49 protein-coding genes, 1 pseudogene and 1 other annotated feature (1 of these 51 running past the window's edge) are annotated in these 57,671 nt (G+C 63.2%); of the genes and pseudogenes, 27 read left to right on the top strand and 23 right to left on the bottom strand.

Features of this window, described 5'->3' with window-relative positions; all coding sequences use genetic code 11:
• From IVA80_RS08770 to coxB, 6 genes are all read right to left on the bottom strand, one after another.
• A protein-coding gene (locus tag IVA80_RS08770) for a cytochrome c oxidase subunit 3 (protein WP_247428062.1) crosses the window boundary here: on the bottom strand, positions 1-166 show its 5' portion. The gene continues 731 nt to the left of window position 1, outside the view; the window shows 166 of its 897 coding nt (coding positions 1-166); its start codon is at positions 164-166; its stop codon lies off the left edge, out of view.
• Positions 167-245: 79 nt separating this feature from the next.
• Complete coding sequence (locus IVA80_RS08765; protein ID WP_247428058.1) at positions 246-896, bottom strand: cytochrome c oxidase assembly protein; 651 nt, start codon at positions 894-896, stop codon at positions 246-248.
• Between the two features lie 5 nt (positions 897-901).
• A complete protein-coding gene (locus tag IVA80_RS08760; protein WP_200457479.1) occupies positions 902-1,078 on the bottom strand; it encodes a CoxF protein in 177 nt (58 codons plus the stop codon).
• The gene (locus IVA80_RS08755; RefSeq protein WP_247428055.1) at positions 1,075-2,019 is read right to left on the bottom strand and encodes a heme o synthase; all 945 of its coding nucleotides are present in this window, start codon (positions 2,017-2,019) and stop codon (positions 1,075-1,077) included. The genes IVA80_RS08760 and IVA80_RS08755 overlap by 4 nt, the downstream gene beginning before the upstream one ends.
• Before the next feature lie 61 nt (positions 2,020-2,080).
• Positions 2,081-3,697 carry a cytochrome c oxidase subunit I gene (gene ctaD / locus IVA80_RS08750; RefSeq protein ID WP_247428052.1) on the bottom strand — a complete coding sequence of 539 codons (1,617 nt, stop codon included), beginning with the start codon at positions 3,695-3,697 and terminating at the stop codon, positions 2,081-2,083.
• A gap of 88 nt (positions 3,698-3,785) precedes the next feature.
• A complete protein-coding gene (gene coxB / locus IVA80_RS08745) occupies positions 3,786-4,625 on the bottom strand; it encodes a cytochrome c oxidase subunit II (protein ID WP_247428050.1) in 840 nt (279 codons plus the stop codon).
• 459 nt (positions 4,626-5,084) lie between these two features.
• Between coxB and IVA80_RS08740 the strand changes: the two genes are divergently transcribed.
• A complete protein-coding gene (locus tag IVA80_RS08740) occupies positions 5,085-5,630 on the top strand; it encodes an invasion associated locus B family protein (RefSeq protein WP_247428047.1) in 546 nt (181 codons plus the stop codon).
• A 74-nt stretch (positions 5,631-5,704) separates the two neighbouring features.
• On the opposite strand, the gene IVA80_RS08735 is transcribed toward IVA80_RS08740, so the two are convergent.
• Together IVA80_RS08735 and IVA80_RS08730 are read right to left on the bottom strand one after the other, a co-directional pair.
• Positions 5,705-8,740 carry a DUF4062 domain-containing protein gene (locus IVA80_RS08735; protein ID WP_247428044.1) on the bottom strand — a complete coding sequence of 1,012 codons (3,036 nt, stop codon included), beginning with the start codon at positions 8,738-8,740 and terminating at the stop codon, positions 5,705-5,707.
• Positions 8,741-9,069: 329 nt separating this feature from the next.
• Positions 9,070-9,294, bottom strand: coding sequence for a DUF433 domain-containing protein (locus IVA80_RS08730; protein ID WP_247428041.1), 225 nt, complete (start codon positions 9,292-9,294; stop codon positions 9,070-9,072).
• 173 nt (positions 9,295-9,467) lie between these two features.
• Here IVA80_RS08730 and tldD point away from each other — a divergent pair, with 173 nt between their 5' ends.
• From tldD to IVA80_RS08715, 3 genes are read left to right on the top strand one after another with little or no spacing between them, the layout of a single operon-like run.
• Positions 9,468-10,895 (top strand): metalloprotease TldD, encoded by a 1,428-nt coding sequence (gene tldD / locus IVA80_RS08725; RefSeq protein ID WP_247428038.1) that lies wholly within the window; start codon positions 9,468-9,470, stop codon positions 10,893-10,895.
• The gene (lepB, locus tag IVA80_RS08720; protein WP_247428035.1) at positions 10,892-11,668 is read left to right on the top strand and encodes a signal peptidase I; all 777 of its coding nucleotides are present in this window, start codon (positions 10,892-10,894) and stop codon (positions 11,666-11,668) included. Before tldD ends, lepB begins: the two co-directional genes overlap by 4 nt.
• Positions 11,669-11,677: 9 nt before the next feature.
• A complete protein-coding gene (locus tag IVA80_RS08715; protein ID WP_247428032.1) occupies positions 11,678-12,019 on the top strand; it encodes an MmcQ/YjbR family DNA-binding protein in 342 nt (113 codons plus the stop codon).
• A gap of 103 nt (positions 12,020-12,122) precedes the next feature.
• Here the strand turns inward: IVA80_RS08715 and IVA80_RS08710 are convergent, their stop codons facing one another.
• Entirely contained in the window at positions 12,123-12,986 is an 864-nt protein-coding gene (locus IVA80_RS08710) for a LysR family transcriptional regulator (RefSeq protein ID WP_247428304.1), read from the bottom strand.
• Positions 12,987-13,084: 98 nt separating this feature from the next.
• Between IVA80_RS08710 and IVA80_RS08705 the strand changes: the two genes are divergently transcribed.
• On the top strand, positions 13,085-13,993 hold the full coding sequence (locus IVA80_RS08705) for a DMT family transporter (RefSeq protein ID WP_247428029.1): 909 nt from the start codon (positions 13,085-13,087) through the stop codon (positions 13,991-13,993).
• A gap of 27 nt (positions 13,994-14,020) precedes the next feature.
• A complete protein-coding gene (locus IVA80_RS08700; protein ID WP_247428026.1) occupies positions 14,021-14,794 on the top strand; it encodes an MBL fold metallo-hydrolase in 774 nt (257 codons plus the stop codon).
• A 116-nt stretch (positions 14,795-14,910) separates the two neighbouring features.
• Here the strand turns inward: IVA80_RS08700 and IVA80_RS08695 are convergent, their stop codons facing one another.
• From IVA80_RS08695 to IVA80_RS08680, 4 genes are all read right to left on the bottom strand, one after another.
• Entirely contained in the window at positions 14,911-15,678 is a 768-nt protein-coding gene (locus IVA80_RS08695; RefSeq protein ID WP_247428023.1) for a TIGR02186 family protein, read from the bottom strand.
• On the bottom strand, positions 15,678-16,595 hold the full coding sequence (locus IVA80_RS08690) for a sulfite exporter TauE/SafE family protein (protein ID WP_247428020.1): 918 nt from the start codon (positions 16,593-16,595) through the stop codon (positions 15,678-15,680). The genes IVA80_RS08695 and IVA80_RS08690 overlap by 1 nt, the downstream gene beginning before the upstream one ends.
• A 372-nt stretch (positions 16,596-16,967) precedes the next feature.
• Positions 16,968-20,393 (bottom strand): tetratricopeptide repeat protein, encoded by a 3,426-nt coding sequence (locus IVA80_RS08685; RefSeq protein WP_247428018.1) that lies wholly within the window; start codon positions 20,391-20,393, stop codon positions 16,968-16,970.
• Between the two features lie 346 nt (positions 20,394-20,739).
• Positions 20,740-21,330 carry a PadR family transcriptional regulator gene (locus IVA80_RS08680; RefSeq protein ID WP_247428015.1) on the bottom strand — a complete coding sequence of 197 codons (591 nt, stop codon included), beginning with the start codon at positions 21,328-21,330 and terminating at the stop codon, positions 20,740-20,742.
• A 177-nt stretch (positions 21,331-21,507) separates the two neighbouring features.
• On the opposite strand from IVA80_RS08680, the gene IVA80_RS08675 reads away from it, so the two are divergent.
• From IVA80_RS08675 to IVA80_RS08660, 4 genes are all read left to right on the top strand, one after another.
• Positions 21,508-21,891, top strand: a complete 384-nt coding sequence (locus tag IVA80_RS08675) for a nuclear transport factor 2 family protein (RefSeq protein ID WP_247428012.1) — start codon at positions 21,508-21,510, stop codon at positions 21,889-21,891.
• Between the two features lie 104 nt (positions 21,892-21,995).
• Positions 21,996-23,786, top strand: coding sequence for an acyl-CoA dehydrogenase C-terminal domain-containing protein (locus IVA80_RS08670; protein ID WP_247428009.1), 1,791 nt, complete (start codon positions 21,996-21,998; stop codon positions 23,784-23,786).
• 70 nt (positions 23,787-23,856) lie between these two features.
• Entirely contained in the window at positions 23,857-25,065 is a 1,209-nt protein-coding gene (locus IVA80_RS08665) for an acetyl-CoA C-acetyltransferase (protein ID WP_247428007.1), read from the top strand.
• A gap of 146 nt (positions 25,066-25,211) precedes the next feature.
• Positions 25,212-27,425: an FAD-dependent oxidoreductase gene (locus IVA80_RS08660; RefSeq protein WP_247428005.1), complete on the top strand. Its 2,214-nt coding sequence runs from the start codon at positions 25,212-25,214 to the stop codon at positions 27,423-27,425.
• 74 nt (positions 27,426-27,499) lie between these two features.
• Here IVA80_RS08660 and gstA read toward each other — a convergent pair whose 3' ends face one another.
• Positions 27,500-28,114: a glutathione transferase GstA gene (gene gstA / locus IVA80_RS08655; RefSeq protein WP_247428003.1), complete on the bottom strand. Its 615-nt coding sequence runs from the start codon at positions 28,112-28,114 to the stop codon at positions 27,500-27,502.
• Between the two features lie 126 nt (positions 28,115-28,240).
• On the opposite strand from gstA, the gene IVA80_RS08650 reads away from it, so the two are divergent.
• From IVA80_RS08650 to IVA80_RS08640, 3 genes are all read left to right on the top strand, one after another.
• Positions 28,241-28,735: a MarR family winged helix-turn-helix transcriptional regulator gene (locus IVA80_RS08650; protein WP_247428000.1), complete on the top strand. Its 495-nt coding sequence runs from the start codon at positions 28,241-28,243 to the stop codon at positions 28,733-28,735.
• Positions 28,736-28,836: 101 nt separating this feature from the next.
• Positions 28,837-30,207 (top strand): glutamate--cysteine ligase, encoded by a 1,371-nt coding sequence (locus IVA80_RS08645; protein WP_247427998.1) that lies wholly within the window; start codon positions 28,837-28,839, stop codon positions 30,205-30,207.
• A 106-nt stretch (positions 30,208-30,313) separates the two neighbouring features.
• Complete coding sequence (locus tag IVA80_RS08640; protein ID WP_247427996.1) at positions 30,314-30,880, top strand: PAN domain-containing protein; 567 nt, start codon at positions 30,314-30,316, stop codon at positions 30,878-30,880.
• A gap of 43 nt (positions 30,881-30,923) precedes the next feature.
• Here the strand turns inward: IVA80_RS08640 and IVA80_RS08635 are convergent, their stop codons facing one another.
• The gene (locus IVA80_RS08635) at positions 30,924-31,157 is read right to left on the bottom strand and encodes a hypothetical protein (RefSeq protein ID WP_247427994.1); all 234 of its coding nucleotides are present in this window, start codon (positions 31,155-31,157) and stop codon (positions 30,924-30,926) included.
• Between the two features lie 222 nt (positions 31,158-31,379).
• On the opposite strand from IVA80_RS08635, the gene IVA80_RS08630 reads away from it, so the two are divergent.
• Together IVA80_RS08630 and IVA80_RS08625 are read left to right on the top strand one after the other, a co-directional pair.
• A complete protein-coding gene (locus IVA80_RS08630) occupies positions 31,380-33,896 on the top strand; it encodes a glycogen/starch/alpha-glucan phosphorylase (RefSeq protein WP_247427992.1) in 2,517 nt (838 codons plus the stop codon).
• Positions 33,897-34,129: 233 nt separating this feature from the next.
• Positions 34,130-34,945: a thioesterase family protein gene (locus IVA80_RS08625; protein WP_247427990.1), complete on the top strand. Its 816-nt coding sequence runs from the start codon at positions 34,130-34,132 to the stop codon at positions 34,943-34,945.
• Positions 34,946-35,334: 389 nt separating this feature from the next.
• On the opposite strand, the gene IVA80_RS08620 is transcribed toward IVA80_RS08625, so the two are convergent.
• Positions 35,335-36,951 carry a phosphoenolpyruvate carboxykinase gene (locus tag IVA80_RS08620; protein ID WP_247427988.1) on the bottom strand — a complete coding sequence of 539 codons (1,617 nt, stop codon included), beginning with the start codon at positions 36,949-36,951 and terminating at the stop codon, positions 35,335-35,337.
• A 103-nt stretch (positions 36,952-37,054) separates the two neighbouring features.
• On the opposite strand from IVA80_RS08620, the gene IVA80_RS08615 reads away from it, so the two are divergent.
• Positions 37,055-37,258, top strand: a complete 204-nt coding sequence (locus tag IVA80_RS08615; protein ID WP_247428313.1) for a hypothetical protein — start codon at positions 37,055-37,057, stop codon at positions 37,256-37,258.
• Here the strand turns inward: IVA80_RS08615 and IVA80_RS08610 are convergent.
• Positions 37,233-38,172 (bottom strand): annotated as a pseudogene (locus IVA80_RS08610) (CHAT domain-containing protein); the annotation flags it as partial. The gene IVA80_RS08615 and the pseudogene IVA80_RS08610 sit on opposite strands and share 26 nt — an antisense overlap.
• A gap of 126 nt (positions 38,173-38,298) precedes the next feature.
• Positions 38,299-39,048, bottom strand: a complete 750-nt coding sequence (locus IVA80_RS08605; RefSeq protein WP_247427985.1) for a DUF2470 domain-containing protein — start codon at positions 39,046-39,048, stop codon at positions 38,299-38,301.
• 241 nt (positions 39,049-39,289) lie between these two features.
• Here IVA80_RS08605 and IVA80_RS08600 point away from each other — a divergent pair, with 241 nt between their 5' ends.
• From IVA80_RS08600 to IVA80_RS08580, 5 genes are all read left to right on the top strand, one after another.
• A complete protein-coding gene (locus IVA80_RS08600) occupies positions 39,290-39,991 on the top strand; it encodes a response regulator transcription factor (protein WP_008542552.1) in 702 nt (233 codons plus the stop codon).
• Between the two features lie 117 nt (positions 39,992-40,108).
• Positions 40,109-41,905, top strand: a complete 1,797-nt coding sequence (locus tag IVA80_RS08595) for a sensor histidine kinase (protein WP_247427982.1) — start codon at positions 40,109-40,111, stop codon at positions 41,903-41,905.
• Positions 41,902-42,426: an HPr kinase/phosphatase C-terminal domain-containing protein gene (locus tag IVA80_RS08590; protein WP_247427980.1), complete on the top strand. Its 525-nt coding sequence runs from the start codon at positions 41,902-41,904 to the stop codon at positions 42,424-42,426. Before IVA80_RS08595 ends, IVA80_RS08590 begins: the two co-directional genes overlap by 4 nt.
• Before the next feature lie 134 nt (positions 42,427-42,560).
• Positions 42,561-42,962, top strand: a complete 402-nt coding sequence (locus IVA80_RS08585; RefSeq protein WP_024339151.1) for a PTS sugar transporter subunit IIA — start codon at positions 42,561-42,563, stop codon at positions 42,960-42,962.
• On the top strand, positions 42,959-43,285 hold the full coding sequence (locus IVA80_RS08580) for an HPr family phosphocarrier protein (protein WP_247427977.1): 327 nt from the start codon (positions 42,959-42,961) through the stop codon (positions 43,283-43,285). Before IVA80_RS08585 ends, IVA80_RS08580 begins: the two co-directional genes overlap by 4 nt.
• A gap of 17 nt (positions 43,286-43,302) precedes the next feature.
• On the opposite strand, the gene IVA80_RS08575 is transcribed toward IVA80_RS08580, so the two are convergent.
• On the bottom strand, positions 43,303-44,928 hold the full coding sequence (locus IVA80_RS08575; protein WP_247427974.1) for a glycosyltransferase family 39 protein: 1,626 nt from the start codon (positions 44,926-44,928) through the stop codon (positions 43,303-43,305).
• Between the two features lie 114 nt (positions 44,929-45,042).
• On the opposite strand from IVA80_RS08575, the gene lepA reads away from it, so the two are divergent.
• The 3 genes from lepA to IVA80_RS08560 all read left to right on the top strand — a co-directional run bounded on the left by lepA (position 45,043) and on the right by IVA80_RS08560 (position 49,009).
• On the top strand, positions 45,043-46,854 hold the full coding sequence (lepA, locus tag IVA80_RS08570) for a translation elongation factor 4 (RefSeq protein ID WP_247427971.1): 1,812 nt from the start codon (positions 45,043-45,045) through the stop codon (positions 46,852-46,854).
• Positions 46,855-47,043: 189 nt separating this feature from the next.
• On the top strand, positions 47,044-47,337 hold the full coding sequence (locus IVA80_RS08565) for a hypothetical protein (protein ID WP_247427968.1): 294 nt from the start codon (positions 47,044-47,046) through the stop codon (positions 47,335-47,337).
• A gap of 55 nt (positions 47,338-47,392) precedes the next feature.
• Positions 47,393-47,446 (top strand) — a sequence feature (sul1 is cis-regulatory element that is thought to sense ions involved in sulfur or methionine metabolism; They are found in Alphaproteobacteria).
• A gap of 81 nt (positions 47,447-47,527) precedes the next feature.
• On the top strand, positions 47,528-49,009 hold the full coding sequence (locus IVA80_RS08560) for a SulP family inorganic anion transporter (protein WP_247427965.1): 1,482 nt from the start codon (positions 47,528-47,530) through the stop codon (positions 49,007-49,009).
• A gap of 231 nt (positions 49,010-49,240) precedes the next feature.
• Here IVA80_RS08560 and IVA80_RS08555 read toward each other — a convergent pair whose 3' ends face one another.
• The 3 genes from IVA80_RS08555 to IVA80_RS08545 are packed head-to-tail and all read right to left on the bottom strand — an operon-like array spanning position 49,241 to position 52,218.
• On the bottom strand, positions 49,241-50,257 hold the full coding sequence (locus IVA80_RS08555; protein WP_247427962.1) for a methyltransferase: 1,017 nt from the start codon (positions 50,255-50,257) through the stop codon (positions 49,241-49,243).
• 24 nt (positions 50,258-50,281) lie between these two features.
• A complete protein-coding gene (locus tag IVA80_RS08550; protein WP_247427959.1) occupies positions 50,282-51,256 on the bottom strand; it encodes a tripartite tricarboxylate transporter substrate-binding protein in 975 nt (324 codons plus the stop codon).
• Between the two features lie 41 nt (positions 51,257-51,297).
• Positions 51,298-52,218, bottom strand: a complete 921-nt coding sequence (locus IVA80_RS08545; RefSeq protein ID WP_346347980.1) for a hypothetical protein — start codon at positions 52,216-52,218, stop codon at positions 51,298-51,300.
• A gap of 166 nt (positions 52,219-52,384) precedes the next feature.
• On the opposite strand from IVA80_RS08545, the gene IVA80_RS08540 reads away from it, so the two are divergent.
• Together IVA80_RS08540 and IVA80_RS08535 are read left to right on the top strand one after the other, a co-directional pair.
• On the top strand, positions 52,385-53,974 hold the full coding sequence (locus IVA80_RS08540) for a winged helix-turn-helix domain-containing protein (protein WP_247427957.1): 1,590 nt from the start codon (positions 52,385-52,387) through the stop codon (positions 53,972-53,974).
• A 110-nt stretch (positions 53,975-54,084) separates the two neighbouring features.
• Complete coding sequence (locus IVA80_RS08535) at positions 54,085-55,200, top strand: winged helix-turn-helix domain-containing protein (RefSeq protein WP_247427954.1); 1,116 nt, start codon at positions 54,085-54,087, stop codon at positions 55,198-55,200.
• Between the two features lie 165 nt (positions 55,201-55,365).
• On the opposite strand, the gene IVA80_RS08530 is transcribed toward IVA80_RS08535, so the two are convergent.
• Positions 55,366-56,883 (bottom strand): FAD-dependent oxidoreductase, encoded by a 1,518-nt coding sequence (locus tag IVA80_RS08530; protein ID WP_247428299.1) that lies wholly within the window; start codon positions 56,881-56,883, stop codon positions 55,366-55,368.
• Positions 56,884-56,927: 44 nt separating this feature from the next.
• On the opposite strand from IVA80_RS08530, the gene IVA80_RS08525 reads away from it, so the two are divergent.
• Positions 56,928-57,410, top strand: a complete 483-nt coding sequence (locus IVA80_RS08525) for a MarR family transcriptional regulator (RefSeq protein WP_247428296.1) — start codon at positions 56,928-56,930, stop codon at positions 57,408-57,410.
• The last annotated feature ends 261 nt before the right edge of the window (positions 57,411-57,671 follow it).

The raw sequence follows: 57,671 nt of genomic DNA, 5'->3' as shown, positions 1-57,671 counted from the left end.
CACCGACGGTGCCGACGCCGAATACGATCGGCGCGGCCGAGAACATGTGGTGCATCCAGGTGATCGCGCCGACCGCCATGATGAACGCCGAGACGGAGCCCACGGCTGGCCACGGAGACGGATCGACCAGGTGATAATCGTGATGCTTGGTGTGCGCCGTTGCCATTTGCGGTCTCTCTCCTCAATCCCGTGCCTGTCCGGCACCTATCCCCTTGTGTCCAACCCCTGAGCGTGAGCCCCGGGGATCAGAGATTTCCCTTGCGTTTGTCGTCTTCGCTGGCTGCGAGCGGCTTCACCACCGGATCGCGCACCGGATAGAACGTGTAGGACAGCGTGATCGTGTTCAGCCCGTCATTCTCGTGATCATCGGCGATCGACGGATCGACGTAGAACACGACCGGCATCTCGCGCTTCTCGCCGGGCGCCATGGTCTGTTCGGTGAAGCAGAAGCAGTTGATCTTCTGGAAATAGGAGCCGACCGTCAGCGGCGCGACATTGTACGCGGCCTGGCCTGCGGTGGTGCGCGCGGCCTGGTTGGTCACGGTGTAAAAGACGGTCGTGACCTGGCCGATATTGACCTCGATCTCGCTCTGCTCCGGCTCGAACTTCCAGGGCAGGCCGGGCGCGACGTTGGAGTCGAAGCGCACCGCGATTTTCCGCGCGATCGGTCCGGTGGCGGGTGCGGAGATCGCGACCTGGGTCGTGCCGTTGAAGCCGGTAGCGCGGCAGAACCAGTTATAGAACGGCACCGCCGCGTAGGACGCGCCGACCATCAGCGCCACCACGCCGCCGCAGATCGAGGCGACCAGCGCGTCGCGGCCAAGACCATTGAAAAGACCGCGGCCCTTGCTGGCCCTCCGGCTCTGATCCTGCGATATGGTCGGCTTCTGATCCATCTTCCCTACATCGGCCGGACTAGAACTGCCGGTCCCTTGACCATAGTGACGGCGAAGAACAGCACGACGAGCACGCCGAGCGCGAGCGCGATCGCGATCGAGCGCTGACGACGGCTCTTCTTCTGCGCCTCGGTGAGGACGATTCCATCTGGCTCAGGTTTATCGGCCATTCCCGCGATCATGCGCCCCCTGCTATCGGAGCAAGCGCCCGGAACACGACCTCGGCCAGCAGGGTCGCAAACAGCGCGAACAGATAAAGGATGGAGAAGGCAAACAGCTTGCGGGTCGCGCGCAGCGATTGGCTGCGCTCGCGGCGCAGGTAGACGTTGATGGCGAGCACCAGCATGCCGGCGCCGAGGATCAGCGAGACGATGCCGTAGACAGCGTCGAAATAGCCGAGCGCCCACGGGACGGCGGCCACCGCGATCAGCACGATGGTGTAGAGCAGGATCTGAAGCCGGGTCGCGTCCGGACCGGCGACGTTGGGCAGCATCGGGATGCCGGCACGCGCGTAGTCGTCGGAGCGGAACAGCGCCAGCGCCCAGAAGTGCGGCGGGGTCCAGAAGAAGATGATGGCGAACAGCAGCAACGGCTCGACGTCGACCGTGCCCGTCACCGCGGCCCAGGCCACCACCGGCGGCAACGCGCCGGCGGCGCCGCCGATCACGATGTTCTGTGCGGTCCAGCGCTTCAGCAGAAGCGTGTAGATCACGACGTAGAAGAAGATGGTGAAGGCGAGCAGCGCGCCCGCGATCCAGTTGACGAGGATGCCGAGCGTCATCACCGAGAAGAAGGCGAGCGTCATGCCGAACGTCATCGCCTCGGGACGGGTGATGCGGCCGCGCGGAATCGGCCGGTTCGCCGTGCGCGACATCTTGGCGTCGATATCGCCTTCGAGCGCCATATTGAGCGCCCCGGAAGCGCCGGCGCCGACGGCGATGCAGAGCAACGAGGTGATTGCCAGCACCGGGTGGAAATGCCCGGGCGCCATCGCCATTCCGACCAGCGCGGTGAAGATCACCAGCGACATCACTCGTGGCTTGAGCAGCGCGATGTAGTCGCCAACCTCCGCTTCGGAGATGCGGGGATTGATGTCGATGGCGTTCTGGTCGAGGACGGCCACTAATTTTGACTCGCTTCGTTGTAGAGCCGCGGCGCCCGTCACGGACGCCGCGAGCATTGGCTTACTGCACGCGGGGCAGCACTTCGAACTGATGGAAGGGCGGCGGCGAGGGCAGAGTCCATTCCAGCGTGGTCGCGCCCGCACCCCACGGATTGGCGCCAGCCGGCACCTTGCGGGCGAAGGCCTCGATCACGCAGTAGAGGAAGATCAGCACGCCGAAGCCGGAGATGTACGAGCCGAGCGAAGAGACGAGATTCCAGCCCGCGAAGGCGTCGGGATAGTCGACATAGCGGCGCGGCATGCCCGACAGGCCGAGGAAATGCTGCGGGAAGAACACCAGGTTCACACCGATGAAGGTGACCCAGAAGTGCGCCTTGGCCAGCGTCTCGTTGTACATGTAGCCCGTCATCTTCGGGAACCAGTAGTACCAGCCGGCGAAGATCCCGAACACCGCACCGAGCGACAGCACGTAGTGGAAGTGCGCGACGACGTAGTAGGTCTCCTGGAGCACGCGATCGACGCCGGCGTTCGCCAGCACGACGCCGGTGACGCCGCCGACGGTGAACAGGAAGATGAATCCCACCGCCCAGATCATCGGCGCGCGGAACTCGATCGAGCCGCCCCACATGGTGGCGATCCACGAGAAGATCTTCACGCCGGTCGGAACCGCGATGACCATCGTGGCGGCGACGAAGTAGGCCTGCGTCGCCGAGGACATGCCGACCGTGTACATGTGGTGCGCCCACACCACGAAGCCGATGCCGCCGATCGCGACCATGGCGTAGGCCATGCCGAGATAGCCGAACACGGGCTTGCGCGAGAAGGTCGAGATGATCTGGCTGACCATGCCGAAGGCGGGCAGAATCAGGATGTAAACTTCGGGGTGACCGAAGAACCAGAACAAATGCTGGAACAGTACGGGATCGCCGCCGCCGTCGGGCGCAAAGAACGTGGTGCCGAAATTGCGGTCGGTGAGCAGCATGGTGATTGCACCGGCGAGCACCGGCAGCGACAACAGCAGCAGGAACACCGTCACCAGGATCGACCACACGAACAGCGGCATCTTGTGCAGGGTCATGCCCGGCGCGCGCATGTTGAAGATCGTGGTGATGAAGTTGATGGCGCCGAGGATCGACGAGGCGCCCGCCAGATGCAGTGACAGGATCGCGAAGTCGACGGCCGGGCCCGGATGGCCGGAGCTCGACAGCGGCACGTACATGGTCCAGCCGGCGCCGACGCCGTTGGCGCCCGGCTCGCCCTCGACGAATGTCGACATCAGCAGCAGAGCGAAGGAGGCAGGCAGCAGCCAGAACGAGACGTTGTTCATGCGCGGGAACGCCATGTCGGGGGCGCCGATCATCAGCGGCACGAACCAGTTGCCGAAGCCGCCGATCATCGCCGGCATGACCATGAAGAAGATCATGATCAGGCCGTGAGAGGTCACGAATACATTGTAGGTGTGCGTCTCGTGGAAGATCTGCACGCCCGGATACATCAGCTCGGCACGGATCGCGATCGACATCGCGGCGCCGATCACGCCGGCGATGACCGCGAAGATCAGGTACATCGTGCCGATGTCCTTGTGGTTGGTCGAATAGACGTAGCGCCGCCATCCGGTCGGATGGGCGTGCTCGTGGTCATGCGCGTGATCGCCGTGTGCCGCTGCGCTCGTTGCCATTTTCAAATCCTGCCTTGCGTCCCGATCGGACCTCTGGAGGTCCCGCCCTTTATGTCGCTTTCGGTCCCCTTAAGCCGTCACCCGACGCTTACTGCGTCGGGCCGGCCGCGGAGGCGAAAGTGCTGGTGCCGCCGCTTGCATATTTCTTCTTCGCCGTCTCGACCCAGGAGGCGAACTCCTTGTCCTCCACGACGCGAATCGCGATCGGCATGAAGGCGTGGTCCTTGCCGCACAATTCCGAGCACTGGCCGTAGAACATGCCGGTCTTGGTGGCCTTGAACCAGGTCTCGTTCAGCCGCCCCGGAATGGCGTCGATCTTGACGCCGAAGGCCGGCAGCGCAAAGGCATGAATCACGTCGGCCCCGGTCACCTGAACCCGGACCACCTTGTTGACCGGCACCACCATCTCGTTGTCGACGCCGAGCAGCCGGGGCTGCTTGTCCTGGGCCATCAGCGAGTCGAACTCGAACTTGCCGTTATCCGGATAGGCATAGGACCAGTACCACTGCTTGCCGGTTGCCTTGATGGTCAGGTCCGCCTTCGGCACGTCGAGCTCGAGGAACAGCAAGCGGAACGACGGCACCGAGATACCGACCAGGATCAGTACCGGAACGAGGGTCCAGGCCACCTCGATCAGCGTGTTGTGCGTGGTCCGCGACGGCACCGGATTGGTCCTCGCGTTGAACTTGATGACCACGATCACCAGCAACGCCAGAACGAACAGCGTGATCAGCGTGATCAGCACGAACAGGAAATTGTGGAACCAGACGATGTTATCCATCACCGGGGAGCCGGATTCCTGAAGCTTCCACTCCCACGGCGCCGGCTGCCCGAGCTCGGCGAATGCCGCACCGCCCGTCGCCAGCGTCAGACCCGCCACGGCCAATCCCAGCAAGTGCCGGCCCACCGGGCCCATCGACATCTTCATGCCGTTCGCGCTCCCCTAACGAAATCACCCCAAGTGCATTCCCCTATTTTCGGGAAACGCATTATTCAATCCGCCCGTCTGACAAACCGCCGCGCAAGAATACCTCCAAGAATACCTCTAAGAGGAATTGGGGCCGGATCGCTAGAACGCCGAAATCAAGCCTCTCAAACCATAATTCTTGATCTATCGCAATGCAGTCTTGAGCCCCGTCTGTCAGCCATCACCCGCAAGATATTTCCTAGTAACATCAGACAAAAATGCCGTTTCCCGGGATGCTGCGGCTTGACAGCGGAATTGCCCGCGGTAGGCACTGGCAGACAGCCGCACCGGAACCTGATTCGTGCGGGCGACGGCGGCCGTGGCGGCGTGGAATTTGCTTGCGAATCGCCTTCAAGACGCCGTCATTCCCGTATCAGTCCGCCAGGTGCGAGCGACCAGGCGAGCAGAGGGACCGACCCGATGGGGTTTTCGAGATGCATGGCAAGGCCGGCGACAAGGCAGGCTAGCGGCCTCACGAGGCTGGCTGCCCTGCTGGTTGCTGTCGTCGTTCTGGCGTTCCCGGGCCTCGCCCATGCGCAGGGCGCGGTGCGCTCCGTCCATGGCGACTGGCAGATTCGCTGCGACACCCCGCCGGGCGCCCAGTCCGAGCAATGCGCCCTGATCCAGAGCGTGGTGGCCGAAGACCGCTCCAATGCCGGCCTGACCGTGATCGTACTCAAGACCGCCGACCAGAAAAGCCGGCTGATGCGGGTGGTCGCCCCCCTCGGCGTTCTCCTGCCCTCCGGCCTCGGCCTCAAGCTCGACAACCAGGACGTCGGCCGTGCCGGCTTCGTCCGCTGCCTGCCGAATGGCTGCGTCGCCGAGGTCGTCATGGACGACAAGCTGCTCGGCCAGCTCCGCACCGCCAAGACCGCGACCTTCATCATCTTCGAGACGCCGGAAGAAGGCATCGGCTTCCCGCTCAGCCTGAACGGGCTCGGCGAGGGCTACGACAAGCTGCCGTAGGGGCGGCCTGAACGCGACGCCTGCTTATTCGTGATTGCAGATGAATCCCACTTTTCGGAAAGATTGTCGCGTGCTCAATTAGTGGGGTTGCCCATTTGCAGCTTACCTACGTATGACCGAACGGCCGCCTCCCAGAGAAAGACGTGCTCATCCTCGTGGCCGATCGCAATGAACGGCGGGAGGTCCGCACTGCAGTCCGCGAGAATCCTTACTGCGCCGTCCAAACAATCAAGTGGAACGTAAGGCTCCTGTTGCACTGCCCAGAGATAAGCGCGCCTCGCATGCTTCACTGCTTCTCTCGGTTCGCCTAGCTCTTGCCAAAGTTCCGCGACTACCACCGAGTCTGCATCCTCTGATACCGTACTTAGCCTCTCAACCTCTGCTTTCTCGCAGCTTTCTCCAGCACGAAGTCGAGCTAAAGCGAGGCGAGCCTCGCAATGGTGATTCTCTAGCCCTCTTTCGCGGCACCACGTCAAAGCCTCGGAAAAGCAATCGATCGCCCGATCGGGATCTTTTCGCGCCAAGTACCATTCGCCGCGGATTTCGCGGAGATTCTGCTTCAGCCATATACTATTGCCGCGCGCCACTACTTCTTCAGCTCTGGTCAGTATTTGTTCCGTCAGTTCGCCTCGATTAAGTAAATCAAGGGCTCTTTCAGTCTCAGCCTCCCCTGGCCTGTAAACACCCCGTCGCCAATCTCTACCCATATGTTCGAGGACAGCCCACAACTCGTCGGCTAACTGGCGGTTACCCGTCCGGACTGCGAGCGAATATGCTCTAAACTTGGACATGAACAACAGTTCTGGATCGCGCGATGCCTCCACCAATTCCGCTGCAAGCGTACGAAGTCTTTCGGCTGCGAGAAACTCGTTGCGACTGAGACAGTTCGCGAATCCGCACAACGAAATGTAGAGAGAATCGGGAGAAGGTTCGTTGAGGCTCAAAAGAATTGCTCTCTCGTGCAATTCCCGTGCACGCGCAGGGGAAAGCAGCACGGCCGCACAGTTCGTTATATACCAACGTTGCGTCGTTTCCGTTAAGGCTGGAGAGTTGTCCCATCCCTCGGGAAAAAAGCCCCGGATTAAGGACAAAAATTCAGGGTCGGCACCGACATTGTAATGTAGTGCGTTCGCCAAGTCTTCAGCGAGCGCATAGAATGCATCTGAGTAGCGCTTCATCCGGAGGAACGCACTCACTACTTGGATGCCATCCGACACATCTTCTAGCTTCTGCGCATCATTCCAAGGGACATGTTGCCGGCTGGTGAAGTGATCCAGCACCTTCTGACCAAGAACGCTTGTTTCCTCCTGATTGATCCGTTCAACGGCGACACCGCGAACGACAGGATGCAGATCATAACGCTTGCCACTCAAGTCGTATTGCAAAAGACCCCGCTGCTCGAGATCGCGAATAGCCATCCCCAAATCGTTCGCATTCGAAATGTTCGGGTCTGTTCCATCAGGGTCGTTCACACGGTTAGGAACAATGGCCAAGGCTTCCAAGGACTTGAAATCAACAGCGCTTCGCAGCAGCGAGAGCAAATGCAACAGTCTGCGTCCCTTCTGATCCAAGGCGCCAATGGCTGTCTCCAAAATGTGATTCTTTCGCTGAACTAAATCGAGCTGCCCTAGATTCAGCGACATCCCGTACTTAGGGTCTTCACTCCATCGATCAAAGTTTCCCCGATCCGGCGGATAGTCATTGATTAGGCCGGCTAGGGCTCCTACGACGAGGGGATGGCAATCGCAATTCCTCTGCAAATAAGCGCGGATAGCGATCGAATCGCCAAACACTCCGCTCGACCTGACCATTGTTTCAGCATCTACGGGTCGCAACCCCGGCAAGAGTTGCCGACGAACGCCTGGTACTACTGCGCGCGAGGAGTTGATAAGGGCTCGCGGCATAAGCCGCGAAGACACCAGAATCTTTGAAGGAACTGCATCGGCCAATCGGCGCAGAAGTCTATCATCCTCAGGGCGAATTGAACTCCAATTGTCCCGCCCTGCGATCTGATCACTTACGACGCCTGCATCGCTATCGAGCATCTGAGCCGCGTCATGACGGTGGTAAGCCACGAGGACCCGCTCTAGTCCGTCAAGAACGAGCAACCATGGGTTTCTCTCAAGCTGCGCTATCAATCGATCGAACAACTGCTGAGTACGTAACTTTCGGAAGGCGCTTGGGTCTGTGTCGGTCATGTATGCCAGCGCTGCGCAGCAAAAGTCTGTCATGACCGCGCCCTTCTCGTAGAACGAATACCAAAATCGTCCGGCCCAATCCTCCCTTGCTCTGGTCGAGTGCTTTGTAAGCCATTCCCATGTGAGCATGCTTTTCCCAGAACCGCCGACGGCTTCGAGAAGGAGCATGGAGTTTGGATCAGCGGCATCGCACCAATCGGACAACATCAGCAGCTCCGATTCCCGGCCCACAAAAGAGTGCGAGCCGAGATAGCGGGGCACGGCAGCAAGTGCTGGCGGCCGAGGCAACCCAGTGTCTAGGCCGCGCTCTCGGAAGCTGCGCTGATCCGTCGAACCATCGAGCCCGGCGCCTTCCCCAAGTACCTCCAGGTCACGCCTCTCATTTCGCTCAAGTAGGCGGATTAAATTACCGATTGCCGTTGCCGCCGCAGTCGAAAATTGCTCCAGGCTGGAGAATACCTCGTAGACGCGTTGAACTTCCGCGTCATTGCGCATCTTCTTAGCGCGCTCGCGAAACTCATCGAGCTTGATCCGCTTCTCCGGATCCGACTCAATGTCCGCGGCTCTGACGAGGTGATCGGGGCCCATGATGAACAGCACCATTGGCCGGCCTAGCCGCATAGCCTCGTTAAATTCTAGTTCTGTGATGGATAACCGATCGGGATTCCGAACCGGATCAAACGGTGCCTGCCCGTATTTCAGGCCAATCACACCAATGTAAGCGGCCGCATTGCGAACCATATCCAAAGAGGTATCGATCACATCGCCTTCCGCCTGAGCACCCGAATGCTCCATTACGCTTGGCATGTAATGAAGCTTGCTAATTACCTCGATCGCTCTGGCCCGATGCTCCTTCAAATCAGTAAAGGTGCTGGACAACATGATCGCTTTAAAATCTTTGGGCTTCTCCAAGGCATTTCCCCGAGCTCAAAGGGTTTAGAAAATGCGGGTGAGACTGAACCGCCCCCTCACCCATAACGCTATGACTGGAAACACTATTTGAAGGCCGAGCTACTCGCAATGAGAGCGCCAGTGACGGTCACCACCTACTCAGAGCAGCGGAAGGGATACATGACTGTGATTCGGACCCCGTTGCGAAAGGTAGCCCCAATGGCAGCCTGGCAGTCATTGTGATAGTCGGCCATTTCGATGGTCCATGAGACCAGACGTGATTGGGCCCCGAGAGATATCTGCTACCGTAGAGCACAGCTCTAAGCTGAGATTCTGATCGAACAGCAGCTTCATATCGGGGCGGTCACCAACCGTCTCTCACGATCGGCGGCGTAGGCCAGGCAGGCCCGGATGTCGTCCTCGGTCAATTCAGGGAAGTCATCGAGGATTTGGGTGTGGGTCTGTCCGGCAGCCAGCCAGCCGAGCACATCCGCCACGGCGATCCTCATGTGGCGAATGCAGGGGCGCCCTCCACGCTTGCCCGGTTCAATTGAAATGATATCTCGGTAATTCATGGAGATAGCATAGCATCGATCCGCATTTGATGCAGCATTGGCTTTAGGACCAACGTCAGGTCCTTACGCGATCACTCCGATCCCTATCGTTTCGGTAATGTGACGGCCCGCCCCTCGCGGAACCGCCGGGAAACCATTATCTTGCCCCACATCTCCCGATAATGGACGGACGCATGACCAATCGAGCCACCACCTCCCTGCTCGACCGCGCCAATCTCGACCGCGACCAGGTTCGCAACGAGCTCGCACGCGGGCTTGCGGGTGCCGACGACGGCGAATTGTTCCTGGAATACAGCCAGACCGAAGCGCTGATGTTCGACAATGGGCGGCTGAAGCAGGCGACCTATGACACCTCGCAGGGCTTTGGCCTGCGCGCCGTCAAGGACGATGCGGTCGGCTATGCGCATTCCTCCGACGTGTCGCTGCCGGCGCTGATTCGCGCCGCGGACGCAGTCGCCGCAGTCCGCGGCGGCTACTCCGGCAGTTTTTCGGCCCCGCCAGCGCATACCAATGTGCGGCTCTATGCCGACGACAACCCGCTCGATGCGCCGGGCTTCGAAACCAAGGTCAAGCTGCTCGCCGAGATCGACGCTTATCTGCGGGACAAGGATCCGCGGGTGCGGCAGGTCAGCGTCAGCCTGGGCGCGACCTGGCAGGTCGTCGAGATCCTGCGGCCTGACGGCGAGAGCTATCGCGACATCCGCCCGCTCGTGCGCGTCAACGTCTCCGTCGTCGCCGGGCAGGGCGACCGGCAGGAGAGCGGCAGCAAGGGCTATGGCGGCCGCGCCGGCTATGCCGAATTCATCGAGAGCAAGAACTGGCGTGACGCCGCCGACGGTGCGCTACGCGAGGCCTTGGTCAATCTGGAATCGATCCCGGCGCCCGCCGGCGAGATGGACGTCGTGTTAGGCGCCGGTTGGCCCGGCGTGATGCTGCATGAAGCGGTCGGCCATGGCCTCGAAGGCGACTTCAACCGCAAGAAGACCTCGGCGTTCGCCGGCCTGATGGGCCAGCAGGTCGCGGCCAAGGGCGTCACAGTGGTTGACGACGGCACCATTGCCTCGCGCCGCGGCTCGCTGTCGATCGACGACGAGGGCACGCCGACCAACCGCACCGTGCTGATCGAGGACGGCATCCTCGTCGGCTATATGCAGGACCGCCAGAACGCGCGCCTGATGAACATGAAGCCGACCGGCAACGGCCGCCGCCAGGGCTATGCCCATGTGCCGATGCCGCGCATGACCAACACCTACATGCTCGCGGGCGACCGCGACCCGGCCGAAATCCTCGCCTCCGTGAAGAACGGCGTGTTCGCCGCGAATTTCGGCGGCGGGCAGGTCGACATCACCTCGGGCAAATACGTATTCCAGTGCACCGAGGCCTACAAGATCGAGAACGGCAAGTTAGGGGCCCCCCTGAAAGGCGCCATGCTGATCGGCAACGGGCCAACCGATCTGCATCGCATCCGCATGATCGGCAACGATCTCGCGCTCGACACGGGCATCGGCACCTGCGGCAAGAACGGCCAGGGCGTGCCGGTCGGCGTCGGCCAGCCGTCGCTTCTGATGGAACGCATTACGGTGGGTGGAACGGGCGCATGAGCGTTGAGAAAGTAACAGTGCCCGCCAAGCGGAAGAGCAGTGGCTGGGGCGGACAATTGGTGCAGCTCGCCGGCATCGTCGCCGCCGTGTTCATCGCCAAGGGCGCGCTCGCCGAACCGTTCTATGTGCCGTCGGGTTCGATGGAGCCGACGCTCCTGATCGGCGACGCACTGCTCGCCTCGAAATTCCCCTATGGCTACGGCACCGCGTCACTGCCGATCCAGATCAACCTGCCCGAGACCGGTCGCGTCTTCGCGGAGACGCCGAAGCAGGGCGACGTCGTGGTGTTCCGCTGGCCCGGCGACCGCTCGCAGGCCTGGGTCAAGCGCGTCGTGGGGCTTCCCGGCGATCGCATCCAGATGCGGCAGGGCCAGCTCTTCGTCAATGATCGTCCCGCCGAGCTGAAGCCGGACGGCATTGGCGCGGCCGAGGACGACAATGGCGGCAGCGAGCCCGCCCACCGCTATGTCGAGACGCTGCCGAACGGCGTGTCGCATCTGATCTTCAAAATGCGCGACAGCGGCCCGCTCGACAACACGCAGGAAGTGACGGTGCCGGCCGGCCACCTCTTCGTGCTTGGCGACAACCGCGACAACTCCGCCGACAGCCGCGTGCCGCTGCGCTCAGGCGGCGTTGGCCTGTTGCCGATCGACAATCTGGTCGGACGTGCGGACGCCGTGCTCGGCTCCTGGGATCTCGGCATGCGCGGCCAGCCGGTGTGGACCTGGCTGTCCGGTTTCAGGCTCGCGCGGTTCTTCACCGCCGTGCACTGAGCTGATCTCATGACCTTCGACGACGTCAGAAAATTCGCGCTGACGTGGCCGGAGGTCGAGGACGGCACCTCCTACGGCACGCCCGCACTGAAAGTGCGCAAGAAGATGCTGGCGCGTCTGAAGGAGGACGGCGACAGTCTGGTGATGCCCGACGTTCCAGTCGACGAGCGCGCAATGCTCCTCGAGAGCCAGCCAAAGATCTTCTATTTCACCGATCATTATGCCGACTATCCGATCGTGCTGATCCGCCTGTCCAAGGCGAAACGCGCGATCGTCGAGCCGCTTCTGCGGCGGCGCTGGCGCGGCCTCGCTTCGAAGGCGGCGCGCGCTGCGTTCGATGCCGGCGCGTGAGTGATGGCCGCGATGGATCGCGACCGCTTCCTCGCGCTGGCGGGGTTCGCGGTGATTGCGACGGAGTGAGCTGGCGTAAGGTGCACCCTACGCATCCGCACGATCACGCCGCCTTCGCCTGCACGTTGTCGCAGAACTCCGCGAGACGATCCGCAAGCCGCAGCGTTGCAGGGCTGGCGCCGGGCGAGGCCATCAGCGCCACTTCGGTCCGGTTGATCGGCTCAAAACCGTCCTTCGTGGTCAGCACGCGGTGATCGGACTGGATCGCCATCTCGGACAGGATGCTCAGACCCATGCCGGCGGCGACCGCCGCCTGGATGCCGGCGAGGCTCGATGACGAATAGGCCATGTGCCAGGGCCTGCCGGCGCTTTCCAGCGCGTGGATGGCGCCGGCGCGGTAGAGGCAGCCAAGCGGAAATCCGATCAGCGGCACCGACGGCGCATTGACGTCGATCGGATGGCTCTTGCTGGTGACCCAGTGCACCCGCTCCGGCCAGACCGCGATGGCGCCCTTCGCGCCGGCCTCGCGCTTGAACAATGCGAGGTCGAGTTCGCCGCGTTCGAGGTCGCGGGACAGGTTCTTGCTTTGGTCGGCGCGCACATCGAGCCGCAGGCCCGGATGCGAGCGTGAGAATGTCCCGAGCAACTTCGCAAGCCGGTACGCTGCGAAATCCTCGGGGATGCCGAGCCGGATCGCGCCTTCGCCGTCGGGCTGGCGCAGCACGTCGCGCGCCTCCTCGGCGAGCGAGAGCAGCCGCCGCGCATAGGACAGCAGCCGCTCGCCGGCCTCGGTCGGGCGCACGTCCTTGCCGTCCCGATGCAGCAATATCTGCCCGACGTCCTCCTCCAGCCGCTTGATCTGCTGGCTCACGGTCGATTGCGTGCGGTGGACGCGCTCGCCGGCGCGGGTGAAGCCGCCGGCCTCGACCACCGAGACGAAGCTGCGCAACAGCTCCAGATCGAGCATGGTCGCCTCCATTCGAAAATCCACTGGCTATAAGCTAATCATTTCATTTCCAAATGACAAGCCAGGCCCCTAGATCGAGCGTTCAGGAGAATGCCTACATGTCGCTCGCCCCCTCGCTTGCCGTTCCCCGCAGCCGCTTCAACGCGCTGCCGCTTGCCATCGGCCTGTTCTGCCTGCTCTGGAGCTACGCCTTCGTCGCCGGCAAGATCGGCGTCACCCATTGCCCGCCGCTGATCCTGCTTGCCGCGCGCTTCTCGCTCGCCGGCCTTCTGATCATCAGTGCCACGATGATCCGCGGCGGCTGGTCGTTATCCTGGCGCGATGCCGTGATCTTCGCCGTGCTCGGCATTGCCAACAACGCGCTTTATCTGGGACTCGGCTACACCGGCCTGCAATCGGTCTCCGCCGGCCTCGGCGGCCTGATCGTATCGGCCAATCCCGTGTTCACCGCCGCGCTCGCTGCGCTTTTGCTTGGCGAAGGCATGACCTGGCGCAAGGCAAGCGGCCTTTCGCTCGGCATCATCGGCGTGATCCTGATTGTCTGGCATCGCCTGTCGGTCGGCACTGACTCCCTGCACGGCATCATCTTCACCCTGGCCTCGCTCGCCTCCATCGTCGCCGGGACGATTCTGTTCAAGCTGCTCGCGCCGAAGGGAAGCCTGTGGATCGGCAATGGCGTGCAGAACCTCGCCGCCGGCATCGTGCTGACGCCGGTCGCGTTCACCTTCGCCGACGTCCACGCGATTGATGTCACGCCGAGCCTGATCGGCGCCTTCGCGTTCCTCGTGCTGGGCGGTTCGATCCTCGCCTACTGGCTCTGGTTTCATCTCCTGAAAGTGTATGGCGCCACCGCCGCCAGCGCCTATCATTTCCTGATGCCGCCGCTGGGCATGCTGTTCGCCTACATCGTGCTCGGCGAGCACGTCGAGCCGCGCGACCTGCTCGGCATCATCCCGGTCGCGCTCGGCATCTATCTTGTGACGCTGCCCGCCAAATCTGTCTCGTAACAAGCCGGTCGCGTAGAGGAGTTCATCATGCCCATTTCCATCACCCTGATCGGCGGCCCCACCGCGCTGATCGAGATCGACGGCTTCCGCCTGCTCACCGACCCGACCTTCGATGCGCCAGGCGCCTACCAGCTGCCGCACGTGAAGCTGGAGAAGACGATCGGACCTGCGCTGAAAGCCGACGCGATCGGTCCGGTCGATGCGGTGCTGCTCAGCCACGACCAGCATTCGGACAATCTCGACAATTCCGGACGCGAATTTCTCAAGCATGCGAAGCGCGTGCTGACGACCGAGGCTGGCGCTGGGCGCCTCGGCGGGCATGTCGAGGGCCTCGCGCCCTGGAGCACCGCACATCTGAAGGATGGCGACGGCAATTCGCTGACGATCACCGCGACGCCCGCGCGTCACGGCCCGGCCGGCATCGAGCCGTTGTTGGGCGACGTCATCGGCTTCGTCGTGTCATCGAGCCGGACGGACACCAGCCCGGTCTATATCAGCGGCGACACCACCTGGTTCGATGGCGTCGCCGAGGTCGCCCGCCGGTTCAAATGCGGCGTGGTGCTGCCGTTCGCGGGAGCCGCGCAAACGCGCGGCCCGTTCCATCTCACCATGGACACCAACGACACCATCGAGACCGCGCGCGCTTTTCCCGATGCGATGATCGTGCCCGTGCATACCGAAGGCTGGGCGCATTTCCGCCAGAACGGCGAGGATCTGCGCAAGACGTTCGACGTGCTGGGCTTCGGGCCGCGGCTGCGCCTGCTGGAGCCGGGCGTGCCGACGGTGGTGGAGGCGCCGTGACGGCAGCCGTCATTCCGGGGCGACGCGAAGCGTCGAGCCCGGAATCCATTGCGCCACCAACTCCGCTGATTGATGGATTCCGGGTTCGCACCAAGTGGCGCACCCCGGAATGACACTCAATCCTTCCGAAAAACAATCGACGCCATCCATCCCGTCATCAGCGCCATCGCCGCGGTGACGAGACCGTAGATGAATCCGTTCTGCCGCGCAGTTGTCGCGACGAACTGCTCGAAGCCGACCTTGACGATCTCGAATGCGGTCTCGGTCTTGCCGATGAACGCGCCGTCGGCGAACAGCTTGATTTCCACCTGATAGGTGCCGATCGGCACCTCCGCCGGCAGTGGAATGCCGGTGCGGAACAGCGTCGGCGTCAGGAACGTCACCGCGGTCGGATCCTCGCGATAGAGGCCGCGCTCGGTGCGCAGGCGGACGAACGCCGAGCGGAACGCGTCGTTCGGCACCACGTCGGCATAATCGCCGCTGACGCGTTGGGTCAACAGCACATTGTTGAGCCCGACCTGCTGCCGACGTGCGATCTCGGGCGAGGTGATCGCCTCGAACGAGCGGTTGGCGAACAGCGCGAGATAGCTCGGCACCTGGAGGAACTGTCGATAGTCGGTGTTGATCCAGATCCCAAAGGTGCGCTCCTTGCGCCGCGTCATCATGTCGGCGCGCGGGCCCATCACGGTGACGACGAGATCGTAGGTCTTGCGGTCGGCGGGCGTGGAGGCGTCCTTCTCGACCGAGCCGAACAGCACCAGCTCCTCGCCGGAATAGTTCGGCGTCACCGTGACGCGATGGTTGGAGACCGACACGATCAGTCGTTCGGCACGCGCCACCGAGCCGAGCAGCAGGACGAGAAGGACTGCGAGAGCTGCGCGCATCAGCCGCTCACCCCCAATTCGCGGATGGTGAAGATATCCTCGGGGCGGATCACGAGCTCGATGGCGAAGCGGACGCCGACGGAGAGGATCAGAAGGCCGAGCAACAGCCGCAGCTGCTCGCCCCGGATCTTCTGGCCGGCGCGGGCGCCGAACTGCGCGCCGGTGACGCCGCCGACCATCAGGATCAGTGCCAGCACCGCGTCGACGAGATGATTGGTCACCGCATGCAGCAGGGTCGCGAACAGCATGGTGACCAGCGTCAGGACCATCGAGGTCCCGATCACCGTCGAGGTCGGCACCCGCAAGAGATAGATCATGATCGGCACCAGGATGAAGCCGCCGCCGATGCCCATGATGGCGCCGATGAAGCCGATCACGACGCCGACGATCGCGACCGGAATCACGGAGAGATAGATCTTCGAGCGCTTGAACCGCATTTTCAGCGGCAGGCCGTGGATCCAGTTATGCGTGCGGCGTGGCGGCACCGCGCCGCGACGGGTCCGCATCAGGGCGCGCAGGCCCTCGGAGAACATCAGGCTGCCGACCGTGGTGAGCAGCATCACGTAGGACAACGCGATCATCAGATCGAGCTGGCCGAGCGCGCGAAGCTGCGTGAAGGTCCATACCCCGAGCGCCGTGCCGGTCACACCGCCGCAGAGCAGGACGCTGGCCAGCGCCGGATCGATCGCACGCCGCCGCCAATAGGACAGCGCGCCGGAAAAGGAGGAGGCCGCGATGTGGCTCGCAACGGAGGCGACCGCGACCGCCGGCGTGATCCCGATGAAGATCAGAAGCGGCGTCATCAGGAAGCCGCCGCCGATCCCGAACATGCCGGAGACGAAGCCAACCGCCGCGCCCATCGCCAGCACCAGGAAGATGTTGACCGGCAGATCGGCGATCGGGAGGTAGAGCTGCATTGAACCACGCTCGGCGAGACGGATCGATTGCGCGGAATGCTCGCCGGACGGTCGAAACCATTGCCGCGCCCCTCAATAGCGGAATTCGCCGCCGGGCGGATCAGGAATTTTGGGCGTGGTGAATGAAGCGCGGCGAGGACGGTGTGAGATAACGTGGATGCTTGCCGCGTCGGCGGTGCGCTCCCTCCCCCGCTTGCGGGGGAGGGCTGGGGAGAGGGGGCCTCCGCAGTGAGACTCCCCAAGAGGATAGAGCCCTCACCCGGCGCTCGCGGGACGATGCTTCGCATCGCCCGGGAGCGCCGACCTCTCCCGCAAGCGGGAGAGGTGCACCGAGCCAGTGGCCTATTTGGTTTGATCTAAAGCTATTCGGCTCTAGCGCATCGCCGAGGCCGCGCGCTTGCTCGCGACCGGCTTCGGCGCGGGTTTTGCGTTGGCCTGCGGCGCGCTGTCCCAGCCGCCGTTCGGGGCCGGAACGTTGACCGCATCGTCAGGCTGCGGCTCGGCGCTGAAAGTCTGGATCGCGAGCTTGGCGGCAGCGAGTGACTGCGGATCGAGCCGCTTGGCGACGTCGTCGCGCTTGCCGGACGCATCGGCGTCGCCCTGGGCGGCAGCGAGGGTGAACCATTTGTAGGATTCGGCGAGGTTCTGCTCCACGCCGATGCCGCGGGCATAGAGAATGCCGAGATTGAACTGGCTGTCGGCGACGCCGCGATCGGCGGCCTTGCGGAACCACTGCGCCGCGCTCTTGTAATTGGCGCCGCGTCCACCGCCGTCGGCGTCGAGCACCGCGAGGTTGTGCATCGCCTTGGCGTTGCCACGCTCAGCGGCCTGCGTGTAGTAGCGGCGGGCGATTTCGGCATCCTTCTTCACGCCGAGGCCCTTCTCATAGAGCGTGCCGAGGCGGAAGGTCGCGGGCACCACGCCGGCCTGCGCCGCGCGGTCGTACCATTTGGCGGCTTCCTCGTAATTCGCTGACGTGCCCTTGCCCTCGGCAAAGCGCAGACCGATCTCGTAGGCTGCGGCCGCATCGCCCCGCATCGCGGCGGTGCGCAGCACCGGACCGCCGATGCCGTCAGGAAGCTTTTCGTTCGGCGGCACCTGGATCATGCCGAGCTTCGCGCGGCTCGCGCCCGTCAGCGCGCCGGTCACGTCGTTGCTCGCCGCAGGCGGAGGTGGCGTTGCGGGGGCCGACGGGATTTCGACCGAAGCCGAGCCGCCCGACCCCGTTATCGGAGCCGGCGCGGGATTATTCAGCGACTGCTTTCCGATCGGCGTCGGCGAGGTCATCGACGGCGTGACCTGTTCGGGCGTGGCAGGCTTGGTCTCGGCCGGCGGCGAAGCCTGCGGCGCGGGCACACTCGACGAATTCTCCATCGCCTGCGGCGCCGGCGGCGGGCTGCCGCCATCGAGCAGATTCATCGCCATCTTGAAGGTGCCGAGCACGATCACGACCACGCTCGCGCCGACCAGCAGCGAACGGATCTTCGCGGTGATGGTCGACCCGCCTTCCTGGCCCTTGTCCTTGGCGCGGCCTGCGCTTGCCGTCTTGGCACCGCGGGCCGGCTTTTCCGGCTGTGCGGCGGCGGCCTGCGCGGCGCGGCGCGCGGCCGCGATGAAGCTCGACGACGACACCGGCTCCTTCGGCGCGGCGGAAATTTCGCTGATCGCGCTTTCGGACGCGGCGATGCGCTCCGATGGCGTGGCGACGCGGCCGCCCGGCCGTGTGCCTGGCTCGAGCGGATGGTCCGGCGGCAATTCCGGAGCGAGCGCGGCACGCGCGGGCGCCGTGTGCGGCTCGAGGATCTCGCTGATCGCACGTGGCGGAAGGGGCGGCGCCATTGGCACCGACGGCGGCGCGGCCGGTGCGGCGGCGGCGTGGAATTCGCGCGGCGCGGCGACAAAGCCGGGCTGCGCCTGTTGCGCGGCGGCCGGGTTCGGCAGCTCGGGCTTCGGGTCGTATTTCGGTTGCGGTTGATGCGGCCGCGGCTCGCGTGCCATCGGCGGCTCGACCGGCGCTGCCATCGGCATCGGCTGCGGCGCAGGCGCTGGCGGCACCGTGCGCACCGCGCGCAGATCACCCTCGATCATCGAGAGGCGATCGACGACATGGCCGAGCGCGCTGTGCACGGCCTCGAGCGAATCCTGGGTGCTGCGATTGGTCTCGACCTGGCTGAAGCGGATGTCGGAGAGCTCGCGCTTGACGAGATCGACCATTCCGGAATCAGCCGACGGTGCCGAATTGCGGCTCTCGGCGAGTGCGGAATAGGTCGCCTGCTGCCGTTCCAGATGCCGCAGGATGTCGTGCAGTCCGTCCTCGACGCGGCTCAGATTGCCGCTGCGCGGATCGGAAGCGGTTTCGATCCGCTCCAGCAGATACGAGACCCGCTGTTCGAGATGCGCAAACGTCGATGCGGAATCGTTGCCGACCTGCATGCGGTCGAAACGGTCCGACAACGCGCGGATCGCGCCTTCCAAATGCTCGGTGCTCTCGGATGGCTGAGGCCGCTCGCGCGTTTCCAGCGCGGCGGTGAGCGCCGCGATGCGCTGCTCAAGCACCGCAAAGCTGTCGCCGTGACCCGAAGCGCGGGTAACCTGGTCGACTTTGGACGACAGCAGCTGCACGTCCTCCGAAAGCCGTGCCAGCGCTTCGTTGGAGGCGACGTTGGAGACGATGCCGCGCAGCGCCGAGATCGCGTCTTCGAGCTGCCGCACAGTCGAGGGATCGTCATTGGCGCGCAGGATCAAATCGAGCTTGCCGCCGAGATTGCGGATCGCCTCGTCATAACCGGTGAGCTGCTCGGCCGGCGTCAGCGTGCGCAGCACCTGCTTGATGTCGGACAGCGCGTGCTCGATGCCTGCCAGAACCTGACCGTCGGTGCCTGACGAGCGGGTCTCGTCGATGCGACGATGCAGCGAGCGGATTTCGTTCTCGATCGATTCGATCGCGCGGCGCGGCATCGCCTCGGTGATGGCGTGGCGGATCTCGGCAAGCTCGCTGCGGAAAGCGTTGATCGCCTGCTCGGTATTGTCAGGGCGCTGGAGCGACTCGATCTGGCTCGTGATCTTGAGCAAATGGCGCTCGAGCGACGAGAAATCCGGCTGCGGTGGCGGCGGTGCGTAGGCAGGCGCGGGCGGCGCCATCGGGGGCGCGAAAGGAGCCGCCGTCGGTGCGATCGGCGGCGTGGCGCGCGGCGGCATCTGCCGCGGCGTAAAGCCGTCGAGCTCGCTCTGCCGTGCCGTGATCTCGGCGACGGCAACATCGAACGACGCCGGGCTTAAGGGAGGTGAGTTGCGATAGACCTGCGCAGCCGCGCGCTCGACCGCATCGGCCTGACGCTGGCGCGTTTCGACGGGTGCCGGTGCCGGCCGCGGCGCCTGAGGCTGCTGTGGACGGGAGATTTGCGACAGCCGCGCATCGAGCCGTGAGATCGCATCGTTGAGCTGGCGCGCGACGCCCTGCTCGCGCGAGACGTCCTTTTCGCGCGAAGAGTCCTTTTCGCGCGAAGAGTCCTGGCGCGGTGCGGGCTTCGAAATCCGCTCGATCTGCTGGGTGATCGCGTCGAGCCGCTGGTGGATGTCGGCGACTTCGCGGCTCTCCTGGCTCGGCATCTGGCTCGGAACGTTCGGAGCTTGCGGGCGCTGATCGTAGGGTCCGCGAAAGTTTGGCGGGGCAGTCTCGCCGAGCGTGGAGTTCAGCCAATCGTTGAGTGACATACCGGCGCGACGCGCGGCAGCTTCGGCCCGCTCCCGGACGGATGGATCGATGCCGTCAACACTCCACGATACGCGCGAATTCATGACTCTGTCCGGTTCCGACTCCGGCGCCCCACCCGGCGCCTCCAGCCTCCCCACGCGTGCCGGTTGCAAAGACAATCGAATTTGGCGCGGGTCGTCTGCCTCGAAAACCGACTTTTGTCTGTTACGGTAAATAACGGGTTAAGGAATGCGTTGACGGTGTCTTAAAGTTGGGCGGGGGAACCGGAGGATGGTCGTTGTGGCGCCCGTCGGTCGCCACATAACGATGTCATGCCCCGCGAAGGCGGGGCATCCAGTACGCGGTGTACTGGATCGCCCGCCTGCGCGAGCGATGACAGCGGAGTAAGATGCAACGGCACGCCGGAGCGTCGGCCTTAAGCCCTCAGCCTCAACCCTTGCCCTCGCGCTTGCCGTCCTCCAGCGGGACCACCGTGCCCTTGCCGCTCATCGCCGACAGCGCCTCCAGCGCCTCTTCGCAGAAATCGGCCACCATCTGCTCGTGCCGGGCACCGAGTTGAAGCAGGAGCAGGTTACCGAGGTCGAGCACGCCCGACGCGGCGCCCTCCGGAAAACGCTTCTTGAGAATCCGTTCGTAATTCTCGTGCCGGTCGCGATGGTGCTCCAGCCGGGCCATCAAATCGGTGCGCATGGGCTCGATGTCGATGCTGTCGAGCGCATGCAGCCGCACCAGGAGGTCGTCCTTGATCGAAGGCGGCGTGCTTGGCCGCGCGGCCCAGTGCCGCAGCGCTGTTCGGCCCTCGGGAGTCAGCGTATAGATCAGTTTATTGGGTTTGCCTGATTGCACGACCTCACGGCCCTGGATGTAGCCGCGGTCGCGAAGCTTGGAGAGCTCGCGGTAGATCTGCTGGTGGTCGGCCTTCCAGAAGAAGCCGATCGAGGAGTCGAATGTCTTGGCGAGCTCATAGCCCGTCATTGGACGTTCCGTCAGGCATGCGAGGATTGCGTCGCCCAGCGCCATGGCACCAGCTCCCTTAGATGTCCCCTACCAATTGACTTGACTTTATGCGCATTGGTGCATATGCGTCAATATGCATATGAAGCGGCCCCAAGACCCGGCAACGGTCCTCGCGCTACTTTGCATGGGGTTGTTTTCGAGTTTTTTGCCAAGGCCTTTTTCAAGGGAGGCGCCCTGACAATGACCGGCCTCGACTCCTGGTACGGCTACATGAAGTCTCATGACCGCACAGCGCTCTGGGACCTGCTTCATCCTGACGCCGTCTTCGAAAGCCCTGTCGTGCACTCGCCGCAACGCGGACGCGACATCACCTTCAAATATCTCGCGAGCGCCGAGAAGGTGCTCGGCGGTCCCGGCTTCAGCTATGTCGGGGAATGGAAGAGCGCCAACGGCGCCGTGCTCGAATTCAAGGCAATGATCGACGGCATCGAGATCAACGGCGTCGACATCATCACCTTCGACAGCGAGGGACGCATCACGCATTTCAAGGTGATGGTGCGTCCGCTCAAGGCGATCAACATGCTGCACCGCCTGATGGCGGAGCAGCTTGCCACCCAATCATGACCCTGCCCTGAGATTGCAGAACCCGCTAAGCTCGCGGGCAAAGCCGCGCCGCACGGAATCATAAAGAATTTCCACCCCTTCAAGGCCGATGCCGGGAGAACGCCATGCCGATCTATAAAGCCCCCGTCGAAGACGTGAATTTCCTGCTCAACGACGTCTTCCAGATCGACCGCTACGACAATCTGCCGGGCTTCTCCGATGCGTCGAGCGACGTGCGCGAGGCCATCCTCGGCGAAGCCGCGAAGCTGGCGGAAGAAGTGCTCCAGCCGCTGAATCGTGTGGGCGATCTCGAAGGCTGCAAGCGCGCCGATGACGGCAGCGTCACCACGCCGAAGGGCTTCAAGGACGCCTTCAAGCAGGTCGCCGAAGGCGGCTGGCTCGGTCTCTCGGCGCCGCAGGAATTCGGCGGCCAGGGCCTGCCGGTGACGTTGAGTCAAGCGGTCAACGAATTCCAGATCTCCGCCAATATGGCGTTCTCGATGTATGGCGGCCTCACCATGGGTGCGACCGCGGCGCTGATCGTGCACGGCTCGCCCGAGCAGAAGCAGACCTACGTGCCGAAGATGGTGGCGGGCGAATGGACCGGCACCATGAACCTGACCGAGCCGCAGTGCGGCACTGATCTGGGCATGCTCCGCACCAAGGCGGTGCGCCAGGCCGACGGCAGCTTTGAGATAACCGGCACCAAGATCTTCATCTCGGCCGGCGAGCATGACCTCGCCCCCAACATCATTCACCTCGTGCTCGCCCGCATCGAAGGTGCGCCTGCCGGCATCAAGGGCGTGTCGCTGTTCGTAGTGCCGAAATTCCTCGTCAACGCCGACGGTTCGGTGGGGCAGCGCAACGGCGTGGTCTGCGGCTCGATCGAGCACAAGATGGGCATCCACGGCAATTCCACCTGCGTGATGAATTACGACAGCGCCACCGGCTGGCTGATCGGCGAAGAGAACAAGGGCATGCAGGGCATGTTCGTGATGATGAACGAGGCCCGCCTCGGCGTCGCAGTCCAAGGCCTTGCACAGTCCGAGGTCGCCTATCAGAACGCGGTCGCCTATGCCCGCGACCGCATCCAGGGCCGCTCGCTCACCGGTGCCAAGGCGCCGGACAAGCAAGCCGACCCGATCATCGTCCATCCCGACGTACGCCGCACGCTGCTCTCGATCCGCGCCTTCAACGAGGCCGCGCGCGCCTTCGTGATGTGGACCGCGCTGAAGAGCGACGTCGCACATCGCTCCGAAGATCCCAAGGACCGTCAGGCCGCCGACGATCACATGGGCCTGATGACGCCGGTGCTGAAAGGCTTCCTCACCGAATACGGCTTTGCCAACGCGGTGCAGGCGCAGCAGATGTATGGCGGCCACGGCTACATCGCCGAACAGGGCATGGAGCAGTTCGTGCGCGATGCCCGCATCGCCATGATCTATGAAGGCGCCAATGGCATCCAGGCGCTCGACCTCGTCGGCCGCAAGCTGCCGCGCGACGGCGGCCGCGCCATCATGGCCTTCTTCGGCGAAGTCATGGCCTTCGCCAAGGAGAACGGCGGCGACGATGCACTCAAGCCCTTCATCACTCCGCTCTCCGCTTCGCTCGGTCATCTCCAGCAGGCCACCACCTGGCTGATGCAGAACGCGATGGCGAAGCCGGACAATGCCGGCGCCGCCGCGACCGATTACCTGCATCTCTTCGGCTTCGTCACGCTCGGCTACATGTGGGCGCGCATGGCGAAGGTCACCCAGGCCAAGATTGCCGAAAGCGGCGCCACGCCCTATCTCTCGACAAAATTCGTTACCGGCCGCTTCTTCATGGAGCGGATGCTGCCGGAGACCGCCGCCAATCTCGCGCGCATCCAGGCCGGCTGCGCCACCATCATGGAATTGCCGGCGGAAGCCTTCTGAGGCCTCTCGCTTCACGGATGATCTCGACCGCGCCGCGGTCGCAACCAATAACTGCAATCAGGAGGCTCACATGGCAGATGCCTATATCTACGATCACGTTCGAACCCCGCGCGGCCGCGGCAAGGCCGACGGCGCGCTGCACGAGGTGACCGCGCTCGCGCTCGCCACGGTGCCGCTGAAGGCGCTGAAGGACCGCAACAACCTGCCGGAAGATTCCGTCGATGATGTCATTCTCGGCGTGGTCGATCCGGTCGGCGAAGCAGGCTCCGACATCGCGCGCTTCGCCGCGCTGAAGGCGGGCTTGGGTGAAGCCGTCCCCGGCGTGCAGATCAGCCGCTTCTGTGCCTCCGGCCTCGACGGCGTGAATTTTGCCGCAGCCCAGGTCATGAGCGGGCAGCATGACCTCGTGATCGGCGGCGGCGCTGAATCCATGAGCCGCGTCGGCATCGGTGCCTCCGGCGGCGCCTGGCCGATGGATCCGTCGATGGCAGTGCCTTCTTATTTCATGCCTCAGGGCGTCTCGGCCGATCTGATCGCCACCAAGTACGGCTTCTCGCGCGACGACGTCGACGCCTATGCGGTGCAGAGCCAGCAGCGCGCGGCCAAGGCCTGGGACGAGGGCCGCTTCAACAAGTCGGTGGTGCCGGTGAAGGACATCAACGGCCTCACCATCCTCGCCAAGGACGAGCACATGCGTCCCTCGACGACGATGCAGTCGCTGGCGCAGCTGCAGCCGGCGTTCACGATGATGGCACAGATGGGCGGCTTCGACGGTGTCGCGGTGCAGTCCCATCCGGAGATCGAGCGCGTCAATTACGTACACCACGCCGGCAACTCGTCGGGCATCGTCGATGGCGCCGGTGCCGTGCTGCTCGGCAGCAAGGAGGCGGCCAGCAAGTACGGGCTGAAGCCGCGCGCAAAGATCCGCGCGTTTGCGAATATCGGCTCGGAGCCGGCGATGATGCTGACCGGCCCGGTCGATGTCACCGAAAAGCTGTTCGCGCGCTCGGGCATGAAGAAGTCGGACATCGACCTGTTCGAGCTCAACGAGGCTTTCGCCTCGGTCGTGCTGCGCTACATCCAAGCCTTCGACATCGACAACGCCAAGATCAACGTCAATGGCGGCGCGATCGCGCTCGGCCATCCGCTTGGCGCGACCGGCGCGATGATCCTCGGTACCGTGCTCGACGAGCTCGAGCGCACCAACAAGTCCACCGCCCTTGTGACGCTGTGCATCGGCGGCGGCATGGGCACCGCGACCATCATCGAGCGGGTGTAACGAGCTGCCGTAGGGTGGGCAAAGCGAAGCGTGCCCACCACTGATGTCTCCGCGAATGATGGTGGGCACAGCGCAAGAGCCCACCCTACGAGATCACAGTCAACCGCCGCGCCGAACACTGGCTGCCGGCACCGAGGAGCACCAACATGTCGTACAACAACTTCAAGGTTGAGACCGATTCCGACGGCATCGCGCTCGTCACCTGGGATATCCCGGGCCGTTCGATGAACGTGCTCGACGAGACCTCGACCAGCGAGCTCGATGCGATCGTCAAGGAAACCACGGCGGACGCCGCGGTGAAGGGCGTCATCATCACCTCCGCCAAGGAAGCATTCTGCGCCGGCGCCGACCTGTCGATGCTTGAAGGCATGAACCAGGCCTACGCAAAGGTCTTTGGGGAGCAGGGCGAGACCGCGGCGAACCAGATGCTGTTCGAGCAGAGCCGGCGCTTCTCGCTGGTGCTGCGCTCCATCGAGACCTCCGGCAAGCCGTGGGCGGCCGCGATCAACGGCCTCGCGCTCGGCGGCGGCTTCGAGATCACGCTGTGCTGCCACTACCGTGTTGCAGCCGAGAATCCCAAGACCCGCCTCGGCCTGCCCGAGGTCAAGGTCGGCCTGTTCCCCGGCGCCGGCGGCACGCAGCGGGTGCCGCGCCTGGTGCCGCCGCAGGACGCGATGACGATCCTGCTCAAGGGCGATCCGGTCACGGTCGAGAAGGCCAAGGCGCTGAACCTGATTCACGCCATCGTTCCCGCCGCCGACCTTATCAAGGCCGCGAAGGATTGGATCAAGGGCGGCGGCAAGGCCGTCGCACCCTGGGACGAGAAGGGTTTCAAGCTGCCCGGCGGTCCGGTGTTCTCCAAGGCCGGCATGATGATGTTCCCGGCCGGCAACGCGATCTATCGCCGCGAGACCTACGACAACTATCCGGCCGCACGCGCGATCATGAGCTGCGTCTACGAAGGCTTGCAGTTGCCGATCGACGTCGCACTGCGCGTCGAGTCGCGCTACTTCACGTCCGTGCTGCGCTCGAAGGAAGCAGCCGCGATGATCCGCAGCCTCTTCCTGTCGATGCAGGAGCTCAACAAGGGCGCGCGCCGTCCGAAGGACGTGCCCGCAACCAGGGTGAAGAAAATCGCCGTGATCGGAGCCGGCTTCATGGGCGCGAGCGTCGGCTACGTCTCGGCCCGCGCCGGCCTCGACGTCGTCCTGATCGACCGCGACCAGGAGAGCGCCGACAAGGGCAAGGCGCATGCCCAGAAGGTGATCGAGGAGCAGATCAAGAAGGGCCGCGCCAAGCCCGGTGATGCCGATGCGCTGCTCGCGCGCATCACGCCGACTGCCGATTATGCCGCACTCAAGGACGTCGACCTCGTCATCGAGGCGGTGTTCGAGGATCGCAAGGTCAAGGCTGATACCTTCGCCAAGGCGCAGGAGCATATGAAGCCGGACGTGATCTTCGCGTCGAACACCTCGACGCTGCCGATCACCTCGCTCGCCGAGAGCTTCAAGGACCAGGGCAAGTTCGTCGGCATCCACTTCTTCTCGCCGGTCGAGAAGATGATGCTGGTCGAGATCATCAAGGGCAAGAACACCGGCGACCTCGCGCTTGCGGCCGCGCTCGATTACGTCCGGCAGATCGGCAAGACGCCGATCGTCGTCAACGACAGCCGCGGCTTCTTCGCCAATCGCTGCGTCGGCCGCTACGTCGCCGAAGGCAACGAGATGTTCTTGGAAGGCGTGCCGCCGGCGATGATCGAGAACTGCGCCAAGATGGCCGGCATGCCGGTCGGCCCGCTCTCGCTCTCGGACGAAGTCGCACTCGATCTCGGCCTCAAGATCATGAAGGCGACGGAAGCCGATCTCGGCCCCAACGCCATCAACCCCGATCAGAAGCAGCTGATGGTGGAGATCGTCGAGAAGCAGGGCCGGTTGGGCCGCAAGAACAGCAAGGGCTTCTACGACTACCCCGAAAAGGGCAAGGGCCAGAAGAGCCTGTGGCCGGGCCTCTCGGCGCTCCAGCCGAAGCAGCTCGACCCTGACACGCTCGACATCGAGGAGTTGAAGCAGCGCTTTCTGGTGGTGCAGGCGGTGGAAGCCGCGCGCACGGTCGAGGACCACGTCATCACCGATCCGCGCGAGGCGGATGTCGGCTCGATCCTCGGCTTCGGCTTCGCGCCGTTCACCGGCGGCACGCTGTCCTACATCGATTTCATGGGCACGAAGAAGTTCGTCGAGCTCTGCCACAAGCTGGAGGCGAAGTACGGCTCGCGCTTCACGCCGCCGAAATTGCTCGAAGAGATGGCGGCGAAGGGAGAAACTTTCTACGGCCGGTTCGCGCCGAAGAAGGCGGCGGCCTGACCGGCAGATCGTGCATCTCGCGAAAAAGGCCGGATCATTAATCCGGCCTTTTGCCTTTCCGTGGACGTCGCGCCTCAGGTGGCCTGGACCAGTCCCTCCTTCTTCAGCGCTTCCTGCACCTGCGGCCGCGCCGCGACGCGGGCCTTGTAGGCGGTCAGATCAGGCATGGCCGAGAGGTCGAATTTCATCCGGTCGCCCCAGGTCAGCATCGTGAAGAGATAGCCGTCGGCCACTGTGAACTGCTTTCCCATCAGGTAGTCGCGGCCGGCGAGCTGGCTGTCGATGTATTTCAGCTTGCTCATGACTCGGTCCTTGAAGAAGGCCTTGGCCTCGTCGTTCAGTGCCGACGCGAACAGCGGGCCAAAACTCTTGTGCACCTCCGAGGTGAGGAAGTTCAGCCATTCGAGAAGCTTGTAGCGCTCGGAACTGCCATGGGCGGGCGCCAGCGCCTTGGCTGAAGCCTGATCGGCGATCATCTGGACAATCACCGGGCCTTCGGTCACGATCTCACCGCTGTCGAGGCCCAGCGCGGGGACCTGACCCTTCGGATTTACCTTCAGATAATCGTCACCATTCTCGAGCTTTTTGGCCCGGATATCGACCTTGACCAGCTCATAGGGCAGGCCGGCTTCCAAGAGCGCGATGTGGGGGGACAGGGAGCAGGCACCAGGCGAGTAATAGAGTTTCATGGAATTTCCTCCTCTTGACGCTTGGTTGGGCGAAAGAAACCCCTACATGCACCTGCATGCAACAGTCAAGATTGATGCAGGTGCATTGAGTGGGGTAAGAGACGGGCGACCAGTTTGAGCGGAACCATGAAACGCAAACCATCGACTGAGGCAACTTCCGCCTGGATCCGCCTGATGCGGGTGCAGAGCCGCGTGCTCGATTGTGTCGAGCAGGACCTGAAGAAGGCGGGCTTCCCGCCGCTCGCATGGTACGACGCGCTGCTCGAATTGTCGCGGGCGCCCTCGGGTGAGCTGCGGCCGGTGGAACTCGAGCGGCAGATGCTGATCCCGCAATATTCCACTTCGCGACTGATCGACCGTCTGGTCGACGAGGGGCTCGCCTCCCGGCGCGAATGCAAGATCGACAAGCGCGGCCAGTTCGTGGAGATCACGGAAGCCGGCCGCGAGTTGCAGAAGCGGATGTGGGGCGCCTATTCGACCGCGATCGAAAAGTATGTCGGCTCGAAACTGTCCGATGCGGATGCCGTCAAGCTCAGCGGTCTGCTCGATCGTCTCGGCTGCTCGTGCGGCGAGATGAAATTGCCGCCCGTCCACGTCAACGAAACCACGCCGTCGCGATGATCGCGCGGCACACCAGCTCGTCCGTGCACCCGGTGGGTTCGCGGACCATCCCCGTCACCCGCGCGCGTTCGATCGAAGCGCCCTTTTGATTAGAGTTTGATATGGCGCGAGACCAGATCGATATGACGCCGCTGCAATCGCGCGACGAACTCGTCGCGTGGTTCGAGGCCGGCTGCAAGGACCCGTCCGAATTCCGCATGGGCACCGAGCACGAGAAGACGCCGTTCACGCTCGAAGGCCACCGTCCGGTGCCTTACGAGGGCGCGCGGGGCATCGGCGCGCTGCTCGAAGGCATGAAGCTCCTGCTCGGTTGGGAGCCGATTATGGAGAAGGGCAACATCATCGGCCTCTACGACGTCACCGGCGGCGGCGCGATCTCGCTCGAGCCGGGCGGCCAGTTCGAACTCTCCGGCGCGCCGGTCGAGAACGTGCACCAGACCCAGAGCGAGTTGATGGCGCATCTGGCGCAGGTGCGCGAGATCGCAACCCCGCTCGGCATCGGCTTCCTGGGGCTCGGCATGACGCCGTCCTGGTCGCGCGCCGACATCCCGGTGATGCCCAAGGGCCGCTACAAGATCATGACCAATTACATGCCGAAGGTCGGCCAATACGGCCTCGACATGATGTACCGGACCTGCACGGTGCAGACCAATCTCGACTTCTCCTCCGAAGCCGACATGGTCAAGAAGCTGCGCGTCTCGCTCGCGCTCCAGCCGGTCGCGACCGCGCTGTTCGCCAATTCGCCGTTCACGGAGGGCAAGCCGAACGGCTTCCTGTCCTTCCGCTCCGAGATCTGGCGCGACACCGACAATGCACGCGCAGGCATGATGCCGTGGGCGTTCGAGGGCGGCATGGGTTTCGAGCGCTATGTCGATTACGCGCTCGACGTGCCCATGTACTTCGTCAAGCGCGGCGAGGATTACATCGACGTCTCTGGCTCTTCGTTTCGCGCCTTCTTTGACGGCCGCAACAACAATTTGCCCGGCGAACGTCCGACGCTGTCGGACTGGGCCAATCACCTTTCGACGATCTTCCCGGAGGTGCGCCTCAAGCGTTATCTCGAGATGCGCGGCTCCGATGGCGGCCCGTGGGGCCGGCTGCCTGCGCTATCGGCGTTCTGGGCTGGGCTGCTCTACGACGATGTGTCGCTCGATGCCGCCTGGGACCTGGTGAAGCACTGGACCGCGCATGAGCGTCAGGCCCTGCGCGACGACGTGCCGCGCTTCGGATTCAAGGCGCGGATCAAGGACCATTATCTCTTCGAGATCGCCAAGGAATGCCTCGTTCTGGCACATGCCGGCCTACGCCGGCGCGGCCAGATCGACCAGCTCGGCCGCGACGAGACCCGGCATCTGGAGCCGCTCGATCGCATCATCGATTCCGGCCGGACGCCGGCCGAGGAGATGCTGGAGAAATTCAACGGTGTCTGGAACGGCTCGGTGGAACCAGCCTATGCGGAGTACGCGTTCTAGACCAGAGGACCAGGATTTGAGCCGTTCATCGCCCATACAGGTTTGCGGCGATCAAATGGCCGGCTGAAAAAACCTGAGCGCCGTCAATAACTCGAAAGCTGTTCCGATGGGGAAGGGCCGCCTGCGTGGGGCCGTCATGGCAAGCGTCGTGGCATGCGCCACGTTGTTTTCGCTCGTGTCCACGGGCGTGCCTGCGCGCGCCCAGACCGCGTTCGATCGGCCCGGCGGCGACTATTTCAACTCGCCGGTCACGTCAGGGGACCCCGAGGATTGTGCGCTGCTCTGTGAGCGCGACCGCCGCTGCCGTTCCTGGAGCTTCAACTATCCCGATGTCGAAGGCGGCTCAGCGGTGTGCTGGCTCAAGAATACGGTGCCGCCGCGCGTCCCGGGCAGTTGCTGCATCTCCGGCGTGCGTGGCGCCGGCGTGATCGAGCCGCGAATCGCAGGGGTGGAAACGTCGATCGACCGCCCCGGCGGCGACTTGCGCAATTTAGAGCTCAAGGAGGGCGAAGGCGAGGAAGTCTGCAAGGCCGCCTGCACCGCCGACAACAAGTGCCGCGCCTTCACCTATGCGCGGCCCGGCTACACCGGGCGTGAAGCGCGCTGCTTCCTGAAAAAGGAAATCAAGCCGCCGCGCCGCAAGGCCGGCTTCACGTCGGGCGTGGTCAGATAACGCGTCGCGCTTTTCACGCGCAGCGAATCCAGCGGCCCGTTCCTCAATTCACCGCCGACATCAGCCTGTCCCCGCACGCATTCGCGTAGAACTTGCCGCCGCATTGGCGCTTGATGGCGGCGCAGCGCGCCGCAGGAGACGCAGTTTGCGGAGCGCTGAAGCCGCAGCTGAGGCCGTCGGCGCTGCGGCCCATCTTGCCGGCGGCAAAGGCGGCGCTGGAGGCGGTGATGCAGACGACGAGGAAGGCTGCGGCGGCGATTTCGATCAGCAGTCTCATGGACGTTTCCTCCACACTGATGGCTGAATCTGCCCTCAATCTAGCACTAAATTCGCATCTCTCCGTATGCTTCCGGGTTCCCAAATCGGCCCGTTCCTTGCATAAATTTACGCCAGCGCAGTGCACGGCCGCATCAGCGGTGGTTCCGGTGCAGGGGCAAGACGCGTAGGGTTAGTGGTGTTCTCGGGTTAGTGGTGTTCTCGCGACCAGGAAGTGACGGCCTTGCAAGATCAATCGTTCCAGCCAAGTTTTCCCGCCGCCGCCCAACCCATCGACGAACTCGCACTGGCTGAGATCAAGGGCGCGATCCTGGCGAAGCTGCGCCTTGCCATCGGCAAGGATGCGGGCATGGCGACCCGGCACGACTGGTATCAGGCCGCAGCGCTCGCGCTGCGCGACCGCATTGTGCATCGCTGGCTCAGCGCCGAGAAGCGCAGCTACGATGCGGGACGCAAGCGCGTCTATTATCTCTCCCTCGAATTCCTGATCGGCCGTCTCTTCACCGACGCGCTGAACAACATGGGGCTGCTGAAGATCTTCGAGGTCGCGCTCGGGGATCTCGGCGTCTCGCTGCCTGAGCTGCGCAAATGCGAGCCGGATGCCGCGCTCGGCAATGGCGGCCTCGGCCGGCTTGCCGCCTGCTTTATGGAGAGCATGGCGACGCTCGCGATCCCCGCGATCGGCTACGGCATCCGCTACGATTACGGCCTGTTCCGCCAGATCATCAATCAGGGCTGGCAGCAGGAATATCCGGACGAATGGCTCGGCTTCGGCAACCCCTGGGAATTGCAGCGGCCCGAGGTGATCTATGACATCCGTTTCGGCGGCGGTGTGGAGCATGTCGACGACAAGGGCCGAGATCGCGCGATCTGGCATCCATCCGAGACCGTGCAGGCGATGGCCTATGACACGCCGATCGTCGGCTGGCGCGGCCAGCACGTCAACGCGCTGCGGCTGTGGTCGGCGCGCTCGCCGGATCCGTTGAAGCTCGACGCCTTCAACACCGGCGACTATGTCAGCGCCAGCGCCGAGCAGTCGCGCGCGGAAGCGATCTGCAAATTCCTCTATCCGAACGATGAGAGCCCGGCGGGCCGCGAGCTGCGCCTGCGCCAGGAATATTTCTTCGTCTCGGCCTCGCTCCAGGACCTGATCAAACGTCATCTCGCCTCCGACGGCCAGCTCCGCAGCCTGTCGAACAAGGTCGCGGTGCAGCTCAACGACACCCATCCGAGCCTTGCCGTCACCGAGCTGATGCGGATTCTGATCGACGACCACAATTTCCGCTGGGACGAGGCCTGGAAGATCACGGTCGCAACGCTGTCTTACACCAACCACACGCTGCTGCCGGAAGCGCTCGAGACCTGGCCGGTCGAGCTGTTCGAACGCCTGCTGCCGCGGCATCTCGAGATCATCTACCGCATCAACGTGCAGCACCTCGCGCTCGCGGAAGCGCGGGCGCCCGGCGACATCGATTTCCGTGCCTCGGTCTCACTGATCGACGAGAGGAGCGGGCGGCGCGTGCGCATGGGCCAGCTCGCCTTCGTCGGCTCGCACCGCATCAACGGCGTCTCGGCGATGCATTCGGACCTGATGCGTGAGACCGTATTCCACGATCTCAACCATCTCTATCCCGGTCGCATCACCAACAAGACCAACGGCATCACCTTCCGCCGCTGGCTGATGCTGGCGAACCCGAAGCTGACCGACCTGCTGCGCGAGACCTGCGGCGATGCCGTGCTCGACGATCCCACGCAGCTGAGCCTGATCGAGGCCCGCGCCAGCGACGTCGAATTCCAGAAGAAATTCCGCAGCGTCAAGCTTCACAACAAAACCGCGCTTGCGCGCCTGATCGGCGAGCGGCTTGGCATCAAGGTGGATCCGACCGCGCTGTTCGACGTGCAGATCAAGCGCATCCACGAATACAAGCGCCAGCTCCTCAACGTCATCGAGACGGTGGCGCTGTACCAGGCGATGAAGGACGATCCCAACAGCAACTGGGTGCCGCGGGTCAAGATCTTCGCCGGCAAGGCGGCGGCGAGCTATCGCTACGCCAAGCTGATCATCAAGCTGATCAACGACGTCGCGGAGGTCGTCAACAACGATCCGGCGATTGGCGGCAAGCTCAAGGTCGTCTTCCTGCCCGACTACAATGTCAGCCTCGCGGAGGTGATCATTCCCGCAGCCGACCTGTCCGAGCAGATCTCGACCGCCGGCATGGAGGCTTCCGGCACCGGCAACATGAAGCTGTCGCTGAACGGCGCCCTCACCATCGGCACGCTCGACGGCGCCAATATCGAGATCCGCGATCATGTCGGCGCGGAGAACATCGCGATCTTCGGCATGGAGGCCGGCGACGTGATGATCCGGCGCAAGCAGGGACTGGATGCCTCCGACGTGATTCGCAGATCGCCAAAGCTCCAGCGCGCCATCAACGCGATCGGCGCCGGCGAGTTCTCGCCCGGCGATCCCGGCCGCTTCGAATCCATCGCGCACGCACTGCGTTATCTCGACCATTACATGGTCAGTGCCGATTTCGATTCCTATTACGAGGCGCAGCGCAGCGTCGATGCGCGCTGGCAGGTGGCGCCGGCCTGGACGCGCGCCTCCATCCTCAATGTCGCACGCATGGCGTGGTTCTCATCGGACCGCACCATCCGCGAATACGCCGAGGAGATCTGGAACGTGCCGGTGAATCCGACCACGCCGCTGCTGCCGGGTCTGCGCGACGTCGCGGGCTGATTTTTCCGCAGCGTGAAATCGGCGTTACCTGCGAGGTTATTGCATCCCGCGTCGATGATGATGATATGATCTTCATCATTTCCAGCAGGCCGATGTCAGCGACACTGACGCCGTAGCCTCAAACACCGTCATTGCGAGCGTAGCAAAGCAATCCAGACTGTCTCCCGCGAAACGATTCTGAATTGCTTCGCTACGCTCGCCATGACGATGGGCTCGGCATCGAGGACCAAACCATGCACGCCAAGCTTCCGCACCCCTTCGACGACGCCACCCGCATCAGCGCCGGTGACAGCAGCTGGCAGGGGCACACCAGCGACGACTACTGGGCCTTTGTCGGCCCGTTCGGCGGCGCCACTGCCGCGACGATTTTGCGCGCCCTGATCGACCATCCGCAACGCGCCGGGGATCCGTTGGCGTTGACCGTCAATTATTGCGCGCCGATCGCGAAGGGACCGTTTGACCTGGACGTGCGGCTGGTGAAGGCCAATCGCTCCAGCCAGCATTGGAGCGTCGAACTGTCGCAGGGCGGCGGCGAGGTCGCAACGCTTGCCACCGCCGTGTTCGCCGAGCGCCGGCCGTCCTGGGAGCACGGGGTGGCGCAATATCCGGGCGCAAAGCCGTTCGAGCAGACATTGCCGTTTCCGAAGATCGCGGCGTCCTGGGCCAACCAGTATGAATTTCGCTTCGTCGAGGGCGAGATGCGGCTCGGCCCGCCGCAGACCGAGCTCGCCGGCACCTATTCAAAACTCTGGATCAGCGACCGCACGCCGCGCAAGCTGGACATGCTGTCGCTGATGTCGATGTCGGACGCCTTCTTCGGCCGCATCTTCCACGCCAGGCGCGAGCTGGTGCCGTTCGGCACGGTGTCGCTGACCACCTACTTCCACACGGATAGCGAAGAGCTCGCAGCCGAGGACATCACGCGCGTGCTCGCGACCGCCGATTCGAAGATCATGCACAAGAGCTACGCCGACCAGAACGCCGAGCTGTGGTCCCCGAACGGGAGACTGCTCGCGACCACGACGCAGATCGCGTATTTCAAGGCGTAGATGCTTTTTCCCTCTCCCCTTGTGGGCTAAGGCGTGCACACATCTTTCGGCCGTTGGTCAGCATCAATAGAAAGCGCAAGTCTTTTCAATGATAGCTGACCGACCGCTCTTTGGGCGGTTCCGAAACCTGGGGTCATCTAAGTCCCTGTATTAGATTCCGTTTTTGAGATGTGTGCATGCCTTAGCCTTGTGGGAGAGGGTGGCTCGCCGCGTAGCGGCGAGACGGGTGAGGGGTTCTCTCGGCGAGCACTCTCTTGCGTTGAGGTTGCGGATACAGACCCCTCATCCGGCGCTTCGCGCCACCTTCTCCCACAAGGGGAGAAGGACAGTAGCCACCAATAAAAAAGGGCGGCCTCTCGGCCGCCCTTTTTTATTTCAAGCGATCAGCCTTATTCCGCCGCCAACTTCACGTCCGGAGCAGCCGCGCGCACCTCCGCGTCGACTTGGGCCTCGAACTTGGCGAAGTTCTTCTGGAACATGCCGACCAGCGCGCGGGCGGTCTTGTCGAACTCGTCCTTGTCCTTCCAGGTGTTGACCGGGTTGAGGATCTCGGCCGGCACACCCGGCAGCGCGGTCGGGACAGCGAAGCCGAAATATTTGTCGGTGCGGAATTCGACGTTGCGAAGCGAACCATCGAGTGCGGCAGTGAGCAGCGCACGCGTCACCTTGATCGGCATGCGGCTGCCTGTGCCATACTTGCCGCCGGTCCAGCCGGTGTTGACCAGCCAGCAGTCGACATTGTGCTGGGCGATGAGGTCGCGCAGCATGTTGCCGTAGACACTGGGGTCGAGCGGCAGGAAGGGCGAACCAAAGCAGGTGGAGAATTCCGGCTGCGGCTCGTTGCCGAGACCGCGCTCGGTGCCCGCCACCTTGGCGGTGTAGCCGGAGAGGAAGTGATACATCGCCTGCGCCGGCGAGAGCTTTGCGATCGGCGGCAGCACGCCGAAGGCGTCGGCGGCGAGCATCACCACGTTCTTCGGCTGCGGCGCGCGGCCGGTGCGCGAAGCGTTCGGGATGAATTCGAGCGGATAGGCCGAACGGGTGTTCTCGGTCTTGGAGCCATCGTCGAAATCGACCACGCCGGTAGCTTCATCGAGCACGCAGTTCTCGAGCACCGCGCCGAAGCGCGTCGACGCCGCGTAGATCTCGGGCTCGGCTTCCTGCGAGAGCTTGATGCATTTGGCGTAGCAGCCGCCCTCGAAGTTGAAGACCCCGTTCGGGCCCCAGCCATGCTCGTCGTCACCGATCAGCGTGCGATTCGGATCGGCCGACAGCGTGGTCTTTCCGGTGCCTGATAGCCCGAAGAAGATCGCGGTGTCCCCCTTGGCGCCGACATTGGCCGAGCAGTGCATCGGCATCACGCCGCGCTCGGGCAGATAGTAGTTCAGCGTGGTGAAGACCGACTTCTTCATCTCGCCGGCATAATAAGACCCGCCGATCAGGACGATCTTGCGGGCGAAATCGATCGCGACGACGTTCTCCGACTTGCAGCCGTGGCGTTTGGGATCGGCGCGGAAGCTCGGCATGTCGATGATGGTGAGCTCCGGCGCGAAACTCGGCAGCTCGACCGCCTCGGGGCGGATCAGCAGCGTGCGGATGAACAGCGAGTGCCAGGCGAGCTCGGTGAAGACGCGGGTCTTGATCCGGTAAGCCGGATCGGCACCGCCGTAGAGGTCCTGTGCGAACAGGCTCTTGCCTTCGGCGTGCTTGAGAAAATCCTGGTAGAGCGTCTCGAACTGCTCTGCGGTGATCGACTGGTTGCCGGCCCACCACATTTTCTTGTCGGTGGTGGCGTCACGTACCGTGAACTTGTCCTTCGGGCTGCGGCCGGTGAACTCGCCGGTGTCGGCGCAGAGCGCGCCATCGGCGGACAGCACTGCCTCGCCCGCGGCGAGCGAATGTTGATAGAGTTGCGGCGCGCCGAGGTTCCAGTGAACCTGTTTGAGATTCTTTAAACCGAATTTGTCGGCGCCGAAGGCACCGTTGCGCACGCCCGTCTCTTGCACGAAAAATCCTCCTAGAACCCGCGACACATAGCGCGACCAGCATTGGCGCCATCGCGGTCACCGTGAATTATAGGCCGTCCGGCCTCGGCTGGGCGACCTAATAATGGTGAACGCTGGCGTTGCCAAGCTGATCCCGCAGGATTTGGTTTATTCAAGGACCGCGCCAAATGCCGCGCATGTCAGCTCTGAGCGGGCGCATCAAAAAACACGAATGATCGCGCAACCAAATGCAGGATTGAGCGTTTCCCAAGGTTATTGCGATGCACAATTCCGCATCGTCCTTATCGTACCTCACCTTCGCCGATGAGCGCGAAGGGCCCCCGCATCGGGGGATAGGCATTGCGCGGTGACGAGGTGTCATCAACATGCGTTAACATCGCGCGGTGCAAGGCTCCGGCACGGCCGATTTTTGGTTCGGTTTTGAGCAGTTCGAATGGTCGACGTGGTCAAGCGGGTAGCCGCTTCCGAATCCGCTCCCCAATGCGAGACCAGCAGCGCACGTGCACCCGCGCAGAAGAACGAGCGCGCCGCCCCCGACAGAGCCTCGGCGCCGGGCTTGTCGCCGGCGATGGTGTTGCAGGCCGACAGCACAACCCAATCCGCGTTGAGCTTGAGCTGAGCGACTTCACTCGCGGTGAGCAAGCCGTCATCCAGTTCCGTCGGCTGATCGGGAATGGAGAGCGCAAGCGAGGGCTCGCCCAATCCCTTGATATCGCCGGCAACGAGACCGTGGGCGGCAAAGCAAATGATGCTGTATTGAGCAAGCGCTGCACGCTTCAGCGTCGTTTCGCACGCATCGCGGCCGAGATGGATGTCGGCCTCGGCCGCGCCGACGTCCTTTGCCACAGCGTTCAACTCGTCCGCGGTATCCGGCAGTTGCGCGATCGACGCCGGCACCGCGCCAAAAATCGCTATAGGCAATTGTTGCAACCTTGCGTGCAGCGACCTTGCCGCTTGCTTCGTCAGCGCTTCGACCGGGCCGAGCAGCGCCACATAAAGTTTGTTGGCGGGCGCGAAATCGAACCATCCTGATTTGCCGGAGGCATCGCGCGCCTTGCCGACATCGAATTCCTTGCGGAAGGCCGTCACCTTCTGCGTCAGCGCGCCCGCGCCGAGCGGGATCTCCTTCCAGTCGATGCCTTCGCGCGTGATCGCGATGACATAGCTCCGCTTGTCGACGACGGAGTAGAGCATCGTCGCTTCATCGGGCGACAGCTGGGGTGACAAGCGATGCGGTGATCGCTTGCGCCAAACCTACAACCGGCCTCAAGCGACGGCGTGTCATGAACCCTCTCGCTGCCGATTTCGAACCATTACGTCTTGGGGAGCAGCGATGGGGAGCAGCGTTCAAATTGCTGCGCTCTGGTCCACCTTCGCGCGCGCTTCGCCAGCGAGGCGGACCAGCATCTTGCGCAGCGCCGTGCCATCAGTCACCCGCTCCGGGAACTCCAGCCGCAGCGCGATCTGGCCATCCTGCATGTCGAGACCTTCGGGGTCGCAGCCGGTGCAGCGCCAGTCGCCTTTCGCCGCGCCGAGGAGTTTTGTCGCATAGAGGCCGATGGCGTCGCGGTGGTCGGCATTCATGTGCGCGACCGCCCCCTCCTCCGCCGCCAGCAGATCCTCGGCGCCGGTGAGGTCGGTAAGGAACTGTTCGGGCTTGAGGTCGACGATCCGGCCGAAGCCGGCGACCAGATGGGTTCCCGTGGGCTGAATTCTAAAGAGAGAGAAATCCTTAAACGAAACAAAGGTTTCTGCCGAGGGGTGGGCATTGAGATACCGCCGCTGGAGCAGATTCTTGTCGGACGAGGCCTGTTCCGCCCGGCCAGACAGCATGATCCGGGCGCCCTCCAGCGGGTCGCCGGCCGCGCGCTCGTCCAGCATCAGCGAGACCCGGTTATCTGCCAGGATGTTCCTGGTGTGCACGGCCAGTCCCGAGATCAGAAGGATCGGCGAGCCGTCGGGGTGGCTCGCCAGATTGACCAGGGAACAATAGGGATCGCCGCTGCCGGCCATCAGCGTCGCCAGCGCTCCCTGGCGCGAGCGCCTGAGCAGCGATTTGGCGAGCTTTCCGGGATCGAAATTGGGGGTCGGTTGCATCGGCTTTCTCGGGTCAGGTGGTTGCAAGGAGGGTCTTTTTTCGGGTAAACGGGGATCAGGTTATGGGTCGGAACGCGGCGAAACTGCCGTGTTTCATGGAACTTGGTCACACTTCAGCCCAGCTTGCATTGCTCGGTGACAAGGTTCGAATGCCAACTTCGGCACCCATGTATGCGGCGCATCAGTGGATTGCTCGCCGTTTCAAGCCACGACCCAAACGGACAGCAGAAAGCAGAGGCTCATGCCCACAATCGCTTTGGTCGACGACGACCGCAACATTCTCACATCCGTCTCGATCGCGCTGGAAGCCGAAGGCTACCGCATCATGACCTACACCGACGGCGCCTCCGCGCTTGACGGCTTCCGCACCACCCAGCCCGATCTTGCCATCCTCGATATCAAGATGCCGCGCATGGACGGCATGGAGACGCTGCGCCGGCTGCGGCAGAAATCCGACCTGCCGGTGATCTTCCTGACCTCCAAGGACGAAGAGATCGACGAGCTGTTCGGCCTCAAGATGGGCGCCGACGACTTCATCCGCAAACCGTTCTCGCAGCGCCTGCTGGTCGAACGCGTCAAGGCCGTGCTGCGCCGCTCTGCGCCGAAGGACCCGACGGTCGCGCCGAAGGAAAACGACGCCAAGGCGCTCGACCGCGGCCTGCTGCGCATGGATCCGGAACGGCATACCTGCACCTGGAAGAACGAGCCGGTGACGCTGACCGTCACCGAATTCCTGATCCTCCAGGCGCTGGCAACGCGGCCCGGCGTGGTCAAGAGCCGTAACGCGCTGATGGACGCAGCCTACGACGACCAGGTCTATGTCGACGACCGTACCATCGACAGCCACATCAAGCGGCTGCGCAAGAAGTTCAAGGTGGTCGACAACGAGTTCGAGATGATCGAGACACTCTACGGCGTCGGCTACCGCTTCAAGGAAGCCTGAGGTTCACGCGCCTTCACGAAAGACTGAGAGCATCTCCGGTTCTGATTCCATCGGGACCGGGATGGCTCTAGGATGCGGGGACCCTTCGCACGAGATGTCCTAACGCGGGCGTAAGCATTGCTTGACCGAACGCAGCCTGACGAAAACCAGAACGCCGGGGATGTCGCGTCCGGCGGCGTTCCGGAGCACGTCGCCGACGGCAAGCTGGCCACGCAGGCCTGGCGGCCGCTGTCCTGGCTGACGCGCGCCGGTCAGTACTTCTTCGCGCTCTCCTTCTCGAGCCTGACCCGCCGCATCGTCTCGCTCAACCTCGCTGGCCTCGTCGCGCTGGTTGCGAGCATTCTCTATCTCTCGCAGTTTCGCGCCGGCCTGATCGACGCGCGGGCGCAGAGTCTGCTGGTGCAGGCCGAGATCATCGCCGGTGCAATCGGAGCGTCGGCGACTGTGCAGACCAACGCGATCACGGTCGACCCTGACCGGCTCCTCGATCTGAAACTGGGCGACAGCTATGGCGGGACGGACGACTCGCTGGATTTCCCGATCAATCCGGAGCGCGTGGCGCCGGTCTTGCGCACGCTGATCTCTCCGACCAAGACCCGCGCGCGGATATTCGACCCCATTGGAACGGTGCTGCTCGACAGCCGTGACCTGGAGAATGTGCTGGCCTTTCCGCTGCCGCCGCCATCGCAGAAGCCTGGCTTCGTCGAGCGCGGTTTGACTTCGGTACGCCTCTGGATCAACCGCGGCGACCTGCCGCTGTATCGCGAGTTGGGGCGCGAGAACGGCAATGGCTATGCGGAAGTGAGCGATGCGCTCCGGGGCCAGAAGCGTTCGATGGTACGGGTCAATTCGCGCGGCGAGGTGATCGTCTCGGTCGCGGTCCCCGTGCTGCGCTCGCGCGCGATTCACGGCGCGCTGATGCTGTCGACGCAGGGCGACGACATCGACCAGATGGTGACCGCCGAGCGCCTCGCGATCCTGAAGGTCGGCGGCGTTGCCGCCGCGGTCATGATCATGTTGTCGCTGCTGCTCGCCAGCACGATCGCAGGTCCCGTGCGCCGGCTCGCCGACAGCGCCGAGAGCGTCCGCCGCCGCATCAAGGCCCGCATCGAGATCCCCGACTTCACCCGGCGCCGTGACGAAATCGGTCACCTTTCCGGCGCGTTGCGCGACATGACCAGCGCACTCTACAGCCGGATCGAGGCGATCGAGATGTTCGCCGCGGACGTTGCGCACGAGCTGAAGAACCCGCTGACCTCGCTGCGCTCCGCGGTCGAGACGCTGCCGCTGGCGCGCAACGAGAACAGCCGCGCGCGCCTGCTCGAGGTGATCGAGCATGACGTCAAGCGGCTCGACCGCCTCATCTCCGACATCTCCGACGCCAGCCGCCTCGATGCCGAATTGCAGCGCCAGGATGCGGTCCCGGTCGACCTGCGCCGCTTGCTGACGACGCTCGTATCGGTCGCCAACGAAACCAAGCTCGGCCACGACGTCGCGGTCGAAATGCGCCTCGAGGGCCGCAGCCCGACCGACAATTTCGCCGTGACCGGCCACGATTCACGGCTCGGGCAGGTGGTCTCCAACCTGCTCTCCAACGCGCAATCCTTCTCCGAAGCCGGCAGCAAGGTGCGCCTCACCTGCCGCCGGGTGCGTTCCGAGATCGAGATCGTGATCGACGACGACGGCCCCGGCATCCGCGACGACGCGGTGGAGCGGATTTTCGAGCGCTTCTACACCGACCGTCCGCACCAGGGCTTTGGCCAGAACTCCGGCCTCGGCCTGTCGATCTCCAAGCAGATCGTCGATGCCCATGGTGGACGCATCTGGGCGGAGAACCGTTCAGGTCCGGCGGATGAGGACGGAGCGCCTACGGTTGCCGGCGCGCGTTTCGTGGTGAGGCTGCCGGCGCTATGAGTGACCGCGGCCCCAGCGTTCACGCCTCCGCAGTCAAGGTCGGGACTCTGGCGGTGCTGATCCGCGGGCCCTCAGGCTCCGGCAAGTCACGCCTTGCCTTCGATTTGATCATGGCGGGACGCGCCGGCGTGGTCGAAAGGGCCGTTCTGGTCGGCGATGACCGTGTCCATCTGGCGACAGTCGGCCATGAAATTGAGGTCCGCCCTTGCGGGACACTGGCCGGCCTGATCGAGATCCGGGGACTGGGAATCCGACGCTGCGACTTCGTGGAGCATGCGACCGTCGGCCTCGTGGTCGATCTGGACGCCGCCGACGCGGAACGCATGCCTGCGACGGAATCGCTGAAAACAACCATATCCGGTGTCGAAATACCGCGAATCCCGGTCGCCCGCGACCATTCGCCCCTTCCACTGGTTGTTGCGGCCTTGACCACTACCAAGAGTTCATCTTCCGTTAGCCCTTCGGACGATTGCTCGAAGGGAAATGGTAACCATATGAACCCCACTATCGCGACCGAATAGACCGGCGCAGCTCCCCTCATCCATCCGTCTAGATTCAGGGAGATACGCAACATCCCCTCTTGCGCGGGGGCTCTGGATGGTCAAAGTGGCGCGTTCGTGCGGTGCACCAAAAGCGCCCGCGAGGAGTTTTTCCGATGATTGGTCTAGTACTTGTGACCCACGGGCGCCTTGCCGACGAATTCAAGGCAGCGCTTGAGCATGTCATGGGCCCACAAAAGCAAATCGAAGCGATCACGATCGGCGCCGAAGATGATTCCGATCTCTGTCGAAGCGACATCATCGAGGCGGTTAACCGCGTCGATTCCGGCGACGGCGTCGCGATCCTCACCGACATGTTCGGCGGCACGCCGTCCAACCTTGCAATATCCTGCATGAGCCGGCCGAAGGTCGAGGTGCTCGCGGGCATCAACCTTCCCATGCTGGTGAAGCTCGCCAAAGTGCGCGAAGAGCGTTCGCTGCCCGACGCGATCGCAATGGCCCAGGAAGCGGGCCGCAAATACGTCACCATCGCCAGCCGCGTGCTCGCCGGCAAATGAGCGACGACGCGCCGCTCGGAAACCAAGCCGGGCCAGGCGTGCCGGCGGGAGCGATCTCCAAAGAGCTCCTGATCATCAATAAGCGCGGCCTGCACGCCCGCGCCTCCGCGAAATTCGTCCAGGCGGTCGAGCGCTTCGACGCGCAAGTGTGGGTGACGCGCGGTGGCGAGACCGTCGGCGGCACCTCGATCATGGGCCTGATGATGCTCGCCGCTGGTCCCGGCACCACGATCACGGTGGCTGCCGCCGGCACTGAAGCGGAAGCCGCACTCGCGGCGATCACCGAACTCGTTGCAAGCAAGTTCAACGAGGAAGGGACCTAGCGCTTAGCGGCGCCTCGCTACTTCCCCGGCGGCGCGATGTAGATGTTCCAGCTCATCGATGGCCCCGCCTTGCCGTGGGTGAAGCGGCGCGTCGTCATCACCATGCGCTCGGCATCCGGTGCGATCTCCGACACCCATTTCTCGAACGCAGGCAGGCGGCCGTCGGTTGGATCGAACACGCCGATGAAGCCGTGCTTCTTGAGGTCTTCGAGTGACGTCAGACCTGAATTCCAAGCTTCGTTCGGCGTGAACGCGCTGGGATGATCGGGGCTGTAGAACACCATCGGCTGGATCGACTCCATGGTGCCGGCGACGACCGCCCAGCGCGAGGCGAAGCGCGCGTGCCAGGCTTGCGTCAGCTCGCGCGCCAGATCGGAGCGCGCGCCATAGGTTGAGGTGTTGCCGGCATTGGCCGCCATCTCGCGCGCGGCGATCCAGGGCGAGGCGGCGAGCGTAGCGACGCTGAGCACGAGCCAGATCGCGGCGATGTTGAACAGCGTGGCGCTTTGCACCCGCAACGCCGGGATCGCGACCAGCGCCAGCGGCACCAGGAAGAACAGCGAGATGCCCCAATCCGTCTTCATGTAGATGCTGAAGACCAGGGCACCGAGCGGCGGCCCGACCGCGACGATGATCTGGACGATCCAGACGTTCAATGCCTGCGAAACATTGACGCCAGGATTGGCGCCGCGCCCCCAGGCCCGCGTGACGATGCGTAACGGCGCGCGCAGGAGCAGCGTGACCCACGGCGGCACCAGCGCCATCGCGAGCGCGGCCAGCGCCACCGGCAGCGCCAGCAGCGCGAAATTATGCAAGAAGTAGCCAGCCACGAGCTGATGCACCTGGCGGCTGTCATCGAGGCTGTAGGTGTCGCCGGCATAGGTCAGCGGCACGAAATGCGCGTCCGCGAGCCAGACGATGTGCGGGATCATCGCCACGACCATCGTCGCGATCGCCACCCACGGCGCCGGCGACAACAGGAATCTTGCGCGATCCGGATGGATCAGCGCTGCAAGGCCGATGGCGCCGATCATGGTGAGCACCCAGTACTTGGTCATCAGCGCCAGCGCGCCGGCGAGCCCGAACCAGATGCCGGACTGCCAGCTCCGCTTCTCGAAGGCGTTAAGATAGGCGAGCACGAGCAGCGGCAAAGTCACGAGCTGGAGCAGGTCCGGATTGTACTTGAAACCCTTGAAATTGAAGATTGGGTAGAGCGCGACCATCACCACGACCAGGAACGCGCGCCGTGCGTCCACCACGCGCAGCGCAAGCAGCCAGCAGATCACCATGCCGCCGCCGACGGTCGCCATCGCCAGCGCATAGGTCGCCCAGTCCGTCGCCGGGAACACCTTGAACCAGAGGCCGGCGACCCAGCCCGACAGCGGCGGGTGCTTGCCGTAGCCGAGCAGGAATTTCTGGCCCCAGCCATAGGCCTCTGCGACGTCCATGTGAACGTCCTGCGCCGCCTTGAGATTGATCAGGATGAAGGTCCAGAGCACCGCGTGCAGGATCGCAAGCTGAATCACCAGCCACAGGCGCGCCTGCGGCCGGGTCGCGCAGGCAACCAGCCAGGCCCGGAAGCGGCGAAAGCTCACCCGGGGCTTCGCGCGCGCGTTGGCGGATGGAATCGAGGTCGTCGACATGGGCCGTTGCGTAGCGCGTTTTGGCCCCGCTTGAAATCAGCTTGGCGTGAACAAAGGCCCTGAAAAAACAGCAATATGGTTGCCGCACGGGGATGTGAGTGGTATCCCGCGCCCATGACGACCATCCCCATTTCCAACATCCGCAATTTCTCCATCGTCGCCCATATCGACCATGGCAAATCGACGCTGGCCGACCGCCTGATCCAGATGACCGGCGGCCTCACCGACCGCGAAATGGCGGGCAAGGAGCAGGTGCTCGATTCCATGGACATCGAGCGCGAGCGCGGCATCACCATCAAGGCGCAGACGGTCAGGCTCGCCTACCGCGCCAAGGACGGCAAGGATTACATCTTCAACCTGATGGACACGCCCGGCCATGTCGACTTCGCCTACGAAGTCTCGCGGTCGCTGGCGGCCTGCGAGGGTTCCCTGCTGGTGGTCGACGCCAGCCAGGGCGTGGAAGCGCAGACGCTCGCCAACGTCTACCAGGCGCTCGACAACAATCACGAGATCGTCCCGGTCCTGAACAAGGTCGACCTGCCAGCTGCCGAACCCGAGAAGATCAAGCAGCAGATCGAGGACGTCATCGGCATCGATGCCTCCGACGCGGTGATGATCTCGGCCAAGACCGGCCTCGGTGTGCCCGATGTGCTGGAGGCCATCGTCACCCGGCTGCCGCCGCCGAAGGGCGACCGCGACGCGACGTTGAAGGCGCTGCTGGTCGACAGCTGGTACGACGTCTATCTCGGCGTCGTCGTGCTGATCCGCGTCGTCGACGGTGTCATGAAGAAGGGCAGCCGTGTTCGCATGATGGGCACCGGCGCGGCCTACGACATCGAACGCGTCGGCTTCTTCACGCCGAAGATGCAGCAGGTCGACGAGCTCGGTCCCGGCGAGATCGGCTTCATCACCGCCGCGATCAAGGAAGTCGCCGACACCCGCGTCGGCGACACCATCACCGACGACAGGAAGCCGATCACCGAGATGCTGCCAGGCTTCAAGCCGGCAATCCCGGTGGTGTTCTGCGGTCTGTTCCCGGTCGATGCCAACGACTTCGAGACGCTGCGCGGCGCCATGGGCAAGCTGCGCCTCAACGACGCCAGCTTCTCCTTCGAGATGGAAACCTCCGCCGCGCTCGGCTTCGGCTTCCGCTGCGGCTTCCTCGGCCTGCTGCACCTGGAGATCATCCAGGAGCGGCTGTCGCGCGAATTCGATCTCAACCTGATCGCGACTGCGCCGAGCGTCATCTACAAGATGAAGCTCAACGACGGCTCCGAGATCGAGATTCACAATCCCGTCGACATGCCCGACGTGGTCAAGATCGCCGAGATCCAGGAACCCTGGATCGAGGCCACCATCCTCACCCCCGACGAATATCTCGGCAGCGTGCTGAAGCTGTGCCAGGACCGCCGCGGCTCGCAGAAGGAGCTGACTTACGTCGGCGCCCGCGCGATGGTGAAATACGATTTGCCGCTCAACGAGGTCGTGTTCGACTTCTACGACCGTCTGAAGTCGGTCTCAAAGGGTTACGCCTCGTTCGACTATCATCTGACCGACTACAAGCCGGCGGATCTCGTGAAGATGCAGATCCTGGTCAACAACGAGCCGGTCGATGCGCTCTCGATGCTGGTGCATCGGACCCGTGCGGAGGGGCGCGGCCGCGCCATGGTCGAGAAAATGAAGGAGCTGATCCCGCCGCACATGTTCCAGATCCCGATCCAGGCGGCGATCGGCGGCAAGGTGATCGCCCGCGAGACGGTGCGCGCGCTGCGCAAGGACGTCACCGCAAAGTGCTACGGCGGCGACATCACGCGTAAACGAAAACTTCTGGAGAAGCAGAAGGAAGGCAAGAAGAAGATGCGGCAGTTCGGCAAGGTCGACATCCCGCAGGAAGCTTTCATTGCCGCGCTGAAGGTGGATAGCTGAGGCGAGGTTCGGACAGGTCCGATCCGGACGTTTGGGCCGGAAAATAAAAAACGCGAAAACAACCCCATGCACAGTAGCCGACCCATTGTTGGCATTGCGCTTTTTCGCTTTTTACGAATCCTGTTTGACGTGTCGGGCAAAACAGGGGCATGATGGCATCATGGCAGCGGGTGCAGTCGGCAGACGGTAATGTCCTGTCAAACCACCCCCGTCGCGTTTGTGCTCATAGCCCGGATACCTCCAGAGGGCGTCGAACCGTTTCGAGCCTACGAGGATGCCGTCCTGCCGCTGTTGCCTGAGTTCAATGGATCTCTGGAGCGTCGTCTTCGCAACCCGGACGGCACCATCGAGATACACATCGTGAGCTTCACGTCCGAAGCGGACTTTCAAAACTACCGGAATGATCCTCGGCGAACAGCGCACGTCCGGCTGTTGGAAAAATCATCCGCGAAGCTGGACTTGTTCCCGATGGCGAACGTGTAGCGCCCGACAATATCTGGCTTGCTGTTGCGTCGCGGCAATCGTACTAAGAGCGCTCGTCGGACCCGAGTTCATCGGGTGGCTCGGCCGGGCGCCCATCCCCCGGAAACCCTCAGCGTAGCGACATCGAAGCTTACCTTTAGGCCGACCGGGCGCCGCCCGTCGCCTCGCTGGTCTTATTGGTTTCAGCAAAATGACGTTCTACCAAACGTTCCGCCGCGAGTGGCTGACAAACGTTTCCACGGACCTGCTCTCCGGTGTTCTCGTTGCGCTGGCGCTAATTCCGGAGGCCATCGGTTTTTCGATTGTCGCGGGCGTCGACCCGAAGGTGGGCCTTTACGCCTCATTCTCGATCGCCTGCGTGACCGCCGTCGTCGGCGGCAGGCCGGCGATGATCTCCGCAGCGACGGCATCGACCGCGGTGCTGATGATCACCCTGGTCCGCGATCACGGCCTTCAGTACCTGTTCGCCGCCACGGTGCTGATGGGACTGATTCAGATCGCCGCAGGGGCCCCGCGGCTTGGTCTGCTCATGAAGTTCGTGTCCCGCTCGGTCATGACCGGATTTGTAAACGCCTTGGCCATTCTCATTTTCCTGGCTCAGTTGCCGCAATTGACGCACGTCGGCTGGGAAACCTACGCGATGGTCGGCGCGGGCCTGGCCATCATCTATCTGTTCCCTTACGTCACCAAACGAGTGCCGTCCGCCTTGGTCAGCATCATCGTGCTGACCGCGTTTACGCTATGGTCCGGTATCAAGCTGCGTACCGTCGGCGACATGGGCGAATTGCCGTCCAGCCTCCCGTTCTTCGCGATCCCCCAGGTCCCCTTCAATCTGGAGACCCTGAGGATCATCCTGCCGTACTCGCTGGCGATGGCTGCGGTCGGGCTGCTGGAATCGCTTCTGACGGCTTCGATCGTCGACGACATGACCGATACTGGCAGCAACAAGAACCGGGAATGCGTAGGCCAGGGCGTCGCCAACTTCGTCACCGGCTTCCTCGGTGCAATGGGCGGATGCGCCATGATCGGGCAATCGGTCATCAACGTCACCGCCGGCGCGCGCACCCGTTTATCAACGTTCTTCGCCGGAGCCTTCTTGCTGTTCCTGATCGTTGTCCTTGGCGAGTGGGTGAAGCAGATTCCGATGGCCGCGCTCGTGGCCGTGATGATCATGGTCTCGATCAGCACGTTCAACTGGTCGTCCCTCGTTAACCTGCGGTCCCACCCCCTAAGTTCGAGCGTAGTGATGTTGGCCACCGTCGTGGTCGTTGTGGCGACCGGCGATCTGTCGATGGGCGTGCTCACGGGCGTCGTGCTCAGCGGCGTGTTCTTCGCCGGCAAGGTGGCACGCCTGCTCGGGATCGAAACGGAACTTTCCGAAGACGGACGCAAGATCACTTATTACGTCACGGGGCAGGTTTTTTTCGCCTCCTCCAACAGTCTTGTCGATGCCTTCGAGTACCTCGATGTGCCGAGCCGGGTCCGAATCGACGTCAGCGACGCGCATTTCTGGGACATCACTGCCATCGGAGCACTGGATGACATCGTTCTCAAGCTTCGTCGCAACGGCGCCGAAGTCGAGGTCATCGGGCTCAACCAGGCCAGCGCCACAATGGTCGAACGCTTCGGTACGCACCATAAGCCAGGTGCGCGGACGAAAGCGGTCCATTAGTGGAAGCATGATGTTGCCCGGCTAGGTGAAATCGGACTCACCGCATCAAGCATCGCAGGATGCGGTTGAGCCCTAGCGCCGGCGCCTTGTCGGCATTACGTTATTTCGGTTTTGACGAAGCCTGTTTGACTGGTCGGGCAAAACACTGCCATGACGCCATCATCGCAGCGCGTGTGATCGGCAGGGCCGAAAAACGCGACGCGGCTCATTGAGGCGCGGTCGTTGGCGCAGTCAGTGTCCAACCTTCCTGAATTGGACCAGGCTGAACGAGCCGATGCCGCTTGTCCCGATAAAGGTGAAGCCGGCCAGCACGGCCAGCCTGCGATACTCGGCTTCGGTCCGCTCGCGGCCGCCAGGTCCCCTCAGCATATTGAGGTCGCTCATGGCGCAGGAGCGGTCCTGGGTCTCGGTCGTGGCAAGCTCCGGCATGATCCGCTCGATCACGATCAACGTTCCGCTGACCGGTAGCGCCTCCCGGCAGTTGCGCAGAATAACCTCGCAACGATCGTCCTTCCAGTTGTGCAGGATGCTCTTCATCAGGATCGTGTCGGCGCCGCCCGGAACCGCTTCAAAGAAACTCCCGGCAACGAACCGGCAGCGATTGGCGATGCCAAGCCGGTCAAAATGCGCATGCGCTCCAGCCTCGCAGCGCGCAAGGTCGAAGGAGATCCCCTCAAGATGCGGGTTGTGCTTGAGTACGCCGCCGATCAATTCGCCGGTGCCGCCACCGAGATCCATGACGACGCGCGCGACCGTGAAGTCATGGGCCGCAACGATCCTTGGAACGATGGACCGTGTGAGACTGACCATCGCGGCGTTGAACCGGCGGTTCCATTCCGGCGCCTTGCTTGTCGCGGCGTAGCGATCGTCGCCGTCGCCGCGCAACTCGCCCGCGCTCTTCCCGGAGCGAACCGACTCGACCAGTCCGCTCCAGGATTGCGCGAGCATCTCGCCCTCAAAGAGAACCCAGTCCTTGAAGGACGGGTCGGCCGCCTCGTCGAGCTGCCGGCCGAGATCGGTCATGGCAAACCGGTCCCGGTCGGCCTGCCTGCACAGGCCAATCGTCGTCAGGCCGACGAGCAGTCTGCGCAGCGCACTTTCGTCGGCGGACACCAGCCGGGCAAGCTCGGCCACCGATTTCGCCTCATCGCCGATGGCCTCGGCGAGATTGAGCTTCGCCGCCGCATAAATCACTGCGGTGACGCGATGGGACTGCACGAGATCATGCACGGATGCTGGCTCGCTCATGTGTTGCCTCCTGTCAGTGCGGGTTCAATCGGTCGGGACGAACCCCGTTGCCTGCACGATCGCCTTCCACCGGTCGGATTCGGATGCGATCAGCCTGGCGAAGTCTCCCATGGCGATCGCGTCGGGCTCGACGGCCAGCTTTGCCATGCCGACTCTGACCTCGTCGGTGCGCAAGCCCGCCTGGATCGCGGCGTTGAGCTTGTCGACGATCGACGCTGGCGTTTTCGCCGGAACGAAGAACGCAAACCATGTGAGGTCCTCGAGCGACGGATATCCAGCTTCCCGTACCGTCGGCACCGCCGGAACAAACGGGCAGCGGCGCGGTCCGGTGGTTGCCAGCGCACGAAGATCGCCAGACTGGACGAGTCCGAGCGAGCTACCAATCGGCATGACGGTCGCGGCAATCACGCCCTTGACCAGATCCTGAATCGCGCCACCGCCCTGATACGGTACGTGAAGAAAATCGAACCCCGCGTTGAGGCCCAGCATCGTACCGAGAAAATGCAGCGTGGTTCCGGCGCCCGGCGTGCCATAGGTGGCGAGCTTCGGATTGGCGCGGCACCAGGCCACAAAGTCTGCCAGTGTCTTGACATCAGGCGGCACCATGGGACCGACCGTCAGCAATGTCGGGGTCGAGGCGACAGTCGACACCGGCGTGAAATCGCGCGGCTGGTATCTCAGCGTCTTGTAGACGTGCGGAAAGAACATCATGAAGCCGAGCGGCGCGAACAGGATGACCGATCCGTCGGCATCGGCGTTCTTCACTGCCTCCACCGCGATGCGACCGCCCGCGCCCGGCCGGCTCTCGACCACGATGGTTTCCGCATAGCCGCTCATCTGGCCGGCCACGAGCCGCGCCAGCCCATCCTGCAGTCCAGGCGTGAAGCCCGTCAGGATATGTACGGTTCTCGCGATCGGCTGTGCAAGCGCCCGCGGCACAAGATGCGCGGCGGAGAACGCGGCAGCGGCCGCCGACAACACGTCACGGCGCGTGATCATCGCCTGTCTCCCTGGCCGAGCCCAAATAAGATCGCGGCAAACTACCTGACCATTGCGGCAGCTTCCGCAGGTATGGATCGATCGGGTCGCACGAACACAAAACGGGACATCGCGGATATCTGCGCATCCTCGTGGCCGTCCTGGCCGATCAGGATGAGACCTGCTCCGCCGTTGGCCACCGTTAGAACGACCGCTTCACCCGCCCATGTCCTGATAGGTTCCATTCCAATGATCAGAAACTCACCGATCGGCTGGTCCAAATACTGGAGCCTCAGCTGCGGCGCGATTTCGGGGGGCGCAAGAGCAAAACCGAGCTCTTGTGCACGCACATAGATGTCCCGCAGCGACGATGTCTCACCTTGAAACCCGAGCTTGGCAACGGACACAACGACAAGCTCAACCTCCGCCTTCTTGCGGCTCAGCGTAAAGGCCGGTCGAGCCAGTATGTCAGCGGCCGAGTTTCCGACGCCGCACCCCATTGCACTCATCGCGTTGCGAAGAGCGAAAGTATCCGCGAACGTCCCTGTCAGGATCGTCTTCCACACCAAGGCATCTGCAGCGGAGCTGACCGGAATCTCCGATCCGAGAGCCGGCAGAGCTGCCTTGACCGCAAGGTGTCTCCGCAAAACATCTCGCGCGGTGCATTGAGCCTCGGCGCGATCTGCAGAGACCAAGCCAAGCAGGCTGAAGAGCAACAAGATCACAAATGTATCGCCAATGTGCCGGCACGTCGAACGATGCGGTCTTGCGATGCTTCGCTGCGAGGCAATGTAGTCGATCTCGCCGCGCGTCGTGCCGATATCCATCAGCTCCCGATCGCTGAGGGCACAGAGGGTGGCTTGTACATTCTGTCGTCTGCGGCGTTTCAGCCATCCGCTCCGGAATCGCAGGAAAAGGTTGATAGCCCGCTGCAGGGATGTGGCAGTCCGTCGCATCTGCTCAACGCCGGAAGTGGCACTCATCGGCAATTTTCCTTGGCAATGCCTCTACCGACGGCAGGCTGTCAGGATTGGGCCGGGCGCGCTTGACGTGCAGCTTACATTTTCCTTACCGACGGCTTATTCTTTGCGTCCCAACTGGTGCAAAGGCGGCTTCATCCGGCGGAGTGTTGTCTACAGGGGTGCCAGCTTGCGCTATCTCTTTGATCAATACGTGTTCGACACAGACCGGCGCGAGCTGCATCGCGGGCCTGATGCTGTGCCCGTTGCACCACAGGTCTTCGACATTCTCGATTATTTGATCCGCAACAGGGAGCGCGTTGTCAGTAAAGACGACCTCATGAACGCCATTTGGAAAGGGCGTATCGTGTCTGAGGCTGCGCTTACGACCCGCATGAATGCCGCCCGCACCGCAGTCGGTGACTGCGGGGAAGCCCAGCGCCTGATCAAAACAATCCCGCGCAAGGGCTTCCGTTTCGTCGGAGCGGTCCGGGAAGCACGGACCCCGAATCCTTTGGCAGCGGTCCACCACCAGCCAGAGACGAGGACCGCGGCCCTCCCGCTACCCGATAAGCCCTCGATTGCCGTACTTCCTTTCGTCAGCCTCAGCTCCGATCCGGAGCAGGAGTATTTCGCAGATGGCATCGTGGAGGAGATCACGATGGCCCTCTCTCGCTTTCGTTGGTTGTTTGTGATCGCGCGCAATTCGAGTTTTGCGTATAAGGGCCGGGTCGTCGACGTAAAGCAGGTGGGCCGCGAGCTTGGTGTGCGCTACGTGCTTGAAGGTAGCGTGCGCAAAGCGGAAAATCGCATTCGAATCGCGGGACAGCTTATCGATGCCGAAACTGGGGCACATCTCTGGGCAGACCGCTTCGACGGTTCGATCGAGGATATGTTCGATCTGCAGGACAATCTGACGGCCAGTGTCGTCGGCGCAATCGCCCCGAAGCTGCAGCGTGAGGAGATCAAACGGGCAAGGCGCAAGCCTATCGAAAGTCTGGATGCGCACGACCATTACCTGCGCGGGCTGGCGAAAATTCGTTGGTCTAACAACGCGAACACCGAGGCGCTGCAGCTCTTTTGCAAGGCGATCGAGCTCGACCCTCGTCTGGCCTGTGCCTATGGCATGGCCGCCTGGTGCTATGTTCGGCGCAAGGCGAATGGCTGGATCAACAATCCGGTAAAGGAAATTGCCGAAGCCACCCGGCTGGCCCGGAAGGCAGTAGAACTGGGCACAGACGATCCATTTGCACTATCTGTGGGCGGATATGCACTCGCCTTTATAGCCCATGAGTTCGACGACGCAGCGGCTTTCGTGGATCGGGCGTTAGCTGGCAATCCCAACTTCGCACAAGCGTGGTCCACCAGTGCCTGGTTGAGAGTTTGGCGAGGAGAGCCGGACCTCGCCCTCGAGCACTCTGCATATGCCATGCGACTTAGCCCGCTCGACCCCCCGATGTACTACAATTCGCAGGGAGCCATGGCGTATGCGCATTTTCTGGCAAGCCGTTATGACGCGGCAGCGTCATGCGCCGAGAACGCATTGCGTAGTCATACCAATTTCCTGCTCCTGACCTGCATTTCTGCGGCCAGCAACACACGCGCAGGGCGGCTTGAACGCGCGCAACGATCCGTCTTGCAAGCGCTTGAACGCAATCCAGATCTGCATGCCAATCTCAGGAATCTGGCACCGTTTCGCCGGGCAGACGACTACGCGAACTTCGAGAAGGCCCTTTGCGAGGCAGGTCTTTCGGAAAGGCACGACGCTGCCACCCCCTGACGGGGCGGACTGTTGCTCACGGCTTACATTTTCCCTGCCGAAGGCCTATTGTCCGCAGACAACTGCTCCCGCACCCTCGGAGGATAGAGGGCAGGCTTGGGAATGGTGCCATGCGCTATTTCTTCGAGGACTGTGCGTTGGACACCGAGCGGCGCGAATTGCGGCGCGGCCCCGATGTCGTGCCGACGGCGCCCCAGGTTCTCGATCTGCTCGAACATCTGATCCGCAGCAGGGATCGCTTCGTCAGCAAGGACGATCTCGTCAACGCGATCTGGAATGGCCGGATCATATCCGATGCGGCGCTGACGACGCGGCTGAACGCGGTCCGGCGCGCGATCGGTGACTCCGGTCAGCAACAACGTCTTATCAAGACATTTCCACGAAAGGGCTTTCGTTTCGTGGGCGCCGTGCACGACGAGGATCGACGACCAGGAACCGCGGCAGCGGTTACGGTCCCGATTACCTCCGCAATCGTTGTTGGCGAACGGCGATCCGCTGGCTGGCTGGAGGACCTCAGAGGTCGTTTAAAGCTCGTCGGCAGCGTGCTGGCGTCGGTCGCCGCCATCGGCGCAATTGCCGGCGGCCTCGCCGGATATTGGAATGTCTGGAAGACGGTCCGTACTGACGCAAAACGGGAAGCTCAAAATATCCAGGGACAACCGACGGTCAGGCCCGAGATCGTGCCGCGTCTCTCCCTCGTCGTGTTGCCCTTCGCCAGCCTCGACGACGATCCAGCGCAGGACTCCTTTGCCGACTCCATCTCGACAGATTTGACGGCCGAGCTCGCGCGAACGCCCGCCACTTTCGTTGTTGGACGCGACACCGCCTTTACCTACAAGAAGAAGCCGATCGATTTGCAGCAGCTCGGGACCGATCTCGGCATCCTATGGGCCGTGCGAGGCGCGGTGAGACGCAACGGAGACCAGGTGCGGGTCAACGTATCTCTCACCGACCTTCAGACCGCCCGCGACATCTGGTCGGATCGGTTCGACGGCGACCTCGCAAATCTGGCCGTCTTGCAGGATACCATCACAGCGCGGCTTCTCTGCGTTGCACACTTGCACCTCCGTCAATATGCAGAAGCCCTCCAACAGTGCAGCCGTTCCTTAAATATGACCGGCGCGGACTTTCAGGCTTACATGAGTCTGATCTCGGCTTACGGGTGGACGGGGCAAGGGGAATGGACACGCGAAGGCACCGAGACTGCGGCAGAAGACACGTCCTAATTCTACCTTGCAGCGGCCCATGGCACGTGCTGATTTCTGCTCACGGATGGCATCATCGCACTCCGCCGGCGGCGTCGTGAAACAGGTGGAAGCCCCTTGTGGGGCTTCTCGCTTTTTATTCGACGCCGAAGGCGCGGCGTGCCCCGGGTCCGTGCGGTTATCGCTTTAGCCACCGATCTCGGTCTGCCCGACAAGCCCGACCTTCGCAAAGTAGCCATCCAGCTGCCCCACGTCGACTGACGAGACCACCGCACCGACATATCCGTCCGGCCGCACCAGCCACCATTGACCCGGCTCAGGCGCGTAGGCGCTCTCGAAATAACCGTCGCTGTCGGCAAGGTCCCCACCGGCACCACTGTGATGGATGTGCAGACCGGCGCGTGGCGCTATCAGGTTCCGCTCCGCGTTGAAAGCGAGCAGCGTCCAATGAGCCCCGGCGAACAGCTCAAACAGCCGCCGCGTCTTGCCTGCCGAACCCTGAAGCGGTGCATCGGGTGCACGGTCTCCTGCAACGATGCGGCCGTGGCGCCCGGGCGCGTCCAGCGCCAACGCCGAGCCCGCATAACCGATGTCCAGTTGCTGGACTTCTCTGCCGCGCCGGCTGTCTCCTCGCTTCGACCCATCCAGCAACTTGGTCGCCAGTCCCAGCGTCGCCGCCGCGATCGGCCGCCGTTCTTCCTCATAGGTGTCGAGAAGCGCAGCCGGAGCCCGAGAGGCGAGCACGACCGCAAGCTTCCATCCGAGGTTATAGGCATCCTGAACGCTGGTATTGAGCCCCAAGCCGCCGGTCGGCGGATGTGTGTGCGCGGCGTCGCCTGCCAGGAGGACGCGGCCAACCCGGTAATGGTCGGCGAGGCGCGCGTTCATGGTGAAGGCGGATGCCCAGGATACCGAGTGAACGCAAACATCCTTCCGGCCAGTGCGCCCGGTCAGCATCGTGGTGAGACCGTCCTCGGACAGATCGACATCGCCCTCTAGCGGAACGGGGGCCTGCAGCTGAAAGAGTTCAGTGCCTGCCAGCGGGCAGACCGAGATCTGCCGCTCCATGTCTCCCTCATTGAAGCGGTGCCAGGCGTCGCGCCCGAAGCCGGTCAAAGTGACATCGGCGGCCACGGCGCGGACGCCCAATGTCTTGCCCGGAAAATCGATGCCGAGCGTCTTGCGAACAAAGCTGCGGCCGCCGTCCGTGCCGACAAGATAGCGAACACGGATGACCTCCTCTCCGGACTTCTGGACGAGATGCGTCGTCACGCCATCCTCGTCCTGCTCGAAGGATACCAGTTCGCAGCCGAACACCGGCTCATGCCCAAGCTCAATCAGGCGCTCTCGCATCACCCGCTCGGTTAGAAACTGCGGCACCATGAGCGGAATGTGGAAGGGCTCGGCTGCGCTTGGCTCCGACGGCTTGAACGAGGCGTTCTCCGAAAAGCTCCCATCTGGACGATACTCGCGCGGGATCGGGTACAGGCCACCGGCAGCGACCAAACGATCGAGGATGCCGAGGTCTTCGAAGATTTCCTGGGTTCGCGGCTGAATGCCCTTCCCGCGAGAGCCGCGGAATGCATCGTCCATCTTTTCAATCAAGCGGAACGGCACCCCGCGGCGAGCGAGTTCGATTGCCAGCGTCAATCCCGCCGCGCCAGCGCCGCAGATAAGCACCTCGGTTTCATATCTGGTTGTCATAAGCTTTCCTTTCCGTGTATTTTGCACGTAATCGGAGAAGCAGAATCATGTCAACCAAAAACGTGCAAAATACACGCATCTCGGAACAGATCAGGGCCATCCATGCCTCGCTTATCGACATCGTAAGCGTCATGAACCGGCCCGACCTCGATGAGGTACTGATCAAGGAAGCAGGTGTTCGGCTTGATCGGGCACTCTTTCCCCTGCTTGTGGGAATCGAACGGCTGGGGCCAGTCAGCATCGTGGACCTGGCCGCGAGAGCCGGCCGCGACCACACGACGGTCAGCAGGCAGGTCGCAAAGCTGGAGAGCCTTGGTTTGGTGGATCGCCAGGCTAACGAAACCGATCGGCGGGTGCGCGAGGCGGTGGTGACCAAGCAAGGCAAGGAAATGACGATGCTCATCGATGCGGCACGCGAGCGGATCGGCACTGCGGTCTTCTCAAGCTGGAAGCAGGCCGAGATTGATAACCTTGTGAGGCTCATGCGCAAATTCGCAGATGCCATGAAGGACTTCCCGCAGAGCTGAAACGGATGCGACGCACGAGAGAAGGGTGCTTGCGTGCGACCGTTAGCGCGTACGATCGGTTGAGCTCTCGCGAAACCATCGCGCCGACGCGGCAGACGCAGTGTCAAATCGTCTTGTTAGACTGATCCGATCGTGAGGCTCAAGTGCGATGGGTTTCGCTTCGAGACTGGGCAATTATTTGTTTTGTCGCCGGCTTACGCGGTCGTGTCGGAATGTTTGACGGATTTAGGCTCGGAGTGGCGCTGGGGCGGCCCGTAGCCG

This window comes from Bradyrhizobium sp. 139, assembly GCF_023074175.1.
Classification (GTDB): domain Bacteria; phylum Pseudomonadota; class Alphaproteobacteria; order Rhizobiales; family Xanthobacteraceae; genus Bradyrhizobium.
The sequence above is the reverse complement of the archived record's forward strand: the minus strand, read 5'-3'. Positions and strand labels throughout refer to the sequence as shown.

Excerpts from the sequence above, each read along its gene's own strand:
- IVA80_RS08585 (WP_024339151.1), top strand. The coding sequence starts at position 42,561 with ATGATTGGTCTAGTACTTGTGACCCACGGGCGCCTTGCCGACGAATTC.
- IVA80_RS08640 (WP_247427996.1), top strand. The coding sequence starts at position 30,314 with ATGGGGAAGGGCCGCCTGCGTGGGGCCGTCATGGCAAGCGTCGTGGCA.
- IVA80_RS08560 (WP_247427965.1), top strand. The coding sequence starts at position 47,528 with ATGACGTTCTACCAAACGTTCCGCCGCGAGTGGCTGACAAACGTTTCC.
- IVA80_RS08675 (WP_247428012.1), top strand. The coding sequence starts at position 21,508 with ATGACCGGCCTCGACTCCTGGTACGGCTACATGAAGTCTCATGACCGC.
- IVA80_RS08695 (WP_247428023.1), bottom strand. The coding sequence starts at position 15,678 with ATGCGCGCAGCTCTCGCAGTCCTTCTCGTCCTGCTGCTCGGCTCGGTG.
- IVA80_RS08625 (WP_247427990.1), top strand. The coding sequence starts at position 34,130 with ATGCACGCCAAGCTTCCGCACCCCTTCGACGACGCCACCCGCATCAGC.
- IVA80_RS08680 (WP_247428015.1), bottom strand. The coding sequence starts at position 21,330 with ATGGCGCTGGGCGACGCAATCCTCGCATGCCTGACGGAACGTCCAATG.
- lepB (WP_247428035.1), top strand. The coding sequence starts at position 10,892 with ATGAGCGTTGAGAAAGTAACAGTGCCCGCCAAGCGGAAGAGCAGTGGC.
- IVA80_RS08535 (WP_247427954.1), top strand. The coding sequence starts at position 54,085 with ATGCGCTATTTCTTCGAGGACTGTGCGTTGGACACCGAGCGGCGCGAA.
- IVA80_RS08760 (WP_200457479.1), bottom strand. The coding sequence starts at position 1,078 with ATGATCGCGGGAATGGCCGATAAACCTGAGCCAGATGGAATCGTCCTC.
- IVA80_RS08730 (WP_247428041.1), bottom strand. The coding sequence starts at position 9,294 with ATGAATTACCGAGATATCATTTCAATTGAACCGGGCAAGCGTGGAGGG.
- IVA80_RS08665 (WP_247428007.1), top strand. The coding sequence starts at position 23,857 with ATGGCAGATGCCTATATCTACGATCACGTTCGAACCCCGCGCGGCCGC.
- ctaD (WP_247428052.1), bottom strand. The coding sequence starts at position 3,697 with ATGGCAACGAGCGCAGCGGCACACGGCGATCACGCGCATGACCACGAG.
- IVA80_RS08605 (WP_247427985.1), bottom strand. The coding sequence starts at position 39,048 with ATGCAACCGACCCCCAATTTCGATCCCGGAAAGCTCGCCAAATCGCTG.
- gstA (WP_247428003.1), bottom strand. The coding sequence starts at position 28,114 with ATGAAACTCTATTACTCGCCTGGTGCCTGCTCCCTGTCCCCCCACATC.
- IVA80_RS08580 (WP_247427977.1), top strand. The coding sequence starts at position 42,959 with ATGAGCGACGACGCGCCGCTCGGAAACCAAGCCGGGCCAGGCGTGCCG.
- IVA80_RS08600 (WP_008542552.1), top strand. The coding sequence starts at position 39,290 with ATGCCCACAATCGCTTTGGTCGACGACGACCGCAACATTCTCACATCC.
- IVA80_RS08670 (WP_247428009.1), top strand. The coding sequence starts at position 21,996 with ATGCCGATCTATAAAGCCCCCGTCGAAGACGTGAATTTCCTGCTCAAC.
- IVA80_RS08645 (WP_247427998.1), top strand. The coding sequence starts at position 28,837 with ATGGCGCGAGACCAGATCGATATGACGCCGCTGCAATCGCGCGACGAA.
- coxB (WP_247428050.1), bottom strand. The coding sequence starts at position 4,625 with ATGAAGATGTCGATGGGCCCGGTGGGCCGGCACTTGCTGGGATTGGCC.
- IVA80_RS08635 (WP_247427994.1), bottom strand. The coding sequence starts at position 31,157 with ATGAGACTGCTGATCGAAATCGCCGCCGCAGCCTTCCTCGTCGTCTGC.
- IVA80_RS08545 (WP_346347980.1), bottom strand. The coding sequence starts at position 52,218 with ATGAGTGCCACTTCCGGCGTTGAGCAGATGCGACGGACTGCCACATCC.
- IVA80_RS08705 (WP_247428029.1), top strand. The coding sequence starts at position 13,085 with ATGTCGCTCGCCCCCTCGCTTGCCGTTCCCCGCAGCCGCTTCAACGCG.
- lepA (WP_247427971.1), top strand. The coding sequence starts at position 45,043 with ATGACGACCATCCCCATTTCCAACATCCGCAATTTCTCCATCGTCGCC.
- IVA80_RS08575 (WP_247427974.1), bottom strand. The coding sequence starts at position 44,928 with ATGTCGACGACCTCGATTCCATCCGCCAACGCGCGCGCGAAGCCCCGG.
- IVA80_RS08715 (WP_247428032.1), top strand. The coding sequence starts at position 11,678 with ATGACCTTCGACGACGTCAGAAAATTCGCGCTGACGTGGCCGGAGGTC.
- IVA80_RS08550 (WP_247427959.1), bottom strand. The coding sequence starts at position 51,256 with ATGATCACGCGCCGTGACGTGTTGTCGGCGGCCGCTGCCGCGTTCTCC.
- IVA80_RS08700 (WP_247428026.1), top strand. The coding sequence starts at position 14,021 with ATGCCCATTTCCATCACCCTGATCGGCGGCCCCACCGCGCTGATCGAG.
- IVA80_RS08765 (WP_247428058.1), bottom strand. The coding sequence starts at position 896 with ATGGATCAGAAGCCGACCATATCGCAGGATCAGAGCCGGAGGGCCAGC.
- IVA80_RS08565 (WP_247427968.1), top strand. The coding sequence starts at position 47,044 with ATGTCCTGTCAAACCACCCCCGTCGCGTTTGTGCTCATAGCCCGGATA.
- IVA80_RS08615 (WP_247428313.1), top strand. The coding sequence starts at position 37,055 with ATGGTGAACGCTGGCGTTGCCAAGCTGATCCCGCAGGATTTGGTTTAT.
- IVA80_RS08530 (WP_247428299.1), bottom strand. The coding sequence starts at position 56,883 with ATGACAACCAGATATGAAACCGAGGTGCTTATCTGCGGCGCTGGCGCG.
- IVA80_RS08555 (WP_247427962.1), bottom strand. The coding sequence starts at position 50,257 with ATGAGCGAGCCAGCATCCGTGCATGATCTCGTGCAGTCCCATCGCGTC.
- IVA80_RS08650 (WP_247428000.1), top strand. The coding sequence starts at position 28,241 with ATGAAACGCAAACCATCGACTGAGGCAACTTCCGCCTGGATCCGCCTG.
- IVA80_RS08690 (WP_247428020.1), bottom strand. The coding sequence starts at position 16,595 with ATGCAGCTCTACCTCCCGATCGCCGATCTGCCGGTCAACATCTTCCTG.
- IVA80_RS08590 (WP_247427980.1), top strand. The coding sequence starts at position 41,902 with ATGAGTGACCGCGGCCCCAGCGTTCACGCCTCCGCAGTCAAGGTCGGG.
- IVA80_RS08710 (WP_247428304.1), bottom strand. The coding sequence starts at position 12,986 with ATGCTCGATCTGGAGCTGTTGCGCAGCTTCGTCTCGGTGGTCGAGGCC.
- IVA80_RS08740 (WP_247428047.1), top strand. The coding sequence starts at position 5,085 with ATGGGGTTTTCGAGATGCATGGCAAGGCCGGCGACAAGGCAGGCTAGC.
- IVA80_RS08685 (WP_247428018.1), bottom strand. The coding sequence starts at position 20,393 with ATGAATTCGCGCGTATCGTGGAGTGTTGACGGCATCGATCCATCCGTC.
- tldD (WP_247428038.1), top strand. The coding sequence starts at position 9,468 with ATGACCAATCGAGCCACCACCTCCCTGCTCGACCGCGCCAATCTCGAC.
- IVA80_RS08660 (WP_247428005.1), top strand. The coding sequence starts at position 25,212 with ATGTCGTACAACAACTTCAAGGTTGAGACCGATTCCGACGGCATCGCG.